General features: G+C 42.7%; 46 protein-coding genes and 1 pseudogene (1 of these 47 running past the window's edge). 20 read left to right on the top strand and 27 right to left on the bottom strand.

From position 1 onward, the window contains the following. The 6 genes in view from bioC to DD657_RS10040 are tightly spaced (at most 30 nt apart) and all read right to left on the bottom strand, a layout consistent with a single transcriptional unit that may run on beyond the window. Positions 1-298: the beginning of a malonyl-ACP O-methyltransferase BioC gene (gene bioC, locus DD657_RS10065; RefSeq protein WP_287049781.1), read on the bottom strand. 464 nt of this gene lie to the left of the window's left edge; the window shows 298 of its 762 coding nt (coding positions 1-298); its start codon is at positions 296-298; its stop codon lies beyond the left edge, outside the window. A 1-nt stretch (position 299) separates the two neighbouring features. After that, positions 300-953 carry a DUF452 family protein gene (locus tag DD657_RS10060; protein ID WP_287049780.1) on the bottom strand — a complete coding sequence of 218 codons (654 nt, stop codon included), beginning with the start codon at positions 951-953 and terminating at the stop codon, positions 300-302. A gap of 24 nt (positions 954-977) precedes the next feature. Beyond that, positions 978-2,135 carry an aminotransferase class I/II-fold pyridoxal phosphate-dependent enzyme gene (locus tag DD657_RS10055; protein ID WP_021988683.1) on the bottom strand — a complete coding sequence of 386 codons (1,158 nt, stop codon included), beginning with the start codon at positions 2,133-2,135 and terminating at the stop codon, positions 978-980. Positions 2,136-2,157: 22 nt separating this feature from the next. Further along, positions 2,158-3,438, bottom strand: coding sequence for an adenosylmethionine--8-amino-7-oxononanoate transaminase (bioA, locus tag DD657_RS10050; RefSeq protein WP_021988682.1), 1,281 nt, complete (start codon positions 3,436-3,438; stop codon positions 2,158-2,160). 11 nt (positions 3,439-3,449) lie between these two features. Next, positions 3,450-4,406, bottom strand: coding sequence for a biotin synthase BioB (bioB, locus tag DD657_RS10045; protein WP_068692110.1), 957 nt, complete (start codon positions 4,404-4,406; stop codon positions 3,450-3,452). A gap of 30 nt (positions 4,407-4,436) precedes the next feature. After that, positions 4,437-4,754, bottom strand: a complete 318-nt coding sequence (locus tag DD657_RS10040) for a hypothetical protein (protein WP_021988680.1) — start codon at positions 4,752-4,754, stop codon at positions 4,437-4,439. A gap of 233 nt (positions 4,755-4,987) precedes the next feature. Between DD657_RS10040 and DD657_RS10035 the strand changes: the two genes are divergently transcribed. From DD657_RS10035 to DD657_RS10020, 4 genes are read left to right on the top strand one after another with little or no spacing between them, the layout of a single operon-like run. After that, positions 4,988-7,972, top strand: a complete 2,985-nt coding sequence (locus DD657_RS10035; protein ID WP_287049777.1) for a PEP/pyruvate-binding domain-containing protein — start codon at positions 4,988-4,990, stop codon at positions 7,970-7,972. A 13-nt stretch (positions 7,973-7,985) separates the two neighbouring features. After that, positions 7,986-8,678, top strand: coding sequence for a 7-cyano-7-deazaguanine synthase QueC (gene queC, locus DD657_RS10030; RefSeq protein WP_262361074.1), 693 nt, complete (start codon positions 7,986-7,988; stop codon positions 8,676-8,678). A gap of 16 nt (positions 8,679-8,694) precedes the next feature. Further along, a complete protein-coding gene (locus DD657_RS10025) occupies positions 8,695-9,231 on the top strand; it encodes a 6-pyruvoyl trahydropterin synthase family protein (RefSeq protein WP_021988677.1) in 537 nt (178 codons plus the stop codon). Then, positions 9,210-10,040 (top strand): 7-carboxy-7-deazaguanine synthase QueE, encoded by an 831-nt coding sequence (locus DD657_RS10020; protein ID WP_287049774.1) that lies wholly within the window; start codon positions 9,210-9,212, stop codon positions 10,038-10,040. Before DD657_RS10025 ends, DD657_RS10020 begins: the two co-directional genes overlap by 22 nt. A gap of 72 nt (positions 10,041-10,112) precedes the next feature. Here DD657_RS10020 and DD657_RS10015 read toward each other — a convergent pair whose 3' ends face one another. Continuing rightward, entirely contained in the window at positions 10,113-12,029 is a 1,917-nt protein-coding gene (locus DD657_RS10015) for a RecQ family ATP-dependent DNA helicase (RefSeq protein ID WP_287049772.1), read from the bottom strand. Positions 12,030-12,321: 292 nt separating this feature from the next. Here DD657_RS10015 and guaB point away from each other — a divergent pair, with 292 nt between their 5' ends. From guaB to DD657_RS09990, 5 genes are all read left to right on the top strand, one after another. Further along, complete coding sequence (guaB, locus tag DD657_RS10010) at positions 12,322-13,791, top strand: IMP dehydrogenase (RefSeq protein ID WP_021988674.1); 1,470 nt, start codon at positions 12,322-12,324, stop codon at positions 13,789-13,791. A 70-nt stretch (positions 13,792-13,861) separates the two neighbouring features. Further along, positions 13,862-14,701 carry a peptidyl-prolyl cis-trans isomerase gene (locus tag DD657_RS10005; protein ID WP_118773692.1) on the top strand — a complete coding sequence of 280 codons (840 nt, stop codon included), beginning with the start codon at positions 13,862-13,864 and terminating at the stop codon, positions 14,699-14,701. Between the two features lie 152 nt (positions 14,702-14,853). Beyond that, complete coding sequence (locus DD657_RS10000) at positions 14,854-16,191, top strand: peptidylprolyl isomerase (RefSeq protein ID WP_021988672.1); 1,338 nt, start codon at positions 14,854-14,856, stop codon at positions 16,189-16,191. Between the two features lie 37 nt (positions 16,192-16,228). After that, positions 16,229-17,188, top strand: coding sequence for an AAA family ATPase (locus DD657_RS09995; protein ID WP_021988671.1), 960 nt, complete (start codon positions 16,229-16,231; stop codon positions 17,186-17,188). 9 nt (positions 17,189-17,197) lie between these two features. After that, complete coding sequence (locus tag DD657_RS09990; protein WP_021988670.1) at positions 17,198-18,685, top strand: OstA-like protein; 1,488 nt, start codon at positions 17,198-17,200, stop codon at positions 18,683-18,685. A 41-nt stretch (positions 18,686-18,726) separates the two neighbouring features. Here DD657_RS09990 and DD657_RS09985 read toward each other — a convergent pair whose 3' ends face one another. Then, a complete protein-coding gene (locus tag DD657_RS09985; RefSeq protein ID WP_068689446.1) occupies positions 18,727-19,905 on the bottom strand; it encodes a carboxypeptidase-like regulatory domain-containing protein in 1,179 nt (392 codons plus the stop codon). Positions 19,906-20,057: 152 nt separating this feature from the next. Between DD657_RS09985 and DD657_RS09980 the strand changes: the two genes are divergently transcribed. Together DD657_RS09980 and DD657_RS09975 are read left to right on the top strand one after the other, a co-directional pair. Further along, the gene (locus tag DD657_RS09980; protein WP_021988668.1) at positions 20,058-20,708 is read left to right on the top strand and encodes a hypothetical protein; all 651 of its coding nucleotides are present in this window, start codon (positions 20,058-20,060) and stop codon (positions 20,706-20,708) included. Between the two features lie 13 nt (positions 20,709-20,721). After that, positions 20,722-21,099 (top strand): annotated as a pseudogene (locus DD657_RS09975) (phospholipase); the annotation flags it as partial. A 1-nt stretch (position 21,100) separates the two neighbouring features. Here DD657_RS09975 and DD657_RS09970 read toward each other — a convergent pair. Continuing rightward, positions 21,101-22,375 carry a DUF2851 family protein gene (locus DD657_RS09970; protein ID WP_021988666.1) on the bottom strand — a complete coding sequence of 425 codons (1,275 nt, stop codon included), beginning with the start codon at positions 22,373-22,375 and terminating at the stop codon, positions 21,101-21,103. A gap of 191 nt (positions 22,376-22,566) precedes the next feature. On the opposite strand from DD657_RS09970, the gene DD657_RS09965 reads away from it, so the two are divergent. The 4 genes from DD657_RS09965 to DD657_RS09950 all read left to right on the top strand — a co-directional run bounded on the left by DD657_RS09965 (position 22,567) and on the right by DD657_RS09950 (position 28,421). Beyond that, positions 22,567-23,454, top strand: coding sequence for a coiled-coil domain-containing protein (locus DD657_RS09965; RefSeq protein WP_021988665.1), 888 nt, complete (start codon positions 22,567-22,569; stop codon positions 23,452-23,454). 31 nt (positions 23,455-23,485) lie between these two features. Beyond that, a complete protein-coding gene (locus tag DD657_RS09960; protein ID WP_021988664.1) occupies positions 23,486-25,153 on the top strand; it encodes a formate--tetrahydrofolate ligase in 1,668 nt (555 codons plus the stop codon). A gap of 92 nt (positions 25,154-25,245) precedes the next feature. Then, on the top strand, positions 25,246-26,439 hold the full coding sequence (locus DD657_RS09955; protein WP_287049768.1) for a metallophosphoesterase: 1,194 nt from the start codon (positions 25,246-25,248) through the stop codon (positions 26,437-26,439). Positions 26,440-26,516: 77 nt separating this feature from the next. Continuing rightward, a complete protein-coding gene (locus tag DD657_RS09950; RefSeq protein WP_287049766.1) occupies positions 26,517-28,421 on the top strand; it encodes a SpoIIE family protein phosphatase in 1,905 nt (634 codons plus the stop codon). Here DD657_RS09950 and DD657_RS09945 read toward each other — a convergent pair. From DD657_RS09945 to porD, 7 genes are read right to left on the bottom strand one after another with little or no spacing between them, the layout of a single operon-like run. Continuing rightward, positions 28,418-30,253, bottom strand: a complete 1,836-nt coding sequence (locus DD657_RS09945; protein WP_287049764.1) for an LTA synthase family protein — start codon at positions 30,251-30,253, stop codon at positions 28,418-28,420. The two genes, DD657_RS09950 and DD657_RS09945, sit on opposite strands and share 4 nt — an antisense overlap. A 16-nt stretch (positions 30,254-30,269) precedes the next feature. Continuing rightward, a complete protein-coding gene (locus tag DD657_RS09940; protein ID WP_068689440.1) occupies positions 30,270-31,541 on the bottom strand; it encodes an asparagine synthetase B in 1,272 nt (423 codons plus the stop codon). A gap of 21 nt (positions 31,542-31,562) precedes the next feature. Further along, positions 31,563-33,113, bottom strand: a complete 1,551-nt coding sequence (gene dnaB, locus DD657_RS09935) for a replicative DNA helicase (protein ID WP_021988659.1) — start codon at positions 33,111-33,113, stop codon at positions 31,563-31,565. A gap of 30 nt (positions 33,114-33,143) precedes the next feature. Beyond that, positions 33,144-33,716, bottom strand: a complete 573-nt coding sequence (locus DD657_RS09930) for a 3'-5' exonuclease (RefSeq protein WP_021988658.1) — start codon at positions 33,714-33,716, stop codon at positions 33,144-33,146. Between the two features lie 14 nt (positions 33,717-33,730). Next, positions 33,731-34,579 carry an enoyl-ACP reductase FabI gene (locus DD657_RS09925; RefSeq protein ID WP_021988657.1) on the bottom strand — a complete coding sequence of 283 codons (849 nt, stop codon included), beginning with the start codon at positions 34,577-34,579 and terminating at the stop codon, positions 33,731-33,733. Positions 34,580-34,583: 4 nt separating this feature from the next. Further along, positions 34,584-36,245 (bottom strand): DNA repair protein RecN, encoded by a 1,662-nt coding sequence (recN, locus tag DD657_RS09920; protein ID WP_287049761.1) that lies wholly within the window; start codon positions 36,243-36,245, stop codon positions 34,584-34,586. A gap of 1 nt (position 36,246) precedes the next feature. After that, positions 36,247-37,152 carry a type IX secretion system protein PorD gene (gene porD, locus DD657_RS09915; RefSeq protein WP_068692106.1) on the bottom strand — a complete coding sequence of 302 codons (906 nt, stop codon included), beginning with the start codon at positions 37,150-37,152 and terminating at the stop codon, positions 36,247-36,249. Positions 37,153-37,280: 128 nt separating this feature from the next. Between porD and nusB the strand changes: the two genes are divergently transcribed. Further along, positions 37,281-38,231, top strand: a complete 951-nt coding sequence (gene nusB, locus DD657_RS09910) for a transcription antitermination factor NusB (protein ID WP_021988654.1) — start codon at positions 37,281-37,283, stop codon at positions 38,229-38,231. A 203-nt stretch (positions 38,232-38,434) separates the two neighbouring features. On the opposite strand, the gene DD657_RS09905 is transcribed toward nusB, so the two are convergent. The 6 genes from DD657_RS09905 to rimO all read right to left on the bottom strand — a co-directional run bounded on the left by DD657_RS09905 (position 38,435) and on the right by rimO (position 46,118). Beyond that, positions 38,435-38,998, bottom strand: coding sequence for an LOG family protein (locus DD657_RS09905; RefSeq protein WP_068689434.1), 564 nt, complete (start codon positions 38,996-38,998; stop codon positions 38,435-38,437). A 61-nt stretch (positions 38,999-39,059) separates the two neighbouring features. Continuing rightward, positions 39,060-41,024, bottom strand: a complete 1,965-nt coding sequence (gene gyrB, locus DD657_RS09900; RefSeq protein ID WP_021988652.1) for a DNA topoisomerase (ATP-hydrolyzing) subunit B — start codon at positions 41,022-41,024, stop codon at positions 39,060-39,062. Between the two features lie 184 nt (positions 41,025-41,208). Next, positions 41,209-43,392 carry a sodium-translocating pyrophosphatase gene (locus DD657_RS09895; RefSeq protein WP_021988651.1) on the bottom strand — a complete coding sequence of 728 codons (2,184 nt, stop codon included), beginning with the start codon at positions 43,390-43,392 and terminating at the stop codon, positions 41,209-41,211. A gap of 29 nt (positions 43,393-43,421) precedes the next feature. Beyond that, a complete protein-coding gene (locus DD657_RS09890; RefSeq protein WP_021988650.1) occupies positions 43,422-43,925 on the bottom strand; it encodes a ferritin-like domain-containing protein in 504 nt (167 codons plus the stop codon). Between the two features lie 108 nt (positions 43,926-44,033). Next, on the bottom strand, positions 44,034-44,789 hold the full coding sequence (locus DD657_RS09885) for an META domain-containing protein (RefSeq protein WP_021988649.1): 756 nt from the start codon (positions 44,787-44,789) through the stop codon (positions 44,034-44,036). A gap of 33 nt (positions 44,790-44,822) precedes the next feature. Next, entirely contained in the window at positions 44,823-46,118 is a 1,296-nt protein-coding gene (rimO, locus tag DD657_RS09880) for a 30S ribosomal protein S12 methylthiotransferase RimO (protein WP_287049747.1), read from the bottom strand. A 76-nt stretch (positions 46,119-46,194) separates the two neighbouring features. Here rimO and DD657_RS09875 point away from each other — a divergent pair, with 76 nt between their 5' ends. From DD657_RS09875 to DD657_RS09865, 3 genes are all read left to right on the top strand, one after another. Continuing rightward, on the top strand, positions 46,195-48,024 hold the full coding sequence (locus DD657_RS09875) for a YgiQ family radical SAM protein (RefSeq protein ID WP_287049745.1): 1,830 nt from the start codon (positions 46,195-46,197) through the stop codon (positions 48,022-48,024). Positions 48,025-48,104: 80 nt separating this feature from the next. Further along, a complete protein-coding gene (locus DD657_RS09870; protein ID WP_287049744.1) occupies positions 48,105-48,815 on the top strand; it encodes a tetratricopeptide repeat protein in 711 nt (236 codons plus the stop codon). A 74-nt stretch (positions 48,816-48,889) separates the two neighbouring features. Next, positions 48,890-50,341 (top strand): DUF5106 domain-containing protein, encoded by a 1,452-nt coding sequence (locus tag DD657_RS09865; RefSeq protein WP_021988645.1) that lies wholly within the window; start codon positions 48,890-48,892, stop codon positions 50,339-50,341. Positions 50,342-50,507: 166 nt separating this feature from the next. Here DD657_RS09865 and DD657_RS09860 read toward each other — a convergent pair whose 3' ends face one another. Then, positions 50,508-51,110: a MarC family protein gene (locus DD657_RS09860; RefSeq protein ID WP_021988644.1), complete on the bottom strand. Its 603-nt coding sequence runs from the start codon at positions 51,108-51,110 to the stop codon at positions 50,508-50,510. Between the two features lie 139 nt (positions 51,111-51,249). Between DD657_RS09860 and DD657_RS09855 the strand changes: the two genes are divergently transcribed. Next, complete coding sequence (locus DD657_RS09855; protein ID WP_068692102.1) at positions 51,250-51,954, top strand: peroxiredoxin; 705 nt, start codon at positions 51,250-51,252, stop codon at positions 51,952-51,954. Positions 51,955-52,066: 112 nt separating this feature from the next. Here DD657_RS09855 and DD657_RS09850 read toward each other — a convergent pair whose 3' ends face one another. The 4 genes from DD657_RS09850 to DD657_RS09835 all read right to left on the bottom strand — a co-directional run bounded on the left by DD657_RS09850 (position 52,067) and on the right by DD657_RS09835 (position 57,561). Continuing rightward, a complete protein-coding gene (locus DD657_RS09850; protein WP_021988642.1) occupies positions 52,067-52,981 on the bottom strand; it encodes a cation diffusion facilitator family transporter in 915 nt (304 codons plus the stop codon). Between the two features lie 223 nt (positions 52,982-53,204). Continuing rightward, positions 53,205-53,768 carry an epoxyqueuosine reductase QueH gene (locus DD657_RS09845; RefSeq protein ID WP_118773685.1) on the bottom strand — a complete coding sequence of 188 codons (564 nt, stop codon included), beginning with the start codon at positions 53,766-53,768 and terminating at the stop codon, positions 53,205-53,207. A 6-nt stretch (positions 53,769-53,774) separates the two neighbouring features. Then, the gene (locus DD657_RS09840; RefSeq protein WP_021986892.1) at positions 53,775-55,835 is read right to left on the bottom strand and encodes a cation:proton antiporter; all 2,061 of its coding nucleotides are present in this window, start codon (positions 55,833-55,835) and stop codon (positions 53,775-53,777) included. Positions 55,836-56,031: 196 nt separating this feature from the next. Next, positions 56,032-57,561, bottom strand: coding sequence for a bifunctional metallophosphatase/5'-nucleotidase (locus DD657_RS09835; protein ID WP_287049743.1), 1,530 nt, complete (start codon positions 57,559-57,561; stop codon positions 56,032-56,034). Between the last annotated feature and the right edge of the window lie 110 nt (positions 57,562-57,671).

Below are 57,671 nucleotides of genomic sequence, written 5' to 3'. Positions count from 1 at the left end.
CCCCGATTAAACAGGCAGAAGCCGGCAGGTGTAATACACTTGCAGTTTTACTACACATATCATCAACCAAGTCATTTACATCCAAATGAGTATATGAAAACCGGTTCTGTAGTTTACGGGTCAGTAAGCCGGTTCCGCAACCGACTTCCAAAATGTTGCCGGCTTGTAGTTGCTGGGTATATTTATCGACCAGACTGAACAAATGATTCACAATCATTTTCTGTACCGTAGCATTTTCGTCGTAGGTATCTATGCTTCGTTTAAAACGACGTTTTATAGTTGCTTTATCAATCATCATGTCAAAAATTTATAATATCCTCCCAACTTTGAAAATTATAGAACGGGTAGTGTCCTCCCCTTAACTTCTTTATTTCAGCTTTTCCGCTTGCCCAGTTCATCTGTTGCATAACCGGAAAAATCACATCCTTTTCAGAAACGAATATTTTATCCCATTTCAGGTTATTTTTATACACGGCACTTTGTGTACGTATCAGGCGGAGCTCTTCCACCTGTTCCGGCAAGTCGCGGCAAGGCCGGTTTGAAACGAATCGTCCCGCGTCTTCTGCTCCGTCCAGCATACGGCAAAAAAACTTATCCCTTCCCTGTATATTCATGCCTCTTTCCGTCAATGCATAGATCCGGCACGGAATACCCAGATTATCATCCACGGGGTATTCCGTACCGTTTATTGCAATATTGCATCGGGGCGAAATATTCAATTTTCCGACCGTATTGGCTGCAGCCCATACCCCCATCGACCAGGCGACCAAATATATTTCCCGATAATCTGAAAAATCCGGTAAAAACGGTAGTTCCAGCGATCTGTAATCCGAACAAATCAATAAATCACAATCTGTCCGAAGCTGGGAAACGGCCTTGTTATCCATCCCCCAACCATTATAGAAAACGACCACCCGCCCCCCTGTATGTTGTTTAACCCACTCTATTCGCATGTTCTTACGACAAAATATTCACTCTTATTCCAGGCAATCTATAAATTCAAACAGACAACCGTAATCTTCATCGGGAATCGCTGCATTCAATGAAAAACGAATACGGGATTCATTTTTAGGTACAGTCGGATACCTTACCGGAAGGGCAAAAAATCCGTTGTCCCGAAGTAAATCGGCCATCTCGATACTATTTTCATTGGAACCGCACACCCAGGGGACGATATGCGAGCCTCCCCTGGTCTCGAACCCTTTATCGGCCAATACCTGCCTCAATTTATCCGCAGTTGTTGACAGTTTTATCCTAAGATCGTAAAAATCAGGCATATGGTTCAATACAAAACGGGTCCAGGCCACATTCACCGGCGGTAAAGCCGTCGTAAAAATAAGACTCCGTTGGGTATTGATCAGGTATTCCCTGAACAATTGGGAACATACAACAAAAGCACCGACCGAAGCAAAAGCTTTTCCAAAAGTTCCGACAATAAAATCGATATCCTCGATACAGGCCTGTTCTTCGCAACATCCTAATCCGTTCGTGCCTCTAACCCCCACGGCATGTGCTTCGTCGACATACAGAAATGCATCGAATTCTTTTTTTATCTCGCACAATTCCTGTAAATCGGCCACATCCCCGTCCATACTGAAGACAGACTCCGTAACAATAAAAATATTCTCGTACTTATCCCGGTTTTGCTGTAACAGCTTTCTCAAATGCTCCATGTCCAGATGCCGGTAGCGAAGCATTTCAGATTCACTCAAACGCAAACCGTCGATAACACTGGCGTGTACCAGTTTATCGGCTACGATCAAATCTCTTTTGGAAGTCAAAGCCGGAAGTATTCCGATATTGGCATGGTAACCGGAACTAAATACCAATGCCGCTTCCTTATCGTACAGATCGCATAAATCGTTCTCCAGCATCTCATAATATTCATGATTTCCGGATAGTAAACGGGAGGACACGGCACTATACGGCAAAGCCCGTACATCTGTCTGCTCATAAAACTCCTCCAACAATTTCGGATAAGAAGATAAACCCAGATAATCGTTTGAAGATAAATTCAGCATCTCCCGTCCGTCCTCGTGAATCAAAAAACCATTGTGTTGTATGTTACGCAGTTTCCGGTAATTTCCGGATTCTTTGATAATTTCCAGTTTTTTGCTATAACGTTCTGTATTCATACTATTGCAATTTGAAAATGCATTACATCTCTTTGACTATTTTCAGCAAACTTTGTGTCAGCCGGCTTAATTCGTGGGGCCGGATAATGTACGGAGGCATAATGTATACCAGTTTACCGAACGGACGTACCCATATTCCCTCTTCTACAAATTTTGCCTGCAACACCGCCATATTTACCGGTTCTTTCGTTTCAATTACTCCGATCGTACCCAATACCCGTACATCTGCCACCTGCGGAAATGCTGCTGCAGGTGCCAGTTCTTCCTGCAATTGCCGTTCGATTCCGCCGATCATTTTTTCCAAATCATAACTCATGATCAGATCGACAGAAGCTCCGGCAACAGCACATGCCAGCGGATTCCCCATAAAAGTCGGACCGTGCATAAAAACATAAGGATTTTCGGTACAAATACAAGTAGCCACTTTATCGGTAGCCAAGGTAGCGGCAAAACTCATATATCCGCCGGTTATCGATTTACCGATACACATGATGTCCGGAGAAATACCGGCATGCTCCACAGCCCACAATTTTCCGGTGCGTCCGAAACCCGTCGCAATCTCGTCACATATCAGCAACACGCCATAGCGATCACATAATTCCCGTACCTGTTTCAAATAATCTGCCGAATAAAACCACATACCTCCTGCGCCCTGTACAATCGGTTCGAGTATCACTGCTGCAATCTCCGCAGCATGTGTTTCCAGACATGTTTGGAACGGTAAAATATCCTCTTCCCGGCAAGGTTGTCCGAAACGGCAAGCCGGCCGATCGACAAAATGTTGCACAGGCAAACATCCCTGAAAAATAGAGTGCATACCTGTTAGCGGATCACATACGGACATCGCATTCCACGTGTCTCCGTGATACCCCCGGGTAATCGTAAGAAAACTTTTCTTCTTCTCTTTTCCGGCGGCATACCAATATTGCAGAGCCATTTTCATCGCCACTTCAACAGCTACAGAGCCGGAATCGCAGAAAAAAATCTTATTCATTCCCCGGGGAGCGACAGACAATATCTTTTTTGCCAATTCTACAGCCGGACGGTGAGTAAATCCACCGAACATAACATGCGACATTTCTTTCAATTGTTTTTCGATTGCGGCATTCAGAACCGGGTGATTATAGCCGTGTACCTCACACCACCAGGAGGACATCCCGTCAATTAATTTCCGCCCGTCTTCCAGCTCAATGTATACTCCTTCAGCCCTTTTTACCGGATATACGGGCAACGGATCGATTGTCGAAGTGTAAGGATGCCAGATATGCTCCCTGTCGTATTGTAATAATTCCGATGTGTTCATGATCTTTTATTTTACAGATGAAATCCCATGTTTTTGATTTTATTCATATCTTCGAGCACTTTGGAGCCCAAGGTGGTCAGCATATCCCCTACAATAGCCGCATTAATTCCGGCCTTTATTGCCTCTTCCTCAATATGCTGTATCAACAGCCGTCCTCCGGCGAAACGCAGATAAGCGTCGGGATTGATAAAACGGAAAAGAGCTACGGTAGTTAAAACCTCTTCGTCTTTCAAAGGTTTTGCATTCTCCAACGGCGTACCCGGTATCGGATTCAAAACATTCACCGGAATCGATTTGATACCGAGTTCCCGTAATGTAAAAGCGAGACGAATCCGTTCCGTCATGGTTTCCCCCATACCGATAATTCCCCCGGAACACACTTCCATACCAACTTCCTGGGCAGCTTTTATCGTTTCTATTTTGTCGGCAGTCGTATGAGTTGTGCACAAACGGGAAAAATAGTCCGGGGAAGTCTCCAGATTACAATGATAACGATGTATACCCGCTTCTTTCAAACGCAATAATTGTTGCTTATTCAACAATCCCATGGAAGCACAGAGATGCATCGGGGTATGTCGCTGAATCTTCAAGGCATATTCGCACAATTTATCAATATTACGATCTGACAAAGCCCTGCCGCTGGTGACAAAAGAAAATTTGTCAACCCCATATTCCGCATTCTTTAAAGCCAGTTCCAAACAAGTCTTTTCATCAATCAGGTCGTACTCTTCCACATGCGTTTTGAACAATACCGATTGAGAGCACCACTTGCAATTTTCAGAGCAGCGGCCGGAACGGGCATTGACAATGGAACAGGTATCGAAATGCTTACCGCATTTCTGATCGCGTATTTCACCGGCAGCCTTATATAAAGACGGCTTATCCTCCGTATTACTCAATAGGACGGCTTCTTCAAAAGAAACCGATTCCCCACGTATTACTTTTTCTTTCAGTTCATTAATCTTCATCGCTCTTTTCATTAAAAAAGGATATACCGCTCACGCAGCATATCCTTTCCATGTAGTTATATTTTGAAAATGATTTCCAGTGGCTTCCGGGCATACCTTTCCCTGTAAAACCATAATTCCGCATTCATATTCCAATACGGCCTTATCTCTCCCGTCTATCCATACTTCCTCTCCTTCCTTCACAATAATTCCTTTACGGGCCGATTTCAACAAAGCACTCTCACAGATATGCAACGATACGGCAGAGATACAAACATTCTTTCCCAGAGCAACAAAGACGGCATATCCTTTCCTGCTCCAGCACGAAAAATAAATTTTCTTTTCCTTATATAAATACCTCTTCTCCATTCTAAAAGTGCGGCAAGTTAGTAAAACTTTATTTTAAAAACGGATTTTTTTTAGTAATATTGCCTGAACAGCCAAGATTATCTGACAAAATACGAATCAGGTCTGAAAGGCTGTTTATCCGGAATTGCAAATTTCACAAATTGCAGTTTCAATCAAAAATCGTAAATTCAAGATCTACAATTAATTTATATTGTAAATTTGAAATCATAAATAAATGATTAAAAACTTATTTCATGGAAAAAATCGACCTTCACCGCATCTATAAACGTAAGAAAACAGATCGGGACATCTTTCAGGAATTGATGGCATTTAAAGTCAGGGAAATATTATTGATTGCCAATTACTACGATGCCTATACCATTGAACGTGAAGGTCAGTTTACAGACAAGGTGTACGGAGAATATCTCCAGGTAAACCTTTATACCGCTCCTCGTTTTACAGCTGTCGCCTCTGAAAAAGAAGCTCTGGAGATCTTATCTCAACGCCGGATACACTTGATTATCATCATGGCAGGATTGGATAAAGTAACCCCGCAGATGATCAGTGAACACCTCAAAGATCAATATCCTGAAATTCCCCAATTGATGCTTGTCAACAACAATGCCGACTTGGCTTATTTCCACAGTATAGAAGAAAAAATAAGCCGGAGCATCGAACGTATCTTTGTCTGGAACGGTTCTACCAAAATATTTCTGGCAATGTCCAAATACATTGAGGACAAAAAGAATTTGGAAAAAGACACTCATTTGGGAGATATTCGTGTAATTTTACTGGTAGAAGACTCCATCCGTTATTATTCCCGTTATCTGCCTTTACTTTACAGTGAAATCGTAACGCAAACTCAGGAATTGATTAAAAACGAACCGGAAAATGACGATATGAGTCTGATCATGAAAATCCGGGTACGTCCGAAAGTCATACTGGTGAGTACATTCGAGGAAGCAACGGCTGTTATCGATAAATACAGGGATAATCTGATCGGTGTTATCTCCGACGTAAAATACAAACACAACGGTGTAGAGGATGAAGATGCAGGCATAAAATTAATCCAGTATACCCATCGGGCCGACGATAAAATTCCCTGTTTACTGCAAAGCCACGAAATTGAAAACGCAGCTAAAGCCAAAACGGTCAACGCTGAGTTTATCAACAAAAACTCGGTTACCCTTTCCCATGACATTACCCGTTTCATTAAAGAAAGACTGGGATTCGGTGATTTTATATTCAAAAACCGAAACGGATATCCGATAGATAAAGCGAGATCGATAGAAGAATTCAAGCAAAAACTAAGCACCATCCCCAATGAAAGTTTGGAATACCACTCTATTCGCAACGGCATTTCCACCTGGTTTATGGCCAGAGGTCAAATCAGTCTGGCAAAACGCCTGAGACGGTATCGTTTTGAAGATTTTCGTTCGACAGAAGAAATCCGTCATTTTATTCTACAGGTTTTCGAAAGTTATGAGTTAAAAAAAATAAGGGGCCGGATTATCAATTTCCGTCCGCATCTGGTCAATTCCAACCGGTATATTACCAGTCTCGGTAAAGGCTCTCTGGGAGGAAAAGGACGGGGTATGGCATTCCTGTCCAATTTCATCGAGAATGTATCTTTGAAAAAATTGATCCCGGACTTAAAAATCGTCATTCCCAAGACGGCCGTTATCGGTGTTGAAGAATACGATAATTTTATTGAATCCAACAATCTGATACAAACGATATATACAGAAAAACGTTATGAAATCGTACGGGATACGTTTATAAAAGCAGCGCTCCCTCCGGCTCTGCGTAAAAAGCTGCGGACGTATCTCGAGGTGATGAAGAAACCGCTGGCCGTCCGTTCTTCCGGACTTTTTGAGGATTCTCTGAATCAGCCCTTTGCCGGAGTGTATGCCACATACCTCATTCCCAATAATCATCCGGATATTGAAAAGCGGCTGGAAGACCTGGAAACAGCCGTTAAACTGGTATATTCCTCTATATACACGGAAGAATCACGTGCTTACTTCAATGCCATCGACTACGTCATCGAGGAGGAAAAAATGGCCGTAATCGTCCAGGAAGTTGTGGGAGAAGAACACAACGGTAAATATTATCCGAACGTCAGCGGGGTCGCCCAATCCTATAATTTTTATCCGTTCTCGTACATACAGCCGGAAGACGGTTTTGCCGTCATTGCAATCGGGTTGGGTGCTTACGTTGTAGGCGGTGAAAAAACCTATCGTTTTTGCCCCCGTTATCCTAAACTACAATTGGCTTCCATACAGGACATGATGCGTGATTCCCAAAAATATTTCTATGCCATAGACCTGGACTGCCGGAATTATGACCTGGTACGTGACGGAGAAAAGGCGGCCATTCGTCAATATGATGTAAAAGAAGCGGAAAACGACGGTACTTTACAATATTGTGCCTCTGTATACGATTTTATGAACGATCGCATCGTCTACGATTTTTCAACCCGGGGGGCCCGTATTCTGAATTTTCCGGGATTACTCGAATATGACCAGATTCCTCTGCCCGCCAGCCTGGAAATATTGCTCAACATCTTTTCCCAGGCCATGGGATCGCCTGTCGAGATTGAATTTTCACTTAATATAGAAAATCAGGTTCCGACTCTTTATCTATTGCAAATCAAACCTTTAATTAAAAATGATTTTTGGGTGGATATCGATCAGTTACCGATTGATATGACTCAGGTACTGTTACGGGCAACCAAAGGTATGGGAAACGGTAAAATCGAAACGATACGGGATGTTATCTACATCGACCCGGACAAGTTCGACCGGTTGCAAACCGAAGATATGGCTGAGGAAATTAAATCACTGAATCAAAAAATGACAGAAAGTGATGCCCGTTATCTGCTTATCGGACCGGGCCGCTGGGGTACGCGTGATCCACTGACCGGCATACCGGTCAGTTGGTCGGATATCTCCAAAGCTCAGGTTATCGTTGAGCAGGGGTTAAAAGATTACCCACTGGATGCGTCCCTTGGATCTCATTTCTTCCATAACGTCACCTCCATGAAAGTCGGTTACTTTGCCATCCCCTATGATTCCGGCGATTCATTCATCAATTTCGATATATTAAAGCAACAACCTGTCATAGAAGAATATAAATATGCCAGACACATCCGGTTCGCAGAACCTTTAACCATATTGATGGACGGTAAAAAACAAACATCCGTAATTTTGTACGGACAAGAGGCTATACAACCGTAATCTATCGTTATCTTTGCAGCGTCAAACGCGAAAAAACATGAAAAAAGCCATTGTATTACTATCCGGAGGTCTGGATTCATCTACAGCACTGTATGTAGCTAAAAAAGAGGGATTTGATGAACTATATGCCCTGACTTTCGAATACGGTCAGAAACACGACCGGGAAATCAGAAGTGCCTCGGCAATTGCCAAAGCCGTCGGAGTTAGAGAACATAAGATTGTCCGGCTTATGCTGAATGCCTGGAAAGGTTCTTCCCTTACAGATCCGGACGTCGTAATACAGGATGGGGATGCCGACCGGACAGATATACCCGACACCTACGTACCGGCCCGTAATATGGTATTTCTATCCGTTGCAGCCTCTTATGCCGATGCTCTCGATATTACCGATATTTTTATCGGTGTCAGTGAAATGGATTATTCCGGATATGTAGACTGCCGGGAAGAATTTATCCGTTCCATGGAACAAACCATTAACCTGGGTACTGTACTCGGTGCCGAAAAGAAACAAAAAATTACCATCCATGCCCCTTTCCTGCGTATGACGAAAGCCGATGAAGTGAAATTGGGGACAAAACTGGGTGTCGATTTCAGCCTGACCTGGAGTTGCTACCGGGGAGGTGAAAAGCCTTGCGGAACCTGTGACAGTTGCCTGTTACGCGCCCGGGCTTTCGCAGAGGCCGGTATCGTAGATCCACTTGTATAACCTTAACGATAGTTCTATGATCATACGGAAATTATTCAAATTCGAAGGAGCACATATTGTCCGGAATTGTTCCTCCCGGCACTGCCGGGAAAATATGCACGGCCACTCCTATATCGTCGAGGTTTTCATTACTTCCGACCGGCTGGACAACGGCTATATGGTTATGGATTTCGGATTGCTGGACAAGGTCAAAGCCTTTATTGAAAGCTTCGATCACACATACACGCTATGGACACAAGAAGAGCCCGACTTTAAGCATTTCATATACCGCTACAACAAACGGGTGGCAGAGATTCCGGTTTCCCCTTCTGCCGAAGGGTTTGCCCTGTTATTTTTATATATAATCAACCGGATTTTAGAAAATACAACCTTCCGAAACGGAGAAGGACACGTACAACTTTCATCCGTGCGGGTACATGAAACAGCCACCGGTTATGCCGAAGCATTCCGGGAAGACCTGAAACTGGCAGAATTTACCCCGGCCGATGTCTTATTTTCTCCTGCAATACAGGAAGAATGGAAATCCGATGAATGGTGGAAAAAGATAAGATAATACTTGCCAGAGACGGAGTTTTTCCCATTACCCGCAATGCGGAGGGAGAACCGGTATCTTCCCTTCCCAATTCCGGACTCTGTTGTCCGGGAACCATTCAGGGAGAAGGAAAGTTGAACGGTATTCCTTCTTTATTTATCCGATTAGCCGGCTGTAATTTACATTGCATTTGGACAAATCCGGACGGTAGCCTTTCTCCTTGTGATACAGCTTATGCCTCTTATCATATCCGGCAGGCCCGTTCCTGTACTTTGGAGGAAATCTGCCGGCTGATCGGCTACAATACAGGAGTTATCGACCACCTGGTCATCACAGGAGGCGAACCTTTACTTCAATATAAAGAACTGACAGAACTATGTATCAGACTAAAAAAGATTAAAAAGTTTCATATTACCCTTGAAACAAACGCAACCTTATACGCTGAAGAATTGGCAACACAGATCGATTTTTTCAGTTTATCCCCCAAATTGGCCGGTTCCATTCCCCCGCCACCTCAAAATATATTACACGACAAACAACGGCTTTCGCCCGAAACCATACAGAAATTCATATCCCATACCCGTACTCACAACAAAGATTTTCAATTGAAATTCGTGTATTCACAGGAAACGGACATTACTGAAATCAAAACACTTCTCTCCTGTTTAACAGACTGGAAAAAAGAAGATGTCCTTCTCATGCCCCAAGGCGGTAATTCCCGTGATGTAGAAGCCAACATTCAACAAACACTCCGTCATTGTATCGAGAACGGCTGGCGTTATTGCGACCGTCTGCATCTGGCTCTCTTCAGTTCCAAAGAAGGAGTATAATGTTGATTATCGCCTGGATATACAACAAAAAACTTGCAGATACGATTAAAACCCAATTGTATTTTCAGGTTGTCAGACATTCATTTTTTTCACGGAAAGCAGCAGAGGAGTTTTGTAGTAAATTTTTCCCTTATCCAGCAAATTACGGACAGTTGCAACCACTAATTCCCGGTCGAATTGTTCCTCCAAACGATGAACCAAAATCTTCAAATCAGTATCTTTATTCATCAGAATAGCTATAATTTCATCTTCAATTCTCGTTTTATCCCCGGAAGTCGTGTGCTTTTTTGTTTCCAGACATACATCACAAATGCCGCACCCCTTTTTTTCCTTTTGCCCGAAATAGTCCATCAATACCAATTGGCGACACCTCGAACTATCTTCGATATAACGTACCATTTCTTTTATTTTCGAGGCATACGCTTTTTTCCGGTCTTCATAAGCCGCTTTCCCGATAGTCAGGTATGATACGGGCAAACGGGGTTGATGATAAACAATGTAGGGACGCTCGTTTCCGGGTACGTAACTAATGATCCTGCGTTTAGCCAACGCGATCAGGATCTCGTATATTTCCTTACGTTTTACACCGGCCTCCTGTGCCAGATAATCCTCACTAATCCATACATATTGCGTAAAAATACCCGGATATCTCCGCATCAGCAATTCAATAATCCTGTTTTGCAAGTCATCGTCCGGACGAAAATAAGCTAAAGCCTCCCGGGATATTGTAAAGTTTATCCGGGAACGGGAATTTATATCCGTCGTACATTCCAGGTATCCTCCGACCTGTAATATCTGGATAGCCGAAAATGTACGGACATAATCCAGACCAAAATCCCGGACGAAAGCATCCGTATCAAATTCAAAGGCATAGCCGGCTCCGCTCCCTTCAGCTATCTGAAAATAATTTCCCAATGCTTCATATACCTGACGAATGTATTTCTTTTCGGGAAAACCTTTGGTAATCCGGCTTTTCAGTGCTGTTACTGCTGCCGGGTTACAGAGCAATACCGCATAAGCCCTTTTTCCGTCACGCCCGGCACGGCCGGCTTCCTGAAAATAAGCCTCCGGACAATCCGGAATATCGAAATGCACGACGATACGCACATCGGGTTTATCGATTCCCATTCCGAATGCATTGGTTGCAACTATCACCGGAGTGATATCGTTTTTCCAATCCTCCTGTCGCTGCGTCCGTTGCCGGGCTATGAGCCCCGCATGATAAAAACCGGCTTTAACACCGTTCTCCGATAGAAAACGAGCCAATTGCTCTGCCGTATTTCTTTTACGTACATATACAATGGCACTTGCCTGCAATTTACTCAATATGTGTAACAATTCCCCCAGTTTATCATTCACGTTCCGAACGACATAAGAAATATTTTCCCGTCGGAAACTTTTGGACAATACATTCGGACAAGTAAAATGCAATTGTTTCTGAATATCTTCGACCACATCCGGGGTCGCCGTCGCAGTCAGAGCCAAAACCGGAGCTTCCGGAAAAAAGGTACGGACTTCTGCAATACGTAAATAAGAAGGCCGGAAATCATACCCCCACTGTGAGATACAATGGGCTTCATCCACTGCGAATAAGCTTACTTTCATTTGTTTCAGCTTTATTCTGAACCTTTCCGAAGCCAAACGTTCCGGAGAAATATACAGAAATTTGACCGGAGAAAAAATACATTTATTGATAACCGACTCGACATGTTCCCGCTCCATTCCGGTATAAACGGCTTCTGCCTGAATCTGCCGCCGCTTGAGATCTTCGACCTGATCCTTCATCAAAGCAATCAAAGGAGTTATCACCACACATATACCTTCTTTGGCCAGACCCGCCACCTGGTAGGTAATGGACTTTCCCCCTCCCGTCGGCATCAGGGCAAGGGTATCTTTTCCGGACAGTACGGAAAGGATAATTTCTTCCTGTAAGCTACGAAAAGCATCGTATCCCCAATACTGTTTTAATATATCCCTGATATCTTCCACTCCGTTGTATTTACCCTACCTATAAATTGTAGATTTTAGATGTACGATTTTAGCTTACCCCCACAACTCTCCCTTGTAAAAAGAGGAATTATAAATGATAAGTCAAAAATCATAACGTACAAATATAATTGTATTCGGACAAAAATTGAAATTTTACGATTAAGTTGCAGGAGAAACCGTTATCCGGAAAACAATTCCTTTTTTTCAAGGAAAAAAACGTTCCGAAAACATTCGTTCTACAGCTATTTTTCGTATCTTCGCCCAAATATTTTAAATCCAAAAATCATTTACGATGTCGTTCATAGAAGATAGAATTATCGTTGAAGGGTTGACCTTCGATGACGTACTTTTAGTACCGGCTTATTCGGAAGTTTTACCGCGGAATGTAGATCTTACATCCAGGTTTTCCAAGGGAATAGAATTAAAAACACCTATTGTTTCTGCTGCTATGGATACGGTAACGGAGGCAGCCATGGCGATCTCCATAGCCCGGGAAGGGGGTATCGGAGTTATCCATAAAAACATGACAATTCAGGATCAGGCACGGCAAGTTGAAATGGTAAAGCGGGCAGAAAACGGTATGATTTATGCCCCGGTGACAATTCAACCTTATAAAACGGTAAAAGATGCTTTGGAACTGATGAAAGAATTCAAGATCGGTGGTATTCCGGTTGTGGATAACGATAATATGTTAGTCGGAATTGTTACGAACCGGGATTTACGTTTTGAAAACCGGATGGACAAACAGATTCAGGAAGTGATGACCAAAGACAACCTGATCACGACAACGGAAAGCACCGATTTACAAAAGGCTGCCGAGATATTGCAACAACATAAGATTGAAAAACTGCCGGTTGTCGATAAGCACAACAAACTCATCGGTCTGGTCACATACAAGGACATTACGAAAGCCAAAGACAAACCCCGGGCCTCCAAAGATTCGAAAGGCCGTCTGCGGGTAGCTGCCGGTGTCGGAGTAACGGCAGACACCATGGAGCGCGTAGAAGCCTTGGTCAGTGCCAATGTGGACGCCGTTGTCATCGATACGGCACACGGGCACTCGGCAGGAGTTATCGACATGTTGCGCAAAGTAAAATCGACATTCCCGAATTTACAGGTCGTAGTAGGTAATATCGCTACAGCAGAAGCTGCAATCGCCCTGGCAGAAGCCGGAGCCGATGCCGTAAAAGTAGGTATCGGGCCGGGTTCCATTTGTACGACCCGAATCATTGCGGGCGTGGGAGTTCCTCAGCTCACGGCGATTTACGAAGTGTCGAAAGTCATGAAAGAACGCGGTGTTCCGGTAATTGCAGACGGAGGCTTACGTTATTCCGGCGACATCGTCAAAGCACTGGCGGCCGGAGCCAGTTGTGTGATGGCCGGTTCTCTGTTCGCCGGAGTGGAAGAATCACCGGGAGAAACGATTATTTACAACGGCCGCAAATTCAAATCTTACCGGGGCATGGGCTCTCTAGAAGCCATGCAGAAAGGGTCGAAGGACCGGTATTTCCAGGATGCAGAAGACGATATCAAGAAACTGGTTCCCGAAGGTATTGTCGCCCGAGTTCCGTTTAAAGGCTCGTTATACGAAGTCATTTACCAGATGATCGGCGGCTTGAGAGCCGGTATGGGATATTGCGGTGCCCCGGATATAGAAGCTTTACACAAAGCCAAGTTTGTTAAAATTACAAGTTCCGGTATGGCCGAAAGTCATGCCCATGATGTAACAATTACCAGTGAAGCACCGAATTACAGCAGATAATCTTTATAGATGACAAAATAAAGTCCGGGGCATAATTTACCCCGGCTTTATTTACTTAGTACGAACGGATATGAAAATTTTCCTTTACTTGTTTTTTCTGTACGCTCTGACTGCCTGCACACAAAATTCCCACCCCAACGATGTGCCTGTTGCCAAAGTTTTCGATAGTCAACTGATGCGCTCTGAAATTGTGGCCTTTATACCTGCCGGTACTCCGAAAGACGACAGTGTGCTGATGGCACAGAGTTATATCCGCAACTGGATTACCAATAAATTGCTCCTCCAGAAAGCCATTGAGAATCTTTCGGATCAGGAAAAAAACATTCAAAAGCAAGTGGAAGATTATCGTACTTCTCTTCTCATCCATCAATACAAACAAAAGCTGATTGCACAAAAATTGTCGGAAGATATTGCTGAAAAGGAGATAGAAAACTACTACGAAGCCAACAAATTCAATTTCGTACTCTCTACCCCCATCATAAAAGCCGTATATGTCGTTATTCCGAAATCGGCCTCCAATATCAATGACGTAAGGAAATGGTATAAATCCGATAAAGCCGGGGATATGGAGAAACTGGAAGAATATTGCCTGACGAATGCCCGGAAATACGACGACTTCAACGAAAACTGGATTGAACTGAAATATGTATCCAATCTTTTGCCCGGTGACGGCAATATCCTGGAAAACGAGGTGAAACGTACCAAAAATATAGAAAAAGAAGACGATGACAATTTCTATTTTCTAAAAATCAATGAATTATGTCCCGAGCAGACCGTTGCTCCCCTCGGTTATGTACGCGATGAAATTATCCTGATTCTGAAAAATAAGAAAAAATTGCAATTTGAAAATGATCTGGATAAGAAAATCAATGAAGAAGCTATCCGGAAAAACTATGTAAAAATGTACTAAAATGCATGGAAAAATAAAAAGAGAAAATTGAATTTGATTGAAATATTCCCGGATTTGGATAAAATATATTAGTTTAGAGGCCGATTTACCGGGGATACCCTTTATATTTACCGGTGGTAAAAATTATCGTATAATTTATAAAATCAAATATAATGAAAAAAGGCTTTATCGCTATCCTATTGTTTTTTTGTACTGCGGTTGTCTATGCCCAAAACAACGTAATAGATAAGATCATCGCTATTGTCGGAGAAGAGATTATCTTAAAATCGGACATCGAAAACGAATTTCTGCACGAACAGGGACAAGGTTTGATTTCTGCTTCCAGTGATTACCGTGCTGAAATTCTGGAACGTCAGCTTATTCAAAAGCTTCTGTTGGCACAAGCACGACTGGATAGTATTTCAGTAACGGAGGACGAAGTCGAAAATGAAGTGAATTCGCGCATTCAATACCTGATGACAAATATCGGTTCGAGAGAGCGTCTGGAAACGTATTTCGGAAAAAACATCGAAGAAATTAAAAGCGATATGCGGGCTCCGATCCGTGAGAAACTGATCACCGAATCCATGCAGCAACACATTGTCGATAAAATCCGGAGTACTCCGTCTGAGGTGAAAGCTTTCTTTAAAAAACTTCCCAAAGACAGTTTGCCGGATGTACCGGATAAATACGAAATACAACAGATCGTTATAAAACCGACCGTCAGTGAAGCTGAAAAAGAACGTATACGGGATCGTTTGAGAAGTTTCCGGGAGCAAATCCTCAATGGAGAAAAAACATTCAGCACCTTAGCCGTAATGTATTCTGAAGACGGCTCTTCAGTACGGGGCGGAGAACTGGGATATGCAACCAAAAGTATGTGGGACCCTGCTTTTGCCGAAGCAGCTTTCAGCTTAAAACCCGGAAAAATTTCCAAGATCGTCGAATCTGAATTCGGTTTCCACATTATACAGTTGATTGATCGCCAGGGAGAAAAAATCAATGTGCGGCATATTATCCTGCAACCTAAAATATCCGATGCAGAACGGGAAGAAGCCCTGCATCGCCTGGACACGATCCGTGGTTATATCACAGACAACAAAATGACTTTTGACGAAGCGGCTTACTATTTTTCCACCGATAAAAAAACCAGAAACAACGGAGGACTTCTCTCCTCTCCCAACAGCCTGGATTCCCGTATCGAGAAAGCAGAAATCCGCGGAGAAATGGCAAAACAGGTAAACCGTATGAAAGTCGGTGAAATCTCAGAGCCGTTTATGGACCAGGACGAAGCCCGGGAAGAATATAAAATCATAAAGGTAAAAGCCTACTATCCCCAACACAAAGCCAATCTTGACGACGATTGGATGACATTCGAATCCATGCTGAAAAACCAGAAGCAATTGGAAAAAATGGAAAAATGGATCAAGGAGAAGCAAGCCAATACTTATATACATATCGACGACGCTTATAAAAATTCCAAATTCCGTTACGATAACTGGATAAAATAAAGGTGTCCTAACGATAACCACAAAAATAGTTGAGGGAATGAAAGATACGGTACAGCTGATCGATCAGCTGAAAGCGAAATACGAAGCATTAAAACAAGAAATAGGTCAAAAAATTGTCGGACAGGACGAAGTCATCAACAAAGTATTGATTTCAATATTCAGTAACGGGCATTGCCTGCTGATCGGTGTACCCGGACTGGCTAAAACCTTACTGGTAACCGCTATTTCAGAAACGTTGGATTTGAAATACAGCCGTATCCAGTTTACACCCGATCTGATGCCTTCCGATATCATCGGTACTGAAATTCTGGACAATAACAGAGAATTCAAATTTATCGAAGGTCCTCTTTTCGCTAATATTATCCTGGCCGACGAAATCAACCGGACTCCGCCCAAAACGCAGAGTGCCCTGCTGGAAGCGATGCAGGAGCGTGCGATTACGGCAGCAGGGGTTACCCGGAGACTAAAACAACCGTTCTTCGTACTGGCCACTCAGAATCCGATAGAGCAGGAAGGTACCTACCCTCTCCCCGAAGCACAGCTCGACCGTTTTATGTTCAGTGTTATACTCGATTATCCGACTCTCGAGGAAGAAATCGCCATTGTAGAAAATACGACCGGAGAAGGGTTGAAAAAACTGAATAAAATCATCAGCGGTGAAGAAATTCTGGAATATCAGGCCGTGATTTGTAAAATGCCGGTTCCCAAACATATTACTGAATATGCCGTAAAACTAGTTGCTAAAACGCGTCCGGGTAAACCGGGTGCTCATGAGCTGGCAGAAAAATACCTCAATTGGGGTGCCGGTCCCCGGGCTTCCCAGTTTCTGATCTCCGGAGCTAAAACATACGCGGCTCTTCAGGGAAAGTATGCCCCGGATATGGAAGATGTTAAATATGTAGCCGAAGCTATCTTAAGACACCGTATATTTAAAAATTACAAAGCAGAAGCCGAGCATATCACCGTTGAAGAGTTGATCCGAGAATTCATGAAATAAGTTCAGAATATGAAAACATTTCTTCTTTTCATATGCCTGATCGGTATGCTTACTCCGGTCATTGCTCAAAAAGAAAGCAAAATCCGGATATTACATGCCGATTTCTATAAACCGGAAACGGCTATGAACCGCAGTAAGCTGATCGGAAATGTCAAACTAAGGCAAAACGATGTGCTCATGTTCTGCGATAGCCTGTATCAATATTCCGACAGTAATTATGTCGAGGCTTTCGGAAATGTACACGCCATACAAAACGATACATTGCACCTGTGGGGAGACTATATGAACTATAACGGCACGACCCAATTGGCTAAAGTCCGGGATAATGTCGTCCTTCAGGATCCCAAAATCACACTGACAACCGATTTTCTGGATTATAATGCCTTTACCCGCATCGGGTATTATTTCAACGAAGGTACAATAAAAGACAGTACGACTACCCTTATCAGCAACGAAGGTTACTATTTCACCCGGGACAATGAAATGTTCTTTAAAGACAGTGTCAGGGTCACAACTCCGGAATATGACCTCTATTCCGATACGATGAAATATCAAACGGAAACCAAAATTATTTCCATTTTAGGTCCGACGACTATATATGGAGACAACCGGACCCTCTATTCGGAGGACGGCTGGTACAATTCATTGAATGCTCACGCCGAATTATACAAAAACAACAAACTGACTTACAACGAATTTTACGGTAAAGCCGATACCATCTGGGTCGATAGTATTTCAGGAACAGCCATCCTGCGAAACAACATCCATTTGTATGATTCCGTCAATAACGTTATTGTAGAAGGTAATTACGGAGAAGTTCTGAAAAACAACGATTATGCCTATGTAACGGAACAAGGTATGCTTATTCTTGTGGGTAAACAGGATTCTTTGTTTATCCACGGAGACACCCTATCCGTTTCCAAAGATTCATCGGGCAACAATGTCATGAAAGCTTACTATCACACTAAATTTTTCAACCCGGAATTACAGGGCGTATGCGATTCAATGTCGTTTCCCACCGCCGACTCTACAGTATATTTATACGGTAATCCCGTCGTTTGGGCCAGTGGCAATCAGATGACGGCCGACGACATCAATATGCTGTTGAGAAATAACATGGTCCACCAATTTCACCTGAACAATAAAGCCATGATTGTCAATCAGATGGATACAGTCAAATTCAATCAGATAAAAGGCCGGAATATGATCGGGCATATGCAAAATAATGAATTGTATCTGGTTGATGTGGACGGAAACGGAGAAACCCTTTATTATCCGGACGATAAAGGTGCAATTATCGGTATGAATAAGGCGATCAGTTCTTTTATTAAAATTTACATCAAAGACCGGAAAGTGAAAGATATTCTTTTCATTAAAAAGCCGGAAGGAACTTTGAATCCGCTTATGCTGGTTCAACCAGAGGATATGCGGCTGAAAGATTTTCGTTGGCTGATCGACTTGAAACCCATGAAAAAAGAAGATATCTTTTTAAAATGATATCTTCTTCTTGCTAATTCCCTGGAATCTTCTTTCCGGGCTTATTCTTTAAAATACACGGTATAATTGTCCCAGAAATTTTTATCCGTTTTAATATCTTCATAGTACATACGTCCCTGAATGGCTTCCGGTGAATCGGTCTGTACCCGTGTCGTAACATATTGCATACGGCCGTTTATATCGTTCTCCCCTTCCTTATACGTATATTGTATGGTTATACCGCTCAGAAAATACACAGAATTCAGCTTTTTATAATTTGTCACGATCGTCATCTTGACATCTTCCTTCTTCGTTCCGTTTGCGGGAATCAGGTTGCGTCCCAACTGATTGAAATTATCCGCTGAAATATGAATCACATTTTTCAATACGGCATAATCTTTTAAATTTATATAAATTTCCCCACTGTATTTCGTTACGGCAGCATCTCCGGAAGTAGATAAAGAAGGCTTCTCCACTTCATAGGCAATCAGACGTACCGAATCTCCCTCATACATCAGGCGTCCTTTATTCTTTAACTTATAATCAGCAGCGTTGGCTATATCCAGAATATTACGGGTATTACGAATGACATCGGAGGTCAGGATATCGTCGAAATAAGTCAATCCGTCCAATACCGACTGAACTTCACGATCCCGTCTCACCTGATCGAAACGGTAATTCAGATTTTTATAAGCCGTATGCACATCGCTTCTTTCATAGCCTTTATTATCGAAAATCGTCACGATAGCCTCTTTCATACTCTGCGGATTACCGTTTTCAGTAATCGTATACTGGAAATAACCTTCGTAATTATAAGGCCGGGAAATGTAATTACGGCTGATATTCTCCACCACCTGCCGCAACATTTTCTTATATACCAAAGATTCCGCATATACTTCTGCCTCGCCGATACCATAAGTAACCGGCTTTAAAACGATACGTAAAAAACCTTTCTGTCCGGCTTCTGCCACTTTTATCTCATAAGAAGCATATCCTACGACAGAAACCCGTATGATCCGGTCCGCATAATTATCCGGTAACACCAATTCAAATTTTCCATCCATATCGGATGCAACTCCCGCTAAGGTTCCCAATACCCCCAAATTAGCGAAAGGGATCGGCTCCCCTGTCGTCGCATCTGCAATCATACCGTTTATCGTTATCTTATTATCTTGTGCATTTACTCCCGTTCCCAACAGGCTGAAAAGGAGTATAATGACCGAAATCACACTTTTGTTCATAGCAATTTTGTTATTTTATTTAAAATGTTTGATAATCCACCGGGCAATCCGGTTTTACCTTTCGTTTTTAATTTATATATTTGCCCCCAAAGTAAATAATTATAATTCTTAAAACCAAAGCTATTTTCGCAATAGTAAAAATTAAAGCTGATATGAAACGTACCGCATTATACATAGCAGGATTTGCATTAGTTTCCTTAAGCCTGACTTCTTGCGTATCCAAGAAAAAGTTTGACGATCTGGCCAGAGCTAAAACAATGTCAGACAGACAAGTCGCTCAACTGAAAAAGGACAAAAGCAATTTGGAAAAAAATCTCCAGCAAGCAAAAGACGATTTCAATAAAATACGTTACGAGCTGACAGAAAACAATGCTGCCAAAGACAAAAAGATAGACGAACTCTATACAAAGCTTCGGGGACTGGAATCGAAACAAACGGCTTTAAAAACTGAACTGGAAGATATAAACGATCAAATGAAATATTCTTCCCAAAGCAAGGAGGAAAAAATCGTATCCCTCGACAGAAGCCTGAAACAGATCACTGCTGAACGCGATAAACTGAAAAAAGAATATACCGAACTGGAAAACAGCCTCGGATGGGAAAACCGGCAATTGAAATCGGAAATCGAAACCAGTAAAAACAATTTGCTGATCCGCAACAATGAAAATGCCAAATTGCAAAAAGATCTGGACGAAATGAATAAAAAACTGAATTGGATACGTAAACAAAAAGCAGAGGGAGATGCAGAAATACAAAAACTGACAAACCAGGTCAATTTATTGAAAAAAGAATTGAAACTCTGATAAAACCAACAGCAACGAAGATATGTTATATATTATCTTAGGTATAGCAGGGCTGCTGGTAACAGTTGCCCTGTTTACTTTTATTTTTAAACGTAAAAACGGCACACCGGAAGAAATCATAGCTCCCGAAGAGGGATGCTGTGGAGCACATGCTATCTGTGAAAAAGGGCTGAAAAAAATTGAAAAACAAACCGAGTATTTCGACGACGAAGAACTGGACCAATTTAAAGGAATTGCCGCTGATGCCTATGCCGATTCTCAGATAGATATGTTCCGGGAGGTACTGTACACACTGAATAAAAAAGAAATATCCGATTGGCTGATCAGTTTGGAACAACGGGAAATCGCTTTGCCTGAAATACTTCGTCAGGAAGCATTGGAGATGTTATAGGTTAATGCTTTAACTGTGCAAATATCTCTCTGCCGATACGGCAACGAAGACAGTCGTGTTTGTCACAATATTCTTTTCTCAACTGAATTAAAGCTTGGGTATGTAGGGCCGAATCGAATACAAAACCGTATTTTTCCCAGCTTCTGACAATATAGTTATTTTCAGGTTTGATCTCTTCCATCCATTGCAGGGCTTTTTCTACCAACTTTTCTTCTCCCCTTTCTCTGCCATAAAAAAACAAATAAGGTATCACCACGTTGATGATTAAAATCTGCCGGCTTCCAACGCCCAGACTTTTTATCGAAACGACAGACTCTTTACCGAACATATAATGCGTATTCCAATAAGCCGAAGCTTTAACTTCGAACAAGGAGAACACCTCCTTTAAAGTCGCAGCTTCCAAAACATACGACAATAAACTGTTGAAATGACAGATCATTGCAGCCAGTAAAGCCAAACGTAATGTCGGAAAAGCCCCGGGACGGATACGCATAAACTTCCATTGACCGGAAGGCATTTCCCATAATTTATATTTCTTGCTTAAATACAAATATTCCCGCTTTAAATTTACACTGTAATGATCCTCCGGAGCATCGTCCAAGAGTCCGGAAACACCTAACAACAAAGCCTCTACGGACAACAAACGATCTGCATATCTCAACAGCGTTTTATACGACAAATGACAGGATAACTGATAATAGGTATCCGAATTTATATCCGCAGACCAGTATTTGCAAAGTAAACGGTAAAAACATTCTTCCCAATCGCCATTCGTTTGACCGAATATTTTCCGGATATCGTTCACTTTCCGTTCGAGCCGCTCTATGGCCAGACTTTGCAACGTCATATAAAACCAATTATCATCCAGTAAATCCAAATGCCGGTAACATCCGGGACGTTTGAATGTATCCCGCATAAAAAGATATTCATGGTACAAATAATCCGCATATTCGATGACGATGCAATCCACCTCTCTCCCGCTACTGGTGTAAACACGGGTATCATTCTCTTTTACAACGGAAAGGATCACATTATTGTAAGCTGCATCCAGGTGATGCGAATGCCGGTACCAATCACTGCTACGCAAATGAATCTCGATATTACCGGCCAACATCACTTCTCCGACAGCAATGCGGGCATTAAAAAAATCCGGACCCGCATCCCGGTTTAATTTTCCGACATCCAGAATACGAATCGGCTTACCGGCCTGTGTTTCAAATTCATCCGTCCGGTACAACGAATTAGCCCAGATATATTGTAAAAATTCTTCTTTCATAACACAACTGTAGACTCTTACAATTTACGTTAAAAAAATACAAAAATCAAGGGCATCGGCTTTTAATTTGGTGTTTTTCATTTTAACATTTTCCTTTTTCTCCTACCTTTGTTCTCGGAAGCATCAAAAATGACTTCTATTTTTAAATAAATAATTTAACAGATTAACACCTATTACTTATACACATTATTATGGAAGAGAATAAGCCTGTTCAGAATACAAAAAACAAAAGTCTGATGTTCATAATCTATGGACTATCGGCAGTTTTAGTCATACTATTCATTTTTTTCATGGTAGAATGGTCGAAAAACAAAAAACACATCGCTGCCATTCACCAGGAAAAAGAATTATTAACCCAGGAACTATCGGAATTAAGTACAAATTACGACCAATTGAAAACGTCCAACGACACTCTGAATGAAAAATTAATGGTGGAACAGGAAAAAATAGCCACCCTTCTCGACGAAATGAAAAAATTCAGAGACAACTCTTATGCTGAAATCAATAAGTATAAACGGGAAATCGGAACCCTGAAAACGGTATTGAGAAGCTATGTCGTGCAAATCGATTCCCTGAACCGTTTAAATCAGCAATTAGTACAGGAAAACACCCAGGTAAAACAACAAATGGACTGGGTACGGGAACGAAATACGAAACTGGAAAACGAACAAAAATCGATGCAAAAAGTAATTGCCATCGCCAGTGCCCTGACGGCAGAAAACTTTACGGTTGTTCCTATCAACAAGAAAGGTAAAGAAGTAAACTGGAAAAAATGTTTCCAACTCCGGGCAGATTTCGTTATTCCCAAAAACGTGACAGCCCAGCGCGGCACCCATATCGTTTATTTACGCCTTAAACGTCCGGACGATAAAGTAATTGCCTTTAGTGAAAAATCCTTCTTTAAATTCCAAAATGCTTCCCTCACCTATTCGGCTAAGCGGGAATTCGAATATGAAGGTGAACGCCTGGAGATGGCCATTTACTGGCCGAACGACGGTAGCCTCGTAAAAGGAAAATACACTGCCGAACTGTTTTGTGACAACGAAAACATAGGCAGTACTGAATTCTATTTAAAATAAATACAAACCATAAACTACAAAACTTAATGCCATGACAGACATAGAAATTGCAAATAAAGTAACTCTGAAACCCATTACGGAAATCGCATCCAGATTAGGTATTGATCCGGCATGTATCGAACAATACGGAAAATATAAGGCTAAACTACCGTTAAATTTGATCAATCCTCAGAAAATGGCCGGTAAACACCTGGTTTTGGTGTCAGCTATCTCCCCGACACCGGCCGGAGAAGGAAAAACCACCGTTTCAATCGGACTTACGGAAGGATTGAATCGTATCGGCAAAAAAACGACGGTAGTGCTCCGCGAACCCTCATTAGGTCCTGTATTCGGTATTAAAGGAGGAGCAACGGGTGGCGGCTATTCACAAGTACTCCCGATGGAAGATATCAACCTGCATTTTACAGGTGATTTCAATGCTGTAGAAAAAGCCCACAACCTGCTATCGGCATTGATCGACAATAATATTCAAAGCAAAACCTCTTCAATCGGTCTCGATCCCCGCACCGTTACCTGGAAAAGGGTAATGGATATGAACGACCGTTCCTTACGGCATATCATCGTAGGACTTGGCGGCACTTCTTCGGGAATCCCCCGGGAAACAGGCTTCGATATCACCGCAGCCTCCGAAGTAATGGCTATTCTTTGTCTGGCTGAAGATTTTGAAGATCTGAAAGAACGTTTGGGAAATATCTTTATCGGTTATACCTATGACAAAAAACCGATTTACGCCCGTGACCTGAAAGCAAACGGAGCTATGGCTGCTCTATTGAAAGAAGCTATAAAACCCAACTTGGTACAAACCATCGAAGGCAATCCGGCAATTATACACGGCGGCCCATTCGCCAACATCGCACAGGGCACAAACTCTATCATCGCCACCAAAATGGGGCTTTCCCTCTCAGATTATGTCGTTACAGAAGCCGGATTCGGTTTTGATCTGGGGGCTGAAAAATTCTTCGATATCAAATGCGTAAAAGCCGGTCTGAATCCGAGTGCAGTTGTATTGGTTGCGACGATCCGTGCGCTAAAATACCACGGCGGAGTAAAACTGGATGCTCTGAAAGAAGAAAACCTCGAAGCCTTGAAAAAAGGTATCGAAAATTTGGAAAAACATGTAGAGAACATGAAAAAGTTCAATATATGTCCCATTGTAGCCCTCAACCGTTTTATTACCGACACCGATAACGAAATCCAAATCGTTGCCGATAAATGCCGGGAATTGGGAGTCCCGATGGAAGTAGCCGAAGTATGGGCCAAAGGCGGTGAAGGGGCTGAAAAATTAGCCATTCTGACTGCCAAGGTTGCCGAACAATGTTTATGCAAACTTCAGCCATTGTACGAATGGAACTGGTGTGTCGAAAAGAAAATAGAAACGATCGCGAAAGAAATATACGGAGCCGCAGCCATTGATTATACGGCACAGGCCAAAAGCGATCTGAAAAAAATTCAGGCTCTCGGTTTGGACAAACTACCGGTCTGTATTGCCAAAACTCAAAAATCTCTATCCGACAACCCGAAACTTTTAGGGCGCCCGAAAGATTTTATCGTTACGGTAAGGCAAATTGAAATTGCTTCGGGAGCAGGCTTTATCATTCCGATCACAGGAGATATCATGAGAATGCCGGGGCTGCCGGACATCCCTGCAGCAGAACGCATCGATATTGACAAAGAAGGTCATATCACAGGACTCTTCTAAAAAGTCAACGGAATCTTCCGGCAACTGGGCTGGAAGATTCCATACTTTTCACATATCATATAACATTCCGTTTATAACGGTAAATTTTATTTATGCGCAACAATATACTGATCCTTATTGTAAGTATCGGATTTATTCTATTTACCGATACACTGCTGTTTTTGCTTTTAAAAAAATACCTGTATAAAAAAATCCGGTTTCTGATATACGGTCTGCATTCTTTATTATTCCTGGGAGGTGTTTTAGCGTATCACTTTTTCATCCCTACCGTCAAGGGTCCGGATTTTTATTACTGGATCGGGCTGGGTATAGGTATATTTTTCTTATTTTACATCCCCAAGCTCATTTTTATCGTCTTAGACCTTTTTTCAATCCTGTTGGGACTTATTCATAAAAAGATACGACTTGCCGGGCAAAGCATAGCCGCAATTATAGCCGTAAGCTGCTTTATACTGATTTTATACAGTATTACCTGGGGGCGATACAATTACAAAACAGAACTTGTATCCATTTGTTTCCCACAACTTCCTCCTGCTTTTCAAAATTTCAGAATCGTACAACTTTCCGACTTGCATCTGGGCAGTAGTTCCACCCATTACAAAGGCATTCCCCAACTGGTAGAAAAAGTAAATGCCCTCCGGCCGGATGTTATCCTTTTCACCGGAGACATGGTCAACAATTTTGCAAGCGAGATCACGCCCTGGATCGGGATTTTAAACAAAATGAATGCCAGATATGGAAAATTTGCCGTAACGGGGAACCACGATTACGGTAATTACACCCACTGGGAAAGTCCGGCAGATAAAGCCCGGAATTATACGGATTTTTTACAGTATATGAAGGCTGCCGGTTTTCATCTGCTCAACAATGCTCATTATCCTTTAATAACCGGCAAAGATACAATATACATTGCCGGCGTAGAAAACTGGGGGAATCCGCCTTTTCCCCGTTACGGCAAACTACAGAAAGCACTGGAAGGAGTCCGGGATCATTTCACCGTTCTTATGTCACACGATCCCACCCACTGGAGGGCCCAAATCCTTGACTACAATATTCCCCTCACCCTCTCCGGTCATACCCATGCCATGCAATTAGGCATAGAGATTGGAAATATAAAATGGAGTCCGTCACAATATATCTACCCGGAATATGACGGACTATATGAAGACAATCATCGGTATCTGCATGTTTCACGCGGACAGGGATACCTTGGCTTCCCCGGCAGAATAGGATTAAGACCCGCAATCAGTGTAATTATTTTAACAAACAACTGTAATGAAAGATAGAATATATTAACATTTTTTCTTAAATTGCAAAGCCTAACTAAACCTGACATAACTAATGTCAAACTTATTAATTTACAATGAAAAAACGTTATTATACGAGTTTCTCGAAGAGACTGGTATTGTATCTTGTCTCCCTCCTTTTGATAACCGGAAGCTTAGTCTTCATATCTATTTTTACTTTTTCCCGCGAATTTATTACAGACAATGCCTTATATCAGGCAAACACAATTGCTACCAACGTTTCCCGTTCATTTGAACGCAAGATTAAAGATATTGAAAGCATTCCCAATACAATCACCGGACTGTTCGGAAATATCGACACATCGGAAATGCGTCTGCTTCCTTCCAAAATTCTGACAGCTTACCCATTTCTGTCAGATTGCTGTCTGCATTACTCTTTTTCAGAACCCAATAAAGATGGATGCACGATGTATGCTTACAGAGGCAAATCCGGGAAAATCAAGACAAAATCCCTGGCTTACCGTCTGACGGTTCCGCATAAGAACAATATTATCCGGAAAAATGACAAACAAGGTTTTTGGAGCGTAAAAGAGTTAGATTCCAGCCATTCCATCATAAGTTATTTCCAACCGATTAAAGCCGGTTCCCTGCAAACGGTATCCGGCTTACTGGAATTAAATTTTCCTTTAAAACATCTGACTGATTTTATATATGACATCAAAATTTTCAGTTCCGGTTATGTATTTGTTACGGATTCGGAAGGGGACTTCATATTCCATCCGGATCCTCAGGTATTCAAATACCACAATCTCAAAAGTTTTTGCAGTTCTCCGGGAATCGATTATTCCTCTACTCTGAAAAAATTTACAAAAGACACCACCGGCTATGAAAACGTATATAAAAAAGGCAAGAAATATTTTCTGTATTATACTCCCAGTTCCCGCATGGACTGGCATATCGGTATCATTTGCCGCTATGATGACATCAGATTATCTTCTTCCAAATTTTTATGGTTAGTATTTGCCATACTCGGAATCGGATTTCTGATATTATATTACAGTGCCATTCGCATCGTAAAAAGTTCCCTCTATCCTTTAAGTGAATTTACCGAAAACGTCAGAAAAATCACAAACGGTCAAGTGAACATAGCCTTACCGGAAGAATATGACAACGAACAATTAAAAGATTTGTACCAGGCTTTCCGGTATATGCAGGACCGTGTTTCCTCCTACATACAATGTCTTCAGACGACTACAGCTAAAAATCAGGAAATCATAACGGAAATAAATCTTGCTCAAAAAATCCAAAAGAGATTTTTGCCGAAAGACATCTTACTTCCCGCCAATATCGAACTATATGGAAAACTAAAGCAATCCAGAAGTGTAGGCGGAGATTTATACGAGTATTTCATATTGGACAATAAGCTTTATTTTGTCCTCGGCGATGTTTCAGGTAAGGGTTTCCCGGCTTCTCTATATATGGCTTCCGTCATAAAACTCTTCAGATACATTGCCAGCCGGCAGTCATCCACAGCAGCTATCTGCAATCTGATAAACACACATATGTGCGACAATACGGAAGACGATATGTACGTGACCATGTTTATCGGGATAATGGATATCCAAAACGGACATATCATTTATACCAATGCCGGACATCCCAAACCTTTCATTGTATATGCGGACGGTCGTATCTGTACTTTAAATGATGAACCGGACGTGCCTATCGGTATATTGGAAGACTATAAATTCCAGGAGTATGAATACACTCTTCCGGAAGGCTCGCAAATCTTACTTTATACCGACGGGATTACAGATGCCGAAAATATAAATGCACAATTTTTCGGTAAAAACCGGCTGATCGAATGCATTAACGGAGCAACACCCAAGAATCCCTATACCATTGTTACCCGGATACTCGAATGCATCCAGGAACATATTCAGGGAACGGAACAGTCTGATGATCTCACCATTCTGGATATACTTTACAAAGGCACTCCCCCAAAAGAGTCCGATGCTTAATATCCGGAACGATTTCTATTGATGTCTTCATCCACAACTTGCAGGTAAGCTTTCAAATGTTCGTCATTCCAGCGCAGGGAATCCCCTTGTATGAAATGATTGTTCTGGAGGTTATAAATAGAAACGCCTTCCCGCGAGATAAAACCACCTGCTCCGGAATAGGCATAATAAGCAAAAGGAACGATATCTTCGGCCAACAGGTTTTTGCTGAACTTATATGCCGAATGATCCAGATTCAACTGACTGAATAAAGTAGCCACCATATCTGTTTGTGAACCGATGGTCCGGACAATGCTGTCCTGTACGTTCAGAACTCCTCCGGCAAAAATCATCGGTATATGGAATGCTTCAGGCTCATAAGCCCGGGGATTTCCGATCTTTATCGTACTGTGGTCCGCGACGAAAATGAACAATGTGTTATCCCATAATCCGCTTTCCTTACACTTGCGGATAAAATGACCGATACAACGATCCGAATAATAAATTGCATTCAAAAACTTCTTCTCTGTACTTTCTCCCTGAATATGTTTTTCCATCGGAACCTCAAAAGGCTCATGACTGCTCATATTGAATGCCATATACATAAACGGCCGGGTAGCTTTGTTCATGTCCTCAAAAAGACGGTCAAACATATATTCGTCATGGATTCCCCATTTAAACCTTTTTTCGACAGCTTCCCCCGAAAAATCTTTCTCGGTTACCACATCCTGAAAGCTCATGGTAACATAGGAACGGAAACCTCCGAAATTCAAATCCCCCGCATAATAAAAACAAGTATGATACCCCTGGGCTTCCAGATCTTTGGGAAAACGAGGATGCTCCGTTATTTTTTGCGGATATTTCAACAGAGAATATCCCGGATAGGCAGGAAAAGCACTGATAACACCGACCATCCCCCGATCCGAACGATTGCCGGTAGCATAAATATTCGAAAAAAGAATGCCTTCCCTGGCTATTTGATTCAGATTAGGAGTAACTCCGGCTTCGCCCCCTAAAGCTTCAATAGCACTGGCAGTAAAACTTTCCAATAACAAAACGACAATATTCGGACGTTCTTCTTTCAGCAAACGGGGATAATCTTTTCCACCCACATACAGACTGTCAAACAAACGATGAGCCTGCTCGTCGGGCATGTAGCTGTATTTATTTTTCAAACGTCCGGCATGAGTCACTTCATACATAAAATTCCATACCGGATTGATGGCAGCCTGATTCGCATGCATATTCGTCTTGTGGAAAAAAACAAAACTGCTGTTCATCGGAGCTACATTAAATCCACCCCTTACCGGTATAATCATAAGTCCACCCAACAGTAAAAAAAGAACCGCCTGTAGCCAATGTCCTTTCCGAAAATGAAAAGGTCTGCTGATACAGCGTTTATAAATATAAAAACAACTCACGATCAGCACAACCAACAATACCAGCAAACCGGTCAACAAGCCGTTTGACAGAGAGGCCAGAGCCTCTCCCGGAGTTTTAATAAACAACAAAGGCGTTGCATCGACATGATATCCCCAGCTCTTGTATATTTCCAGATCGCCGATAACAATGAGCCAGAATAAAACCAGTAAAATAAAAGTATAGACAGAATAAATTCCTTTTATCCAACGCTCTCCGGCAAAAGGAGTCAAAGCCATAAAAACAGAAGCCAATAGCATAATATAACCGCCCAAAGAAAGATCCATCCGTATGCCCCTCCAAAACACCTGGCAATAATCGGAGAATACCATACCGCCACCGCCTTCATATAGCAAAAAGATGACTTTAGCAACAACAGCTGCAACAATCCAAAAGAAATAATATTTCAGAAGAAAAATAAATTTAGAACGCATATTTTGCAATTTCTTATTAAGTCTTGTGCTGTTTTTTCTTTGCAGCAGGAAATAGTACATTATTTAAAATCAACCGGTAACCGGGTGATTGCTTGTGTAAATCCAGTTCCGTCGGGGCATCTCCTACAAAATGCTGATAATCTTCGGGATCATGTCCACCGTAAAACGTCCAGGTTCCTTTTCCATACTCCCCATGAATATAGCGAGCCTCATTGGCTACTTTATTCTCTCCCATAATCAATACGCCCGACTTAATGACATCCTTATTAAAGGCCGTTGTCTGTCCCATAAACCCTTTTATCACATTTACGTGATTCTGACATAACATGGTAGGCACCGGGTCCCATTTGGCAGAAAATTCAAACAGGGAAAAATAATCGTCGCGCTCACTCAACTTACGGGTATCCGTTACATCGATATTCGAATACTCATAAACATTCGGATTCATTTCCAGCTTGAAATCCTTAAAAGCAAATGTTTTTGAAAAATCCAATTTTTCCTGCGCATCCGGATCGGCGGGATCCCCGTCGAACATAGAGGCACAGATATCCACGTTCATCGCCGCCAAAGCAATATCGTAAGTATCCGTAGCCGAACACATCGCAAACATAAATCCTCCGGCAGAAACATAATCCCTGATCGTCCTGACAACGGCTTTCTTCAAATCGGAAATTTTCGGATAACCGTATTTTTGAGCCGTCAGCAAATTCACCCGCTCTTCCTCCTTATACCAGTCCAAATGCCGGTATCCGCGATAAAACTTACCCAATTGTCCGGTAAAATCTTCGTGATGCAAATGCAACCAATCGTAATCCTTCAACTTACCGTCCAAAATCTCCGAATCATATACGACATCGTAGGGTATTTCTGAATAGGTCAACGCCAATGTCACAGCATCGTCCCAAGGCTTTTTCTCCTTGGGGGAGTAAACGGCGATCTTAGGCGCTTTTTCCAATTTTATCGCATCGGCATTCACTTCCGGAGAAGCGATCTCGCTCAGGATAGCATTTAACCGAGACGGAGGTATGACTTCAAAAGCGACCCCTTTCAACAGGCACTCAGTACGTCCTTCCGGCGTAAAAGGCAATACAAATGCCCCTCCTCTGTAATTAATCAGCCATTGAATTTCATAACCGTTCTTCAACGCATGGTAAGCCACTCCATAAGCCTTCAAATGATTCGTCTGCACATCATCCATCGGAATCAACAAATGATTCGCCTTACCTTCTACAAAAAGGAATATAAAAAACAGGAATATAATACCTTGCAACTTTTTTATGCACTCCATCTTACGATTCACTTAATACATTTAAAACGGGGCTTCTCCCGGAAAACCCGGGTTCGAAAATGCCTTGGCACCTTCTTCAAAAGAAGTATCCAACGGAGGAACCGGTTCGTCGTTCATCTTCGACGTAAATGTCTGTGTTACCAATTCCCCGGTACTCGTTTCGGAATGGAAAGGAGACGTCGTTTCCAAATCACAGAACTGTGTCAATTCACTGCGGAAACGCAACTGAATTTCTCCCACAGCACCATTACGGTGTTTTGCGATAATAATATCCGCAATACCTTTCAGGCTGTTTCCCTGTGCATCCGTCATGATACCGTACTTTTCAGGCCGGTGGATAAATAACACCATATCGGCATCCTGTTCAATTGCTCCGGATTCACGTAAGTCGGACAACATCGGTTTTTTAGCATCCCCGGTACGCAATTCGACACCACGATTCAACTGTGAAAGTGCCAACACGGGTATATTCAATTCTTTAGCAATAATTTTCAATTGCCGGGAGATCATACTGACTTCCTGTTCCCGGTTTCCCCGCATATCCGCTCCCGCCGTCATCAATTGCAAATAGTCGATGATAATCACTTTGATATCGTATTTCTGCTTCAAACGCCGGCATTTGGCCCGCAATTCAAAAATAGACAAAGCCGGCGTATCGTCCACCAGAATCGGCGCCGTAATTAAAGTCTTGATCTTACTGTGCAAATGCTTCCATTCGTCTTCCGACAACCGGCCGTTCTTAATTTTTTCGGAGCCGAGTTCCGTCTCACTGGCAATCAAACGGTTCACCAATTGGACGGAAGACATTTCCAGAGAAAAAACAGCGATCGGCTGCTTGTAAGTAACAGCCATATTCCGGGCCATAGAAAGCACAAAAGCCGTTTTTCCCATAGCAGGACGTGCCGCAATAATCACCAGATCGGAATTTTGCCAGCCGGAAGTAACTTCGTCCAGTGCCGTAAAGCCGGAAGGAATACCGCTGATACCGTCCGGGCGTTTGCTGGCAGCTTCTATTCCCCGGATGGCATCTTCAATAATGGGAGCGATTTCTGCCGTATCTTTCTGAATATTACCGTCAGCAATGTCGAACACCGATTTCTGCGCCTTGTCGACAAGATCCGCTACATCAGTAGCTTCATCATAGGCCATATCCTGCAATTCCGTACATACTCCGATTAATTTCCGTTGTATGAATTTTTGCACAATAATCCGCGCGTGAAACTCAATATGTGCCGCAGAAGCCACCCGGGAAGTCAGTTGAGAAAGATAATAATATCCTCCCACCTGCTCCAGTTCCCCTGTACTCTTCAATTTTTCACTGACAGTCAGTAAATCGACAGGCTCATCCTTGATAAACAACTGATGAACTGCCCGGAATATCCGTTGATGGGCATCTTTATAAAAACATTCCGGTTTCAATAAATCCCCCACCACGGCAAAAGCATCTTTTTCAAGCATTAAAGCCCCCAATACAGCTTCCTCCAGGTCCACCGCCTGCGGAGGCACTTTTCCATATTCAGAAGGCAAATCCTTATAATTGTTTGTCTTCGTATACTCTGTTTTTTTAGCCATAATCCAACCGGAATTACAAACAATAAATTATTATCTTATTACACCCAAACTCTTTAATTTCCAAAAACACCGTTCCGTCGCCTCCACATCAGCCATCGCATTATGAGCGTCTTCAAAGCCTTTCCCGAACAAGACCTGATGCAACTCTGACAATCTAGGCGACTTATACCCTTTTTTCCCCGGTAAACGACAATAATCCGTAGAACCTTTCATCGTACAATATTTGGGTTTCAGAAAAAGAGAAGTCATCATATGCAGCCGTTCAAATTCGGCCCCGACGATACATTCGTCAAAACTGATATTATGTCCGACCAACACCTGTGATTCATCTATCTCTTTCGAAAATTCTTCCAACACACCTTGCAAATCCACACCTTTCTCCATAGCAATAGCTGTCGTGATTCCATGTACTCTGGATACCTCCCAGGGTATTGTAAAACCTTCCGGACGGACAATAACATTCCGGCTGCGAAGCGTATTGCCTTCGTTATCCGAAACGATCCAGGCCAACTGTACCAAACGGGGCCAATTATCTACATCCGTTACCGGAGCATTCCAGCGTTTCGGTAAACCGGTGGTTTCCGTATCGAAAAATAAATACATACTCAAACGAATATTTATTGTTCCGTTTTGACTTCGTCACAATTGTCAAAACTCTTATTATACTGATGCATAGCCCGGTAACTCATACCCATACTCGAGAAACCTCCGTCATGATACAAATTTTGCATCGTTACCTTGCGGGTCAGATCCGAAAACAAACAAACACAATATCCGGCACACTCCTCTGCATTCGCATTCCCCAGCGGAGACATACGATCGGCAAAATCTATCAGAGAATCGAATCCTTTGATACCGCTTCCTGCCGTAGTCATAGTGGGCGACTGGGAAACCGTATTGATCCGGATCTTCTTTTCCCGACCGTAAATATACCCGAAACTACGGGCAATGGATTCCAGCATAGCCTTAGCATCTGCCATATCGTTGTATTCGAACATCGTACGCTGTGCAGCAACATATGAAAGAGCGACAACCGATCCCCACTCATTTATAGCATCCAATTTCTTGGCACATTGCAGAACTTTATGGAAAGAAACAGCCGAAATATCCAGGGTCTTTTGCAGAAAATCATAATCCAGATCGTCATACGAACGTTTTTTTCTGACATTCAAAGACATGCCGATAGAATGCAATATAAAATCCACCTTTCCCCCGAAATGTTTCATTGCCTCTTCCAGTAAATGTGTCAAATCCTCCGTATTCGTAGCATCGGCAGGGATTAACGGAACGTTATGCCTGGCTGCGAAATCCTGGATCTCCCCCATACGGATCGACAACGGTGTATTGGTCAATACGATCTGCGCCCCTTCTTCCAGACACAATTCTGCCACTTTCCAGGCAATTGACATTTCATTCAATGCCCCAAAAATAATTCCTTTTTTTCCTTTTAATAAGTTATACGCCATATCATTAAAATTTAAAATTCAACAAATTCTTCGCAGCCTCTAAAGCGGCTGCAGAAATCTCACTTCCGCTGATCATTCCTGCTATTTCCTTTACCCGTTCCTCCGGAGCCAGTTTGCGGATACGGGAAACCGTATGCTCCGAATGATCTTCCTTATACACCTTAAAATGACAATTCCCCGCCGCAGCAATCTGAGGCAAATGAGATATACTGATAACCTGCATGCGCGTTGCCATTTCCTGCATCATCTGTGCCATGCGATGCGCCACTTCGCCGGATAAGCCGGTATCGATCTCATCGAATACGATAACCGGCAATTGTTTGTTCTTCGACAAAATATACTTTAAAGATAACATAACCCGGGAAATTTCTCCTCCTGAAGCCACTTTCGCAATTTCGCCCGGTTGTTGATTCTTATTGGCTGCAAACAAAAACCGGACTTCATCGGTTCCCGTCGGTAAAAAAGCTTCCACCGGAGTAATAAGTACCTCAAAACAAGCATGCCTGATTCCCAACTCCTGAAGCAACTTCCTCATTTCTTCTTCCAGACGTCCTTTGCCTTTCTTACGCGATTCCCGGATTTGAAGTGCCAGCGTGTGCATTTGCTCTTCCGTCTCCTGAATTTCCCTGGTTAATTTCTCTATCTCCTCCGTGGAGTTTTGTATACCATTCAACTTATCTATAATGCCGGCTTTGACAGCCAGAAGTTCTTCCACTCCCTCGGCCTTGTATTTCAGCATCAGATCGTATATTTCACTAAGACGCGCATTTACGGTCTCTATACGCCGCGGATCAAGGCCCACCGATTCGGCCCTCCCTTCTGCATCGTCTGCTATATCCTTTAACTCCAACAAAACGGACTGCAAACGTCCCTCATAGTCTTCTGCTTCTTTTACGACTTTCCGTAAAGAAGCGATCGTGTTTTTACAATTTTTTAATACGGGAATCACTGCATTTTCTGCATCCCGCAATTGATAGGTCAAATGCCCGAAATTGGTTTTTATCGTCTCTGCATTCGATAAAACGGTCAGTTCGGCTTCCAACTCTTCTTTCTCCCCCGGCTTCAAATTAGCTCCCTCTAACTGGCTGAAACGAAATTTCAGATAATCTTCCTCCCTGGCAGCTTCAAAAGCTTTTTCTTTCAATGTCTCTAACTCAATCAGCTTTTTCTTTCTTTTATCGTAATGTTGCCGATAGATACTCCGCAATTCCCCGTTACCGCAAAAAACATCCAATATTTCGGTCTGGTATTCAGGCTGACCGATAAGCAACGACTGATGCTGAGAATGTATATCGATCAAAAATCCGCCCAACTCCTTCAACAGACGATTACTGACCGGCGTATCGTTGATAAAGCAACGGGATTTACCTTCCGGCGTAACTTCCCGGCGAACAACCACCTCGTCGGAATAATCCAGCTCATTCGCTTCAAACCACGCCTCCAAAGGATACCCCTGCACCTGATACACGATTTCGGCAACACATTTCTTCTCCCGGTTCATCAATGCAGAAACATCCGCCCGTTGCCCCAGCGTCAAAGCAATTGCTCCCAATAGAATGGACTTTCCGGCCCCCGTCTCTCCGGTAATAACAGAAAATCCTTTTTCCAGCCCGATCTCCGTCTTATCGATCAGGGCATAATTATTAATATGAATACTTTCTATCATATCAATTCGTCTTATTTTCAATCAAAACACTGTACTTTGATAAATTTGCCGGATTAACCTCGGAAACAATATTGTATATCCGTTTCCGTTCATCCGTAAAGGCAGGTTTGAATATATTGACGATTTCATCCGACTTCGCATCGAAAAACACCTGCAATATATATGAATTAGGCTTAGCCCGATGTGCCTTCTGCAACAATTCCAAGGCAGACAACAACTCCAAACGGCCGTCCGTGACATTCTCCGCCATTACATCCAGTCCCAGCCGGTGATACCGGTATATACACTCCCGGACGGAAGCATAACTCCTGTCCTGCAAATTATTGATCAGCCAATACCGGTTCCTGCGGCTCTCGAACGATTTCCAGCCGGATTCCCGGGCATTCTGACACTGAGCAACAATGTTTTCAGCCTTATTGAAAAACTCATTTCCTCCCATTAAAGAAAAACTGTCATAATCCAATCCCAATATGATATTGGCATAAAACGCCAGCAAATTCACCAATTCCGTATTTTGCCCCGATTCATTATATTCCAGGGTCTCAAACTCCCGGTAACGAAAATCGATGTCATTGTCTTTAAAATTCAGCAACACCGTATTATAGGATGAATTATATACCGGCCGGCTCACTCTCACCTGCAGGCTGCCCCTGAACTGATCACTTCCGATTTGTTCTTCCAGCGTAAACTGCATACTGCACTCGACACGTTCATCATAGGAAAAAACATTGGAAGACCAACGTTTATTATTTACAAACTCATACATATCCCGCTGCATATTCGTAAATAACTCCTTGTTCGTTCCCTGTATCTTTTGTGTAGAAACAGAAATATTACAACGCAGTTCCTGGGCATATACACGACAGCCCAAAATCACCAGACATATCAACAACCAACCTTTCTTCATACAGAACCGATTATCCATTTTTTCATCTTGTATTATCATGCAAAGATATAATTTTCAATTTTCAATTCTCACATTTAAATTAATTTACTACTTTTGCGCCTGCAAATAACAAATCGTTCTTCATAAAAATGACAAGCAGAAGATTAATCCGGATAAAAGTACTGCAACTCCTGTATGCTTACTACAAAAAAGAAGGAGCATCCCTGGCAGAAGCCGAGCGTGACTTATTAAAAAGTATTGAAAAAAGTACAGATCTTTACTATCAAATCCTCTTACTTTTATCAGAATTACAACGCAAAGCTTTCCTTAAAATCGATGCCGCCAAAAACAGGCATTTCGTAACGGAAGCGGATCTTCATCCCAATACCCGGTTTATCGACAACCCGGTTTTTTCTATCCTCAATAATAATAAAAAGTTCAGAACATACCTACTCAATAATCCGATTTCCTGGAATGAAAACCAGGAAATTATCAATTTCTTTTACAACACCCTACAGGAATTTCCGCCTTATCAGGCTTATATGGAAAAACCGGAAGTCAACTTTCAGGACCACAAACAACTGGTTCTCGACCTGTTTACAGAATTAATTGCTCCGAGCGATATATTCTATCAAACGCTGGAAGATATAAATATATATTGGAACGATGATTTTGAACTGGTAATGCATGTCGTTTACCGTACCCTTAAAAATATAAAAGAAGGAGATAACGAAGACAGCAATATCCTCTACCCGATTTACAACACGGAAGAAGATACCGATTTTGCCAGGAAACTATTGCGCAAAACAATAAACGAAAACCAGGACAATCTCCGGGTTGTAGATAAATTTATCCGTAACTGGGAAATCGAACGTATCTCCGATATGGATAAACTGATCATGGCCACAGCCATAGCTGAACTGAAACATTTCCCCTCTATACCGGTAAAAGTTACCCTGGACGAGTATATTGAAATTTCCAAGTCCTATAGTTCTCCTAAAAGCGGAGGATTTATAAACGGAATCCTGGATAAAGCCGTTGTAATGCTGAAAGAAGAAAACCAGATAAAAAAGAGCGGACGCGGATTAATGGGCGAATAAAAAATAAAGGGGATGCTGGCATCCCCTTTTTACTAAACTAAACTAAACTAATTCAAACTCCCTTTGTAATCACTACAATGGTCACAAGAGCAAAACCCGTAAAAGGAAATTCTACCCTTATCGGTAAAAATATATAATTAATATTTAATTTCCAAATAAATGCTACATTAATTCTGACAAGAATATCATTTCTATTTACCGGACTAATATTTAGAAACCATTTTTTCTTCCTTATAATCTGCAATATAAGCAACAGCCTCTACGACTTCGTCCACCACTTTATACAACCCCTTATAAGCAGAAGAAACAAAACTTTCCTCAAAGGCCTTGTTTATAAAATCAAAAAACAAATCATAAAAACCGTCGGTATTGATAAACACGATCGGTTTTTGATGCAGGCCCAGTTGTTTCAGGGTTATCACTTCGGTAATCTCCTCTAAAGTACCCCAACCGCCGGGCAAAGCGATAAAAGCATCAGCCGCTTTACGCATTAAATATTTGCGCTCCTTCATATCCGGGACGACGATAAGATCCGTCAGTTTTTCTGCTTTTACTCCCCGTTCCGCAATACAGCGGGGAATAATACCTTTAACGCCTCCTCCCTGCTCTAAAACAGCATCGGCAACTTCCCGCATCAATCCGCAGTTTGTTCCCCCATAAACCAGATTCCAGCCCCGTTGAGCCATTTCCTGTCCCAATTTCCGGGCTGCCTCCGCATAAACACCCTTCACCCGATTGGATGACGCACAAAATACAGCTATATTCATTCTTCCGTGATTTCAAATATATACATAAGAAAAAAGAGTGCCGCAGCACTCTTTTTCTTTATTAAGCATCGATAGTCGCATACGTGGCATTCTGTTCGATAAATTGCCGTCTGGGCGGTACATCGTCTCCCATCAGCATCGAGAATATCCGGTCTGCTTCTGCTGCATTTTCAATAGAAACCTGGCGCAGCGTACGGCCTTCAGGTGCCATTGTCGTCTCCCAAAGCTGTTCCGGGTTCATCTCTCCCAAACCTTTATAGCGCTGGATGTGCAAACTGCTTTCCTTACCACCGCCCCATTCCTGTATCAAACGGATACGTTCCTCCTCATTCCAGCAATAGCGGTGATCTTTGCCTTTCTTTACCAAATACAAAGGCGGCGTTGCAATATAAAGATACCCATGCTCAATAACCGATTTCATATGACGGAAAAACAAGGTCATAATCAACGTGGCAATGTGTGCACCGTCGACGTCAGCATCCGCCATAATAATGATCTTGTGGTAACGTATCTTTTCCAGATCAACTCCCATACTGTCTTCATCGGTCCCGGGTGTAATACCCAATGCCTTAAATATCATGACAATTTCGTCACTCTCATACACCCGGTGCCGCATAGCCTTTTCAACATTCAGAATCTTACCCCTCAAAGGCAATATCGCCTGAAACTGACGGTCACGTCCTTGTTTTGCCGATCCGCCTGCAGAGTCTCCCTCCACCAGGAATATTTCACAATTTGCAGGATTATTATCCGCACAATCCGCCAATTTTCCAGGCAAACCTGACCCTGAAAGCACAGATTTACGCTGTACCATATCCCGGGCTTTACGGGCCGCATGACGTGCCGTAGCCGCTAATATGACTTTATCGACAATAGACTTGGCATCTTTGGGGTGTTCTTCCAGGTAATTGGACAACGCCGTGCTGACAGCCTGAGCAACAGCAGTCCCGACTTCCGTATTCCCCAGCTTGGTTTTTGTCTGTCCTTCAAACTGAGGCTCCTGAACTTTTACCGAAACGACTGCCGTCAATCCCTCCCGGAAATCATCACCGTTAATATCAAATTTCAGCTTAGAAAGCATACCGGTGGTCTCTGCATAATTCTTCAACGTTTGGGTCAACCCTCTTCTGAAACCCGCCAGATGCGTTCCACCTTCTTTGGTATTGATATTATTTACGTAAGAAAAGACATTTTCCGTAAAAGAAGTATTGTAATGCATCGCAATCTCTACCGGAATTCCGTTTTTCTCCGTACAGATGTCGATTGTATTTTCGATCAGCTTTTCCCGGCTTCCATCAATAAATTCCACATATTCCCGCAACCCGAATTCCGAATAGAACACCTCGTGACGGGGCTCCTTTGTCTCCGGATCCAAATCTCTCTTATCCGTCAGTGAAAGGCGGATGCCTTTATTCAGATAAGCCAGTTCCCGCAAACGGGTAGACAACGTATCATATTTGTATTCCGTAACATAAAAGATAGAATCGTCCGGTTTAAAAGTAATGGTCGTTCCCGTTCTATCCGTATCCCCTATGATTTCAACATCCTTCAATGCCACTCCCCTACAAAATTCCTGCCGCCATATTTTACCTTCCCGGTATATTTCAGCCACTAATTTAACCGAAAGTGCATTTACGCAGGATACACCCACCCCATGCAAACCTCCGGACACCTTATAAGAATCCTTGTTGAATTTACCTCCGGCATGCAACACCGTCAATACAACTTCCAATGCCGATTTGTTTTCCTTAGCATGTCTGGCCGTCGGAATACCACGACCGTTATCCCGTACCGTTATAGAGTTATCTTCATTAATATAAACCTGAATGTGGGTACAGTATCCGGCCAATGCCTCGTCAATCGAGTTATCGACAACCTCATACACCAAATGATGCAAACCATCCGTGTTTACATCCCCGATATACATTGAAGGACGTTTTCTCACGGCTTCAAGGCCTTCCAACACCTGAATACTGTCCGCTGAATATTCTTCCGGTTCCAATTTCACTTTTTCTTCTTCGCTCATATATTTATAAGTTTATTTTCAAGGGATTTCACCGTTTTTTCCAAAACATGCAAATATAATCATTTTTCCCCGAAAAAACGAGGAGAAAGCCTACAAATTTACCTCCAGACAGACTAAAAATACATAAAAAACAGGGGATAAACCCCATTCGGATTTATCCCCCGTATTATACCATTAAGAAAAATCAAAACAAGCTGATCGTACAGGTAACTCCGGCCATCACAATGGCAACCATGCTCATCAATTTGATTAAAATATTCAAGCTGGGGCCGGAAGTATCCTTAAACGGATCTCCGACAGTATCTCCGATTACCGTCGCCTTGTGACAATCAGAACCTTTTCCGCCCAAATGCCCTTCTTCCACGTATTTCTTGGCATTATCCCAGGCTCCCCCGGAATTAGCCATAAAAATAGCCAGTACAAAACCGGAACCCAAACCGCCAGCCAATACCCCCATCACACCTGCTACGCCGAATATCAATCCGACAAGAATCGGAATAATAATAGCCAGCAAAGAAGGGAAAAGCATTTCACGTTGAGCCCCCTTGGTCGAAATTTCAACACAACGGGCATAATCAGGTTCTGCTTTACCTTCCATGATTCCTTTAATTTCACGGAACTGACGGCGCACCTCATTCACCATTTTTTGGGCAGCACGTCCGACAGCATTCATGGTTAACCCACAGAACAGAAAAGCCATCATAGAACCGATAAAAATACCCGCCAATACTTTCGGATTCATCAGGTTTACATCGTAATAGGTCATGATATCCTTCAATGTAGCCGAAGCCGTATTGACAATATCTCCACCCACATCGATCGTAACCTCACCCAGGCGGATCAGTCCGATTTTTATCTCTTCAATATAAGAAGCCAAAAGAGCCAACCCCGTCAATGCCGCGGAACCGATAGCAAAACCTTTTCCGGTTGCAGCCGTAGTATTCCCCAAAGCGTCCAAAGCATCCGTACGTTTACGTACTTCTTCGCCCAATTCGCTCATCTCGGCATTACCGCCGGCATTATCAGCAATCGGACCGTAAGCATCCGTTGCCAGGGTTATCCCCAAAGTCGAAAGCATTCCGACAGCAGCGATTCCGACACCGTACAACCCCATGGCCATATTACTCATATCGAACTCCGCAGCAAACAAATAAGCCACAATGATACCGACAACGATGGTTATAACCGGAATAGCCGTCGAGATCATACCGGTTCCGATACCTTTTATAATAACTGTCGCCGGTCCGGTTTCAGAACTCCTGGCAATATCCTGTGTCGGCTTATAAGCATGGGAGGTATAATGCTCCGTAGCTTTCCCGATCACAATACCGGTCAGTAAGCCGATGATCACAGAACCGCAAATCCAATAACTCAAACCGAGTAAATAAATGACCAGAAAACTGGCTCCTACGATAAGTATGGAACTCGTATTGATTCCTCTGTCCAATGCCCGTAACAACTGTAACTGAGAAGCACCTTCCTTGGTCTTAACCATAAATATACCCAATAAGGAAAGGATAACCCCGAAAGCAGCGATCAGCATCGGCGCCAGAATCGCATTAAACTGCATTTCCGGTACAGATATATAGGCAGCAGCACCCAATGCGGCCGTAGCCAGTACAGAACCGCAATACGATTCGTAAAGATCGGCCCCCATACCGGCAACATCACCCACATTATCTCCTACATTATCGGCAATTGTAGCCGGATTACGGGGATCGTCTTCCGGAATACCGGCTTCCACCTTCCCGACCAAATCCGCCCCGACATCCGCAGCTTTGGTAAAAATACCGCCACCTACCCTGGCAAACAATGCCTGGGTAGAAGCACCCATACCAAACGTCAGCATCGTCGTCGTAATCATAATCGCCTTATGACTGGAACTGGGATCATCCACAAAATAATCCAGCACCAACCACCACAAAGAAATATCCAGCAAGGCCAGACCGACAACCACCAATCCCATTACGGCTCCGGAACGGAAAGCCACTTTCAAACCGTCATTCATGCTACGGCGGGCAGCATTGGCAGTACGGGCAGAAGCATAAGTGGCCGTTTTCATACCGATAAAGCCTGCCAAACCGGAAAAGAAACCACCGGTCAGAAAAGCAAACCATACCCATTCATTTTGTAAACCAGGGCCATAGGCCATCCAGGCAAAAAAGATACACAGTATCAGAAAAACAAATCCGACAATCTTATATTGTTGTCTGAGATAAGCCATTGCTCCCTTACGTACATGGGAAGCAATACGCTTCATCGTATCCGTTCCTTCCGATTCTTTCATCATTCCCCGGAAAAACATCCAGGCAAAAAGCAAAGCAATCAACGAACAGACCGGAACAATCCAAAATAAACTATTCAGCATGATTTATTTATTTTATCGTCCATACTAAATCATTCAGCCGGTGTCCCCATTGCAACACTCTTACTACGCTCTACCGATTGCAATGCCAGGTAATGATCTCCGAACTTCTGTAAATTCTCCATTTCTGTATCATACTGATCCTGATGAACTTCTTCCTCGGCTGTCAGTGTCTCAAATAATTTTTTAGATACAGAATCCGCATTGGCAGCACATTCATTGGCCCATTTATTGTAATCTTCCACCGATTGCATTTCCATGCTTACAGCCAGTTTCAGCATCTCCCGGGCATCATGTATTTTCTGAACCTCTCCGGCAACCTTCATGTCCACTTCCCCTTTCAAAAAAAGAATTCTTTCAGAAAGTTGCTCAACATGCATCATTTCCTGAATTGCCGTACGGCGGAAAAGCCCTGAAAGCAAATCATACCCCAAATCATCACATACAAAATGAAAATACATATACTGGTGAACGGCCAATAACTCGTCATTCACTGCTCTGTTTAGCAATTCGATACTTTTTTCTCTGTTACTCATGATTGAATTATTTAAATTAAACTTTTAGTTAAGAATCATTGTTACAAATATAATTTAATCCTTAAATATAACAAAGAAATGTAAGAGAATGTACGTATCTAAAATTTCTTATCTGCTCTGCGAATAGAGTATATTTCCCCGCTGTTCAATAACCCATACCCCGTCTTTTATCCTTACGTTATACGTATCGTCATCTTCCTGATTCCAGGCATAACCTCCGGCCGGCAATTCCCTTCTGTCCAATACCGGATGATTTTCCTGATCCGGAACAAAAACCTCCGCTTTTAACGAATCCGCAGAAAACACTACATAAGCAGCCAAAGCCGAAGCCGTATCCTGTACCGACTGAAATTGAATACCATCTTCAAACAAGCGGATACATTTTGCCTGTACTTCCGACCAGGTATAACCCGCAGCCGCGTTACAGCCATGCTCGTCTTTGGCAACACCAACCTGCTCACCTTTTACCAAAGGCCCGAATACCATTTGTACTTTCCCGGTTGAATCTTTTAATTGTAATTCATTATTCTGAATAGAATAACCAGCAACTTTTTTCAGCCCGAGCAAAAAATGATCCTCCACAGGCATATCCGGACAGTACATCATCGTCACACCTCCCGGGTGAATCGTAAGTTTATTGCCTTTTCCTGTCTCATAAGTCGCAAAAAAACGGTTACAACCCGCAAATCCGAATATCGTAGCGGTATCCGTAAATTGCAGGGAAGGCATTCTTTCCGGTTTATCCGTAAGTCCCTCCATTTGCTTCAATTCCCACTCCTGAGAAGTCAACAAAGCCTTTTCGTTACTTTTACATGCAACGGCCAATACCAATATGGCCAACAACATAAATTGAATTTTTTTCATTTTCCCATTATTTTATTAAACAAAATCTTATCGTCATAAAACCTCGCCCGTCAAATCATAATCGTAAGCTCCGGTTATTTTTACATCATAAAACTCTCCTATCTTCAATAACTTATCCGAATGTATCAAAACTTCAGGATCAACTTCAGGCGAATCGTATTCCGTACGTCCGATATAATAATCCTCCTCCTTCCGGTCGATCAATACCCGCATTGTCTTCCCGATCATTGAATCATTTACTTCCCGGGAGATTTCCCGTTGAATCTCCATGATTTTTTCTGTTCTACGTTTTTTAACCTTCAGAGGTACATCATCCTTATAATATTTGTCACAATACGTATCTTCTTCATGAGAATAAGCAAACACCCCCAAGCGCTCGAATTTCATTTCCCGGACGAAGGCACACAACTCCTCAAAATCTTTTTCCGTTTCTCCGGGATGCCCTGCCATAAGCGTCGTCCGTAAAAAAATACCCGGAACTTCTTTTCGTATCTTATCAACCAGTGATATGGTTTGTTCTTTAGTCACACCTCTTCGCATAGTTTGCAGCATAGAGTCACTGCAATGCTGCAAGGCGATATCGAGGTAATTACACACATTCTCCCGCTCCCGCATAACTTTCAATATTTCCACGGGAAAACCGGCCGGATAGGCATAATGTAACTTGATCCAGACCACCCCCTCTATATCGGCCATCCAGCTGATCAGTTCCGCCAATTTATTTTCACCGTACAGGTCGGTACCATAATAAGTCAGGTCTTGCGCCATAACCAATAACTCCTTCACCCCATTCTTTACCAGATTACGGCACTCCTCCAATATCTCCTCCATTTCCCGGGATTGATATTTTCCGGTCATAATCGGAATGGCACAATAGGAACACGTCCGGTTACACCCTTCTGCTATCTTCAAATAAGCATAATGGGAAGGAGTCGTCAGTAAACGCTGATTACGGATCGTTTCATCGTATGAATTACCTAAATAATTCAATATGCCTTTCCAGTCAAACTTACCGAAATAGGCATCTACCTCCGGAATTTCCACTTCAAGTTCAGACTTGTAACGTTGTGACAAACATCCCATTACCAATATCCGATCAACTTCCCCATCCGTCTTACGTCTGACCTGTTCCAATATTGTATTCACAGACTCCTCCTTGGCATCGCCGATAAAACCGCAAGTATTGATAATGACAATATCCGCTTCTTCTTTTTCCGCATCTACCGCTACCTCATATCCGGCTTTTACCAATTGTTTGAGTAACAATTCTGTATCTACCAGATTTTTCGAACATCCCAAACTGATTATATTTACTTTCTTCATATACAAATTCCTTAATTCTGCTTTACAATTTTTGGTGTGCAAAGGTATAAAAAAACGCTATCTTTGTGCAATATTTAAAGGAATGAACAACGAAAGGAAACTACAATGGTTACCGACTTCTGCTAAAGAAGTACAGGAACGTGGCTGGGACACACTGGATGTCATCTTATTTTCCGGAGATGCCTATGTCGATCATCCTTCCTTCGGTATTGCCGTTATCGGAAGACTTTTAGAATCTTTAGGCTTAAAGGTAGCGATCGTCCCCCAACCCAATTGGCGTGATGATCTCCGTGATTTCAAAAAACTGGGACGTCCCAATCTTTTCTTCGGTATAAGTGCCGGTAGTATGGATTCAATGGTAAACCATTATACCGCCGCTAAAAGGCTAAGGTCTGACGACGCATATACTCCCGGAGGAAAATCCGGATTCCGTCCCGATATGCCTACAATCGTCTATACCCGGATACTGAAACAACTTTATCCGGACATACCTGTAATCATCGGCGGAATAGAAGCTTCGTTACGGCGGTTGACACATTACGACTATTGGCAGGATCGCCTGCGTCCGTCCATCCTGACCGAAAGCGGTGCCGACATGCTGATCTACGGCATGGGAGAAAAACCGCTTACAGAACTGTGCAGACTATTAAAAAAAGGAGTTCCTTTTGCCGGTTTAACCAATGTTCCGCAAACCTGTATACAAAGACCGCAACATGAATCCTGTGCCGGAAATAAAAAATGGCAAACGATCCGCCTGTTTTCACACGAAGAATGCCTGAAAAATCCGATAAATCACGCCCGTAATTTCCGCCACATCGAAGAGGAATCCAATAGTCTGGAAGCTGCCCGGCTCATACAAGCTTACGAAGACGTTCAAATCATCGTCAATCCGCCTTATCCTCCCATGAGTACATCTGAAATCGATGCTATATATGCCTTACCTTTCACCCGCCTCCCACACCCACGTTACAAAGGGAAAGAAATTCCGGCTTACAATATGATCCGGCATTCCGTGACTCTTCACCGGGGATGCTTCGGAGGTTGCGCCTTCTGTACGATATCTGCCCATCAGGGGAAATTCATTTCTTCCCGTTCCGAAGAGTCCATACGACAGGAACTGGAAGAAATTACCCGTATGCCCGACTTCCGGGGGACAGTAACCGACCTGGGCGGCCCCTCCGCCAATATGTACGGAATGCAAGGCCAAAACAAAACTCTATGTGCTGCTTGTAAACGCGCTTCCTGTGCTTTCCCGACCGTATGTAAAAACCTGAACACAGATCACGGCCCCCTTTTAAAAATATATACCATAGCCCGGCAACAGCCCAAAATCAAACATGCATTCGTCGGCTCCGGCATCCGCTACGACCTTTGCCTGCACGATTCCGGAAATAAAAACATCAACCGGACCAATGAAGAATATTTACAAACCGTCATCCGTCATCACGTATCCGGACACTTTAAAGTAGCACCGGAACATGCAACCGATAATGTCTTGAAAATAATGCGGAAACCTTCATTCAAACTATTCTATGAACTGAAGGAAAAATTCGATGCGATAAACAGCCGGAATGAACAGAAACAACAAATAATCCCCTACTTTATATCCTCCCATCCGGGATGTCACCTGGAAGATATGGCTGAATTGGCTATTCTTACCCGTGAATTGAATTTCCGGTTGGAACAGGTGCAGGATTTTACCCCGACACCCATGACATTGGCAACCACGATTTTCTATACCGGATACCATCCCTATTCGCTGCAAAAAATCGCATCCCCAAAATCAGAATCGGAAAAAAAACAACAAAATATGTTCTTTTTCTGGTATAAAAGAGAGTTTCGGGAAAAAATTATCGCTACCTTAAAAAGAATTAAACGTCCGGATCTTATAAAAAAAATATATAACAGATAATAAAAACCAATACAAAACTTTAATATTTCGATACGAATAACTAATTTTGGGTCTAATAAACCAAGATGTAATATAGAGAGATGAATATTAGATATGGATTGATTATCACGGTAGTGGTTTTATTGGCTTCCTGTAACAGCAAAGTTACCCAAACCAATAAAAACGGATTGAATTACATCAAACAAGGCTTGTACGATCAGGCCATCGTCGAGTTCAACAATGCGATTATAACGGATAATGAATGGTTACCGGCCTATTACAACCGGGCAATTTGCTATGCCAATACCAAACGTTACAAAGAAGCTCTGAACGATTTCAATTACATTCTCGCCAATTGCCCGGATCATGCTGAATCTTATTTTAACCGGGGGGTTGTGTATGAGAATATCGGCATATACAACAGTGCCATTAAAGATTACTCGCAAACGATCAACTTACGTCCGGACTTTATCACAGCCTATCATTACCGGGGAATTGCCCGGTTTTATATGAAAGATTACGAAGGAGCCCTGGCCGACTACAACAAAGCAATGGAACTCGGGCTGGCCGAAACCGGACTTTATTTCAACCGGGGAATAATCATGCAAATACAAGGCAACCTTGATGCTGCGATTAAAGATTATACAGAAGCCATCAACATCGATCCTTCCAATGCAAAATCCTATTACAACCGGGGAATTGCCAAGTTGGCTCAGGAACGGTCTGACGAAGCTTTGAAAGATCTTGAGATAGCATCCCGGCTGGGTTTTGCCAAAGCTAATGATGCAATCAACACTTACTTCAGATATTAAACTGTAAGGCAAACATCCGGCTGAGTATTTATCAACATTCAATCATTTCCATCCTATTTAGATTATTCGTAAAAATGAAAAATCTTTTTATTCTATTCTTATTTTGTGGAGTTTTCCAACTCACGACAGTGCATGCACAGGGATATAACATCCGAATCAACGTCAACAGTATGGCAGGTAAAAATGTAATACTCGCCAACTACTTTGAAGGTAAAGTATATGCCTGTGATACGGCAAAACTGGACAACCAGGGAAATGGCTTTTTCCGTAACAATCAGAAAAAACTGGCAAGGGGAATGTATATCCTGCTGTTTTCTCCCAGTAACTATTTCGATCTGATCATCGGAGACAATCAGCATTTTTCGATAAAAACCGATACGACCAACTATCTGCAAACCATGAAATTCGAAGGTTCTCCCGAAAATACAGCTTTTCTGGACTTTCAGAAATTCATGACCTCTCAAAATCAGAAAATGCAGGTATTGAGAAATGAATTTGAAAAAAATCCGGATAAAGGAAAAGAAGAAATCAGAAAAGCCTATACCGATAAATTCAATCTGGCCGACCACGAAGTCCGCAAATATGTTGCCGATCTGAGTAAAAAATACCCGGGTTCGGCATTAGCAACCTTCGTAAACTTTACACTCAGTCCGGAAACACCCGATTTTTCAGCACAGGTACCCGAAGGTACAAAAGACCGGGATATGGAAATCCGCCGCCGGGCATTCTACTACACCAAAGCACATTTCTGGGACAATACAAATCTTACAGACAGCATGCTGATCCGGACTCCGGTATTCAAAAACAAACTGGACGACTATTTTCAAAATTGGGTAGTCGTACATCCGGACTCTCTGTACCGTGCCTGTGTAGGTGTCATCGAAAAGGCCAAACCCTGTAAGGTAATGTTCCGTTACCTGCTGAACTACTGCATCGTATACACCTTCGATAATAAAATCATGGGAATGGACGAAGCCTTTGTAAAATTAGGTGAACATTATTATATGAGCGGACAAGTGGATTGGCTCGACAAAGAGCAATTGAAAAAAATCACGGATGAAGTCATTAAAAGACAATATAACTTAATCGGTCAGAAAGCCCTGGATTTAAAATTGCCGACTTTAGAAGGCGGATGGGTAAGTTTGCTTGAAACCAAAGCTCCTTATACCCTGCTTCTATTCTGGGAACCCAATTGCGGACATTGCAAAAAACAGGTTCCTTTGGCCAAAAAAGAAATATATGACCGGTTCAGCCCGTATGGATTAAAAGTATTTGCCGTCAATACGCATACCGATAAGAAGCAATGGGAAGAATTTATAGAGAAAAACGAGCTTTTTGATTTTATCAATTGCTGGGATCCGAACAAACAATCCAATTACTGGACAATCTACAACGTATTCTCAACCCCGGTCATGTACATTCTCGATAAAGACAAAAAAATCATAGCCAAAAACCTGGCTGTCGAACAAATGGTCGACCTGCTCAAAAACGAATACAAAAAACAGGGCATCGAGATAAAAAACTAAACCGAAGAATTGTAAAATTTTAGATTGTAAATCGTCCGCTGATTCCGCAAATATATGAATTTCAAATTTGGAAACCCTGGCGGATCAAATTTACAATCTAAAATCCCTTACAAATATTACGACTTATCTTAATCGTAAATCTGAAATCATAAAGCGTAAATCATATCTACAGGCTTTTAATAAAAAGCGTAATCCCGTCAAACACCATTTGCAAACCGATCGTAGCCACAATCAATCCGATAATACGGATCAAGGGATTCATAAAATTATACCTGATTAAAAAATTTCCGATACGGCGGGCTTGCAACATGCAGAACAAATTAACCCCCAAAGCCAATAAAATGGCAACAATCGTTATTTCCCGCCCGTATTGCACCGGGAAAGTCACGGCTGCCGTAATCGTAGCCGGTCCGGCAATCATCGGAATGGCAATAGGTACCGTCGTCAAATCGGCAATCTTGATATGCTCGTCCACCTTAAGAAAAAATCCCTTCAACAATCCCGAAAGGCCGTTGTATATCAATACAGCACCGCACGTAATCTGAAAAGAATACAATTCGACCCGGAAAACATAAGAAAAAGTAATCTCTCCCAAAAAAAGAAAAAAAATAAGAATAATCGCCGCAGTAACGGTAGATTTTATGGAGATATAACGTAACTCACCCGATGTAAACCGTTCCTGTAAAGACGTAACTATCAAAATCTTTTGCAAAGGATTTACCAGTGCCAACAAAGCTACACAGCATCCCAGGATAATCTTTAGGTTCATAGCGGATATTTTTACTCTATCTTCTCACAAAATTAGCCGTTTTTTACGAGATAAACATTAAAACAAGTCAAAAAGTCGAAAGCAACAAAATAGCCCCGGAAACGTTACACATTTAAAACCATAAATCGCTATGAATACAATGGAAAACGATATCACAGCCATTCCCCGTATCGGAGATGATGCTCCGGCATTTAAAGCCATAACGACCGAGGGTGAAATTAATTTTCCCGACGACTTTCAGGGAAGATGGATCATTTTATTCAGTCATCCGGCAGATTTTACGCCTGTATGCACGACTGAATTTATTACTTTCGGAAATATGACGGCAGAATTTGAAAAAATGAACTGTCAGTTGGTCGGACTTTCAATCGACGGCGTATCCAGCCACATAGCCTGGCTACGGACAATAGAAGAAAAAATCAATTATAAAGGAATGAAAAACGTTAAAATTCATTTCCCCGTAATCGACGATGTAGGCATGAAAATAGCCAAGACCTATGGCATGTTACATCCGGGAGAAAGCAATACCAAAGCTGTACGGGCCGTTTTTTTCATCGATCCCGAAGGCATCATCCGGACGATTCTGTACTATCCGATGGCATTGGGACGCAACTTCGACGAAATGAAACGCATCCTGATCGGTTTACAAACCATCGACCGTTTTAAAGTAGCCTTACCGGCAGACTGGAAGCCGGGAGACGATGTTATAACAACATCTCCGGGAACAATGGAAAAGGCCGAACAACGAGCCAACGAAGAGGAAGCAGGTATGAAATGTTACGATTGGTTTCTCTGTACCAAGCCGCTTCCACTGGAAAAAATAGAGAAAAATATCCGGAGATAACCGGTATTTCCTATGTTTCTTTAAATAACCGATATACAAACAAAAGCCCGTTAACCGATCTCGTAAACGGGCTTTTCTCATACGGTTGTCCGGATGTCATTTTCACACAGTATCAATCTGCCAAAGCATTGTTTTCACAACAGCCGTCGCAATGTTCACCGACAGTCTCAAACTCCAGCGTAGCATGAGCAATCCCGGAATTTCCCAAACGATGCTTTAAAGTGCATTTTAAATCCTCCATCTGCCGGATGTCCTCCACGACAATATGAGCTGTCAAGGCCGTTTCCGTCGTACTCAAGGCCCAGATATGCATGTGATGACATTCCTTCACCCCCGGCGTCGATACGATAACTTTTTCAATTGTCTTGTAATCCGTATTTGCCGGAACTCCGTCCATAGAAAGCCGTAAACTATCGCGCAGCAATCCCCAGGTAGAATAAACGATAATAACAGCAATACCGATACCGATCAAAGGGTCTATCACATAATAACCCGTATATTGAATAATGATGCCCGAAACCATAACGCCGACTGAAACCAAAGCATCTGCAACCATATGCAAATAAGCGCCTTTCACATTCAAATCCTTTTCCTTATCCTTCAGGAACAACCAGGCCGTAACAGCATTTATCAATACACCGACACCGGCTACCCAGGCCACAGCATCTCCTTCCACCGGACGGGGCTGGAATAATTTATTGATACTCTCTCCGACAATAAAACCGACAGCTACCAGCAATATAACTGCATTCAACAAAGAAACCAATACCGTACTTTTCTTGTAACCGTATGTATATCTGGGAGTCGCCTGTACCTTGGCCAGACGAAAAGCCAGCATAGCCAGCAACAAACTGGCCACATCCCCAAGATTATGACCGGCATCCGAAATCAATCCCAAAGAATCGAACCAGAAACCTGCAGTAAATTCAATGACGACAAAACCTGCATTTAAGACAATTCCGATAATAAATGCCTTATTCAACGAAGTGATCTCATACGAATGATCATGATGATGATGCTCAGACATAACGACAAAATTTCCGTATTCTATAAATAATCTCTTCCAAATCCTCCCCATATATCCAACCCCTCCGTTCATCCAACCCTAAATCCCGTCTCCTCATATCCCCAATCAAAAATCGTAAATCGTAAATCATAAATCAAAACCAACCCTACCTACCTCAACATCTCACTACAAAAAAAAATCCAAAATCCAGCTACCCTATACTCCCCAATCAAAAATCGTAAATCTAAAATCGTAAATCAAAATCCCCCTTCCCTCGTCTACTGAATTCACAACCGCAATATTGCTGATTGTAAAAACCGTTTTCTGCCAGTAAAATCCGGCGGCGTTCGGATAATCCCTCTTTGCGCCAGTTTTTCTCCCAAAAGGTAATCCCTTCAAATTGCCCGGCAGCCCAATGTCCGGCCTCCGCAATTTGTTCCAGATTCTTCCAACGGGAAGAAGCCAGTGTCGTTGCAAAACGGTCGAACCCCTTCTCCTGCGCCATACGGGCAGTTGCCAGCAGACGCATTTTAAAACACACAAAGCAACGTTTTCCCCGTTCAGGCTCCCTTTCCAATCCGCTGACCAGTTCCAACCATCCCGCATGATCGTAATCCCCGTCTATAATCTCCAACCCCAAAGCCCGGGCATAACGGCTGCATTCCTCCTTCCGGATATCATACTCCGTCCGTGGAAAAATATTCGGATTAAAATAATACAATGTCGGACAAAACCCGTTTGCCGTCAACCATTCGATAATCGCTGCGGAACAAGGAGCACAACAAGTATGTAGCAACAATTTCTGCATATCACATCAGGTTAAATAACGACTTCCCTTCGTACTTGCCTGCAAGGGATAGACTAAAATAAAACTGTTTGCCTGAAAATATTTATTGAGATAACCCGGGATCCGGTTCATCCCCGGATTATAAGAAATCCGGTCATGACGGCTCATAACCACCCAAAGCATATCATCCGGCCTCACATCCCGGAAGACAATCAGAAAATCATCCCAATCTCCAAACTCCTTATACTCCGCTTGTACTTGCTTGGGTAGAACACCTTTCAATTGTTCCAAAGTCTGAAACGTTCCGTAAAAAACAACTCTGGCCCCCGTATTCTGCACCAGATTTCCGGTCCGGTTTGCCCATTGAGTAAAACCGATTTCCTTCTCTGCCTGTTCGGGAATAACCACCAGATGCCGCTTCATGGTTGAAAGTGGCTGGACAGATTTATAAATTAAAGTCGTGACATCGCTGTGATTTAAAATATCTTCTGTGATACGCCCCAAAAAAGAAGTCGAGATTCCTTTTTCTTTGTGCAAACCCAGCACCAGATCGGTGATACTGTGTTCCAATATCACACTCAATACTGCATTCGGTACATTCAGATCATAGCGTAATAGTTCCTGCAAATGCGTATCCGTTGCCGCAGCCGTCAAAGCTGCATTTTCCAATAACCTTTTTGCCTGTTTTACACTTCCTTCCTCCGTCGATTGATTATCCAACACCTTCAAGGCATACAAAAAACGCATGTTCTTCGGCGATTTCACCGCCAGACTCAAATTTACCAACTCCTCGGCGGTTTCCTCATTGCTGACCGGAATCAATATCCGCTCCTTATGCTCTTCAACCTGGCGTTTCTCCTCAGAAATCTGCGCCACAGCCAAATTGTGAGCACCCCGCTGCGCCGAAAAAGAAGCCATCGTACACGTTACCAAAATCATCAATATCGTACCGTTCAACACACTTTCGTTCAATAAGCGTATCGGTTCTCCCTCCGGAGTCTGCCCCAGAATAACGTTATACCCGACCATCACGGCTGCCAGAGTCGCTGCCGCCTGCGCATTACTCAAACCGAAAATGACCCGCCTTTGGTCCACCGACATACGAAAGGTCTTCTGTGTCAGCCAGGCAGCAGCATATTTTGCCGCCGTTGCAATGATAATCATTACAATGCCGACCTTGATCGTCTCAAAACTAGTGAAAAACACCCGGTAATTGATCAACATGCCGACTCCGATCAAAAAAAACGGAATAAAAATAGAATTCCCGATAAATTCCACCCGGTGCATCAACGGAGAAGAATGTGGAATCAGCCGATTCAAAGCCAAACCGGCCAAAAACGAACCGATAATCGCTTCCATTCCGGCCAACTGCGCCAGATAGGCACCCAGAAATACCATGACCAATACAAAAATATATTGAGAGATACTATCCTGTACCCGTTTGAAAAACCAACGCCCGATCAAAGGAAAAACAATAACGACAAACAAAGCGAATACAATCACGGATACGGATAACCGGGTCCAGAAATAATCTCCCGTCTGTCCGGTAGCCATTCCTACAATAACGGTCAACACCAACAAAGCCAAAGTATCGGTGATCATCGTTCCCCCCACGGTAATACTTACGGATTTATCCTTCGTAATGCCCAGCCGGCTGATAATCGGATAGGCAATCAGCGTATGGGAAGCAAACATACTTGCCAGCAAAATAGAGGTTTCCATTGAAAAATTCAGGACATAATAGCCTGCGACAATCCCTAAACCCATCGGAATCAAAAAAGTATACATACCGAAAACCAGGCTCTTCCCGCTATTCCGTTTAAAATCACCCATATCGATCTCCAAACCGGCCAAAAACATAATATATAACAAACCCGCCGTTCCCGATAAAATGATGCTGCTATCCCGCAGCACCAAATTTAAACCGTAAGGTCCGATAATTGCCCCGGCAATAATTAAACCCAGCAAATGAGGTACCTTCAATTTATTCAGCAGTAAAGGAGCCGACAAAATAATAATCAGGATCAACAAAAATTTCAATACCGGATCTGTCAGCGGCAATGAATGGGATATCGATAACAATAACATAACTCTTGTATTACAATTACACAAATTTAAGAAAATAGCAGGAGTTTCGGAACGGAAATCTCTGTCATTAATTTATTTTATTTTTGTTTGAGGATTTACGATTCCGGTTCAACCGGACCGCTTATCAACTATTCCAATTTAAAATGACTTTACATACACAAAGCATACCTAAAAACAAAAAACCTTTCCAACACAGCTATTTTACCTCTATTCTCCCGTCCGTATAAGGTGTTATACGTCCTTTCATCTGTATATAGTCTGCCAATACATCAGAAAGTAAGCGGGATGTATTTTCACGGTAGGTTATATTTCCAAGTCCGGCCTCATATCCGTCCTTACCTGCTGCCACATAATCACAGGTTGCCATATAATAAATCATTGTATCCACCACCGGTTTTCCCCCGATTGATAACGCCTTTACCTGTCGGGCTTGCCGGTCATATACCACATGAACATCCCCGGAAACTTGAGCAAAAGCACCGTTTCCCGGGGTAACGGAAGCAATAAAGGTAAACAGGCGCCGTACATCCGCTCCGCTCATTCCGATCACCTCCAGCACATTGGCAAACGGCAATACGGACAAAACCTCTTCCCGGGTAATCCCTCCGGCAGGTAATCCGGCACGTATACCTCCTGAATTTACCAAACCGAAATCAGCTTTCAGATGCAACCCTTCCGTAGCTTTCCATTTCAAGGCATCAGCGACCAAATTTCCGAGACTACTCTCCCGATAGCGGGCCACATTTTCATCCCGCTCATACAAAGCGAATTCTTTTGTTGCTAAGCCGACAACCGTTTGCAAATCTGAATGAGCAACCTCTATATAAGGCTCCAATTGCCGCCATAACATTGTATCCGGAGCATACCCTTTTATAGGTACCGGTTTCCAATCGAATCCTGTCAGCCGGTGCCCTTTTACCCGAAGTTTTCCCATTCCGACGTAACGTCCGCTCTGATTCGCAGTCACGATCCAGGTACGATTAACCCATTCCGGTTTTTCAATATACGAATGCGAATGCCCGTCTACCAAGATATCGATACCGTCTACCTGAGAAGCCAGCTTCCGGGAAGTTACATAATCCGGAGTTGTTTCTGTAAATCCCAAATGTACCAAACCGATCACGACATCCGCTCCTTGCCCCCTCAACACCTTCACCATCCGGGCTGCAGTATGAATTTCCTCTTCAAAATCCAGCTTATCGGCACAAACACTGATATGACGTGTATGAACAGTTGTAATACCGAATACACCGACTTTTATTCCGCCGATTTCTTTAATCAAATATTCCTGACCTAAAATCTTTCCTTTTTGCCGGATATTCGAAACCACAAAAGGGAAATCAGCCCATTCCATTTGTTTAAGCAACACCTCCAAAGGTTTGTCGAACTCGTGATTACCGACCGTCACGGCATCATATCCCATATAATTATAGGCTGCAATATCCGGATGAGCGTCTGCCATATTCGAAGCTGCCTGCCCTGTATTGAAATCACCGGCGTCCACTAATAACACATGCTTATTCTTCTCCCGGGTTTCCCGGATAAAAGTAGCCCGCTCAGCCATTCCGCCCATACTATCGACAGGCACAATACTACCATGGCTGTCATTGGTATGCAGCAAGATCAGTTCTCTTTCCTTTCCCGGTTCATCGCAGGAATATACAACAACTGCCAACGATAAAACAGCAATCCATACCAACACCCTAAAACGTGCAAAAAACATCATTAATTTTATTTTTTAGAGACTTAACAAACTTTTTGAGGAAAAACAAAATTACACAGATTTTACACCAAACAAAAACCCCGGGACAAAATGATATGCCCCCAAAAAGTTGG

This window comes from Culturomica sp., from assembly GCF_003524185.1.
In the GTDB taxonomy this organism is placed as follows: domain Bacteria; phylum Bacteroidota; class Bacteroidia; order Bacteroidales; family Marinifilaceae; genus Culturomica; species Culturomica massiliensis.
The sequence above is the reverse complement of the archived record's forward strand: the minus strand, read 5'-3'. Positions and strand labels throughout refer to the sequence as shown.

Coding starts and splice junctions, on each gene's coding strand:
- porD (WP_068692106.1), bottom strand. CDS start 37,152: ATGAAGAAAGGTTGGTTGTTGATATGTCTGGTGATTTTGGGCTGTCGT.
- DD657_RS09875 (WP_287049745.1), top strand. CDS start 46,195: ATGAACAACGAAAGGAAACTACAATGGTTACCGACTTCTGCTAAAGAA.
- DD657_RS09990 (WP_021988670.1), top strand. CDS start 17,198: ATGAAAACATTTCTTCTTTTCATATGCCTGATCGGTATGCTTACTCCG.
- DD657_RS10000 (WP_021988672.1), top strand. CDS start 14,854: ATGAAAAAAGGCTTTATCGCTATCCTATTGTTTTTTTGTACTGCGGTT.
- DD657_RS10040 (WP_021988680.1), bottom strand. CDS start 4,754: ATGGAGAAGAGGTATTTATATAAGGAAAAGAAAATTTATTTTTCGTGC.
- DD657_RS10060 (WP_287049780.1), bottom strand. CDS start 953: ATGCGAATAGAGTGGGTTAAACAACATACAGGGGGGCGGGTGGTCGTT.
- bioB (WP_068692110.1), bottom strand. CDS start 4,406: ATGAAGATTAATGAACTGAAAGAAAAAGTAATACGTGGGGAATCGGTT.
- DD657_RS09835 (WP_287049743.1), bottom strand. CDS start 57,561: ATGATGTTTTTTGCACGTTTTAGGGTGTTGGTATGGATTGCTGTTTTA.
- DD657_RS09965 (WP_021988665.1), top strand. CDS start 22,567: ATGGAAGAGAATAAGCCTGTTCAGAATACAAAAAACAAAAGTCTGATG.
- DD657_RS09980 (WP_021988668.1), top strand. CDS start 20,058: ATGAAACGTACCGCATTATACATAGCAGGATTTGCATTAGTTTCCTTA.
- DD657_RS10035 (WP_287049777.1), top strand. CDS start 4,988: ATGGAAAAAATCGACCTTCACCGCATCTATAAACGTAAGAAAACAGAT.
- DD657_RS09860 (WP_021988644.1), bottom strand. CDS start 51,110: ATGAACCTAAAGATTATCCTGGGATGCTGTGTAGCTTTGTTGGCACTG.
- DD657_RS09840 (WP_021986892.1), bottom strand. CDS start 55,835: ATGTTATTGTTATCGATATCCCATTCATTGCCGCTGACAGATCCGGTA.
- DD657_RS10005 (WP_118773692.1), top strand. CDS start 13,862: ATGAAAATTTTCCTTTACTTGTTTTTTCTGTACGCTCTGACTGCCTGC.
- DD657_RS09890 (WP_021988650.1), bottom strand. CDS start 43,925: ATGAGTAACAGAGAAAAAAGTATCGAATTGCTAAACAGAGCAGTGAAT.
- DD657_RS09940 (WP_068689440.1), bottom strand. CDS start 31,541: ATGGAGTGCATAAAAAAGTTGCAAGGTATTATATTCCTGTTTTTTATA.
- DD657_RS09885 (WP_021988649.1), bottom strand. CDS start 44,789: ATGAAAAAAATTCAATTTATGTTGTTGGCCATATTGGTATTGGCCGTT.
- DD657_RS09930 (WP_021988658.1), bottom strand. CDS start 33,716: ATGTATTTATTTTTCGATACGGAAACCACCGGTTTACCGAAACGCTGG.
- dnaB (WP_021988659.1), bottom strand. CDS start 33,113: ATGGCTAAAAAAACAGAGTATACGAAGACAAACAATTATAAGGATTTG.
- DD657_RS09905 (WP_068689434.1), bottom strand. CDS start 38,998: ATGAATATAGCTGTATTTTGTGCGTCATCCAATCGGGTGAAGGGTGTT.
- DD657_RS10020 (WP_287049774.1), top strand. CDS start 9,210: ATGGTGGAAAAAGATAAGATAATACTTGCCAGAGACGGAGTTTTTCCC.
- DD657_RS09895 (WP_021988651.1), bottom strand. CDS start 43,392: ATGCTGAATAGTTTATTTTGGATTGTTCCGGTCTGTTCGTTGATTGCT.
- DD657_RS09865 (WP_021988645.1), top strand. CDS start 48,890: ATGAAAAATCTTTTTATTCTATTCTTATTTTGTGGAGTTTTCCAACTC.
- DD657_RS09950 (WP_287049766.1), top strand. CDS start 26,517: ATGAAAAAACGTTATTATACGAGTTTCTCGAAGAGACTGGTATTGTAT.
- DD657_RS09945 (WP_287049764.1), bottom strand. CDS start 30,253: ATGCGTTCTAAATTTATTTTTCTTCTGAAATATTATTTCTTTTGGATT.
- nusB (WP_021988654.1), top strand. CDS start 37,281: ATGACAAGCAGAAGATTAATCCGGATAAAAGTACTGCAACTCCTGTAT.
- DD657_RS09870 (WP_287049744.1), top strand. CDS start 48,105: ATGAATATTAGATATGGATTGATTATCACGGTAGTGGTTTTATTGGCT.
- DD657_RS09925 (WP_021988657.1), bottom strand. CDS start 34,579: ATGGCGTATAACTTATTAAAAGGAAAAAAAGGAATTATTTTTGGGGCA.
- DD657_RS09960 (WP_021988664.1), top strand. CDS start 23,486: ATGACAGACATAGAAATTGCAAATAAAGTAACTCTGAAACCCATTACG.
- DD657_RS10055 (WP_021988683.1), bottom strand. CDS start 2,135: ATGAATACAGAACGTTATAGCAAAAAACTGGAAATTATCAAAGAATCC.
- DD657_RS09845 (WP_118773685.1), bottom strand. CDS start 53,768: ATGCAGAAATTGTTGCTACATACTTGTTGTGCTCCTTGTTCCGCAGCG.
- guaB (WP_021988674.1), top strand. CDS start 12,322: ATGTCGTTCATAGAAGATAGAATTATCGTTGAAGGGTTGACCTTCGAT.
- DD657_RS09995 (WP_021988671.1), top strand. CDS start 16,229: ATGAAAGATACGGTACAGCTGATCGATCAGCTGAAAGCGAAATACGAA.
- recN (WP_287049761.1), bottom strand. CDS start 36,245: ATGATAGAAAGTATTCATATTAATAATTATGCCCTGATCGATAAGACG.
- DD657_RS09955 (WP_287049768.1), top strand. CDS start 25,246: ATGCGCAACAATATACTGATCCTTATTGTAAGTATCGGATTTATTCTA.
- DD657_RS09970 (WP_021988666.1), bottom strand. CDS start 22,375: ATGAAAGAAGAATTTTTACAATATATCTGGGCTAATTCGTTGTACCGG.
- bioA (WP_021988682.1), bottom strand. CDS start 3,438: ATGAACACATCGGAATTATTACAATACGACAGGGAGCATATCTGGCAT.
- gyrB (WP_021988652.1), bottom strand. CDS start 41,024: ATGAGCGAAGAAGAAAAAGTGAAATTGGAACCGGAAGAATATTCAGCG.
- DD657_RS09985 (WP_068689446.1), bottom strand. CDS start 19,905: ATGAACAAAAGTGTGATTTCGGTCATTATACTCCTTTTCAGCCTGTTG.
- DD657_RS09855 (WP_068692102.1), top strand. CDS start 51,250: ATGGAAAACGATATCACAGCCATTCCCCGTATCGGAGATGATGCTCCG.
- DD657_RS09850 (WP_021988642.1), bottom strand. CDS start 52,981: ATGTCTGAGCATCATCATCATGATCATTCGTATGAGATCACTTCGTTG.
- DD657_RS10025 (WP_021988677.1), top strand. CDS start 8,695: ATGATCATACGGAAATTATTCAAATTCGAAGGAGCACATATTGTCCGG.